Consider the following 50,299-nt stretch of genomic DNA (forward strand, 5'->3'; position numbering starts at 1 on the left):
CCGAAAAAATGCTGTTTGATTAGTGGTTAACGCATTGATAAATTCTTGGTGTTCGTTTTCATGGCTTAGCAGATACTCAAAATAAGCCGAAAAACCGGCTAATTTCAATGTTCTGATCCGCCGCACTAAACGGCTATACACCATAGCATCCTTGCTATCGGCGAGTTTGATCCCCGCTAAGCGGTACAGCGTCGTCCTCGCGGTATTAAAGTGCACCGAGGTATAGGCAAACTCTCGTTCCAATGGTTTGTTTTCACTCAATTAAAATTCTTCCCATTCATCTTGATCTTGCTTAATGGGCTTCATCGCATTGGTTTTAGGTTTCTCTGTCACTCTGGCTCTTACCATAGGTTGAAGCTGCTGTTTGATGGGTTTCATCGCCTTCGCTTTGGGCGCCGCTAATCTCGCGTTGCTGCGTCTTGGGGCTTCATCTTCGTCGTCCACGCGAAAACTGGCGACACTGTCTGAGAGTTGCTGCGCTTGGGATTGCATGCTTTCCGCTGCGGCGGCCGCTTCTTCAACCAATGCCGCATTTTGTTGCGTCATTTCATCCATTTGCACTACGGCTTTGCTGATCTCATCGATACCGATGGCCTGCTCATTAGAGGCTGAGGCGATTTCCGCCATGATGTCGTTCACCCGTTTAATGGCGATGACGATTTCCTTCATGGTATCGCCGGACTTACCGACAAGGCTGTTACCACTCTCGATTTTAGACACCGAATCCGAGATCAGTGCCTTGATATCTTTAGCGGCATTGGCCGAACGTTGGGCTAAGCTACGCACTTCTGACGCGACCACCGCAAAGCCGCGGCCTTGTTCTCCCGCCCGCGCCGCTTCAACCGCTGCATTGAGCGCTAAGATATTGGTCTGGAAAGCAATACCATCGATAACGCCAATAATGTCGGCAATCTTACGCGCCGATTCATTAATCGATGCCATGGTCTGGACAACTTGCTGGATAAGCTCACCGCCATCCACTGCGACTTCAGCCGCTTTAGAGGCTAAGGCATTGGCTTGACTGGCGTTATCCGCATTGAGTTTCACTGTACCTGTGAGTTCCTCCATGCTGGCCGAGGTTTGCTCTAGGCTCGAAGCTTGCTCTTCGGTGCGGCTGGATAAATCTGCGTTACCTTGAGCTATTTCTGCCGAAGCGGTATTGATGGTATCCGCGGCTCGTTGAATATCTTGGATCATGAAGGATAACTTTTCAGCAGTTTGATTTGAGTAATTTTTCAAATCATCAAAGGTGCCTTCATAATCGTTATAAATGCGAGTGGTCAAATCGCCATCCGCTAGCGCCATCAGCACACGCGCCACATCTTGCAATCCACGTTCCGAGGTTTCAATTAACGAATTTAAATTGTTCGCCAGCATTAAAAAGAAACCTTGCTTGCCATCTGTTTCCGCCCTTTGGGAGAAATCACCTGCCGCTGCGGCTGTGACTATGCGGGAAATTTCCTGCTCGGTTTGGACTTCAATGGTGCGGTCGAGCCATTCAACCACAGTGCCTAAGCGCTCACCTTCTTTAGACACAATGGGGCTGGCCGTTAAGCGAAAATGGCAACTCGCGACCTTAATAAGCGATTCATATTTACGGTCTAATTTATCGAGTAAACTTGCTTGGTGGGCAGGATTGCGGTGGAAGATATCCATCGAGCTGCCGAGGATTTTATCCACGGAAAAATGCGGTAAGGCTTGTCGGATCTCACTTTCAGAATGGCGCAACATAGTTTCGACCGAGCGATTCATATAAATGATCGTACGGTTAGCATCGGCTATCATGACGTTGGTACTGGTATTATTGAGCGCTTCGAGGATGCGTAGGGTTGCTCGCTCGGCTTCGATACTTTCGGTGCGATCTATCCACTCAACACCTGTGCCTAAATGCTTATTTTCAGCGGTGATAATTGGCGTCAGAATCAACCTAAAGGTACGTTTGCCTATGGTGATTTGCGCGGTATGGGATTGGGTTAGACGCTCTAATAAATTACGCTGATGTGCAGGATTTTTATGGAAAATGTCGATATTACTGCCGATCAGTTTGGCAACCGAGAACTGAGGTAACTCTTTACGAATATCGTCCTCTGCCTCTTGCAGCAAACGGACAACGGCTTTATTCGCATAAATAATATTGCGCTGACTGTCAGCGATCATAAAGCTGTTGCCACTGTTATCAAGTAGCTGAAAATAGCGCTGACGCTCTTCATCCCTTTGCTCACGCGCCTCATCATTGCCAAAAAAATTGAAGATACTCATTATTGTTACTCCTGATCAGTCAGACTATTTGCATCAATTAGACCCAGCTCATCACTGCTGATCAGAGCCTGAATATTTACTAAAATGATCATCTTATCCTCGACCGTGGCTAAGCCTTTGAGATAGCGGCTATCGAATGCCACCCCAAATTCTGGGGCGGGTAAGATTTCCTCCGCCGACAGCTTAATCACATCGGAGACGGCATCGACCACTATGCCGACTATACGTTCAAACACATTGAGCATAATAACGATAGTGAACTCGTTATAAGTGGCTGTTCCAACAGCAAATTTCATCCGCAAATCCACTATGGGCACTATGTCACCGCGCAAATTAATCACGCCTTTTATAAAGCTGGGGGCGTTGGCGATTTTAGTGACCGACTCATAACCGCGGATTTCTTTGACGGACATAATGTCGAGGGCATAGTGCTCTTCGCCTAACATAAAGCTTAAAAACTCCACCTCATCATGGGCGTTGTATTCCACTTTGGCGGTCATAGTTGATCGACTCTCCATGGCTATTTCCTTAATTTTTAATGTGCAGAGCGAGCGATTCAACATCGAGGATCAACGCGACGCTGCCATCGCCCATGATGGTGGCGCCGGAAACTCCGGGGATCCTACGATAATGTTTTTCAAGACTTTTAATCACCACTTGCTGCTGGCCAACTAAGGCATCAACGCACAGGCCAAAGCGCTTGTGGTTGCTTTCGAGCAATACGACTATGCCCTCTTCTGGGCAGCGGGCATTGGGCTCAATTTCCATCAGCTGATAAAGATTGAGCAGAGGTAAGTACTCTTCACGTACTTTTAAGAGTCTTTCTTTGGCGAGAAATTTAAGTTGTTCCGTTTGCGGCTGAATAGATTCTATGATGTGCACTAAGGGCAGAATGTAAATCTGATTTCCCACAGAAACCGTCATACCATCGACAATGGCGAGCGTGAGTGGCAACTGGATTTCAAAGGTTGAGCCTTGACCCTCAGTGGACTCAATATCAATGCGTCCACCTAAGGCTTCAATATTACGGCGCACCACATCCATACCGACACCGCGGCCTGACACATCTGTGACTTCCTCCGCAGTAGAAAATCCTGCGGCAAAAATCAATTGCCAGACTTGTTTGTCGCTACTGTTATCAGCCACTTGCAAACCGTTTTCCCGCGCCTTTTGAATAATGCGTTCACGGTGTAAGCCTGCGCCGTTATCGTGCACAGCGATAACGATATTGCCGCCCCTTTGACTGGCTTTAAGGGATAACACACCTACTTCGGATTTACCCGCTGCGAGCCGTTTTTCAGGTTTTTCGATACCGTGATCTAAACTATTGCGCACTAAGTGAGTCAGCGGATCGACGAGCTTTTCAATCATGCCCTTGTCTATTTCTGTGTTGCCACCTTCAATCACGAGATTGACGTTTTTACCCAGTTGCTCAGAAAGATCCCTCACCAAACGGTTGAAACGGTTAAACACAAAAGATACCGGCAGCATACGCACCGACATCACAGCTTCTTGCATCTCACGGGTATTACGTTCCAATTCATTGAGTGCGGTCTTGAGTCGCTCACCTAAATCGCCCGTCATCTCGTTACCAATGAGGGTCAACATGGACTGAGTGATCACCAACTCGCCCGCGAGATTCACCAGGGTATCTATTTTGGAGGTTTCGACCCTTAAGGTGGCATCCTGAGCCGACACGGCTGGTTTTTTTGTCGCTGTTTTCACCTCTGTAGTATTGGGCTTTGGGGCAACGGATGAGTTTGATGTTGCGTTTGAACTCAGTATTGCAGGCGAGCTTGCTTTCACAGAAGGACTCGTGGGCACGGTTGAAATGGGTGCGGTGGGTTCAGTCGCTTTGGCTTTAAATAGGGTGTTTTTGGATTGGCTACTTCCAGTTTCCTTGGCTTGATGTGCTCGAGTGGTCGCTGGCTTAAAAACCTTCTGCACTAACGGTTTTGAACTTAATAACTCGATTTCATTGGCGAAGGATTCTGGCGTTAGTGCTTCAAAAAAACCAAAGCCTAACTCATCATCGTCAATTGTCACATCACACAGCTCAGCATTACGCTCTTTATTATTTATCACACTGTCAGCGCTGATGTCTTCCGCTTGATAAGCCTCATCAAAAAATCCAAAGTCTTCACCTTCGATGGCAATATCACGTGCCATTTCATCTTCAAAAAATCCAAAACCCAGATCTTCTGCCTCCACTGGTACGGTGGGTGCTGCATTTATGATGGGAGTGCTAGTAGCGGCGTCTGTACCATTACGTATCGCAACTGATGAACTAAAAGGCTCACCATTTAACGCTGCAACCAACTGACTTTTACTGTATTCAACCTCCTGCCAATCAATCTGCTCTTCTTCGCGGTACAAGCTCAAGATATGGGATAACGTGTCCACAGTACTCAGCAGTAAATCGATAATGGATGACGTTAATTGGAAGTTACCCTTACGGGTTTTATCCAGCAGGTTTTCCATCACATGGGTGACACTGGTTAATGCGGTAAAACCAAAAATACCACTGCCGCCTTTTATAGAATGTGCAGCACGGAAAATGGTGTTCAGTTCTTCAGGATCGGGAGAAGCAAGGTCCAATGCCAATAGCAATTGTTCCATATTTTCAAGATGTTCATGACTTTCTTCAAAAAAGACCTGATGGAACTCGGCCATATTGATGGACATAGCGCACCCCGTTGCAGTTAACCCAGCACTTTAGCCGTAATAGCCAACAACTTTTGAGGATCAAAGGGTTTTACCATCCATCCCGTCGCACCCGCGGCTTTCCCTTGGGCCTTCATGTCATCGCCCGCTTCCGTGGTGAGCATAATGATCGGCGTACGCATAAATGCCGACATAGCACGTAAGGATTTAATTAAGGTCAGCCCATCCATTCGAGGCATGTTTTGGTCAGTCAGAATGAAGTCAAATCTCTGCCCATTACAGATATCGAGGGCTTCTCGACCATCTTTGGCCAGTACCACTTGATAATTAGCCGATTTAAGGGTCGCTTCGACCATTTGTCGAATCGCTGCGGAATCATCAACAATTAATATTCTTTTACTCATGCGCTATTCCATTATGACTTTAGTTATATTCCCTGGCGGTACTAATTCGTAGGTCTTAGATAATGTTTTCACCAGCGATAGACCGCGCCCAGACAACTGAGGAATGTCCGCCATCAAATTTTCATCACCCTCAAAGCCTTTGCCACTGTCAGCCACGCTAATATGTAATTCATCCTGCGATGAACGCCAGATGATGCTCACTTTTACCCAATCATTTTCCGTGAGCCTATCTGCAAAACTGTCCCTAATACTATGGTACAGTTCGAAGCCTTCTGGATCATTTTTTAGTCGAGAATCTAATTTTAGTACACCATGTTCAATAGCGTTGCTAAATAACTCTGCGACAACAGTAAAAACCCGTTGACAGAAATTAGTCGCAAATCCCAATATGCTGAGAAACTGATTCAATGAACTTAAATAATCAGCGCTGAGTAACATAGGCCCTGCAATGCTGACATCCCAGCAGAACTCACCATCCATAATGGCTTTAATACGATTGACATCACGATCTTGATGCCAAGTGTTTAATCGTTCGAAATCTAAGGTACAAATAGTGATGTCATCTGCAATCTTTTCAGCAGAACAGTACTCATTCATATTGTTCTCTAAATATTTGACTAGACCACCGGACAAATGAATAAATAGATCTTTTAATTTATCAATGCCAAATGGATTGCCGTCATGGGTATATTGCTCTATTAAACCATCACTAAAAAGGCAAGCATGCCCATGGGATGGTAAATCAACCGTAACAATATCCGCTATAAAAGTATGCGGAGGTAAAATACCAAGGGCCATATTTGTCGATTTAAATTTATCAATGGATTGATTACTGACTGAACGAGAATGGTCAGTTTCTTTAATATTGTGGTTTGTTAAACAGTCAATTCCCCCCGTTTGAATATACACGGGGGGCATACCACCATTCCAAATGTGTAATTTATTACGATTAAAATCGGCTTCTAAAATAATACAGGCAACAAATCTGTCTTCAGGGTTTTCTCGGTGGAGCTTAGCATTCAGTTCATAAATAAACGTAACTAAAGAAAATCCCTTTGAAACCATGGCCCTAAATGTACTAGCAACACGCATGATGGGCATGGCTGCACTCAGGCCATGACCTGTAGAATCGGCAAGAATTAAGAAGAAATTGCCATTAGGCGCTATGCCATTGAGGATAATATCACCGCTAAAATTGGCACTGGCTTGGCAGTAAGTATGTACAAAATCAAAGTCAGTATTATCAATATTGACTAAGTGCTCAAATAAATGCCGGGCCATGTGTTCTTCTCGGGCCTTTTCATAAAGCATTTTTTCAAGTTCAATTCTTTGATGCTCTACTTTATGCTGAAGTTGCACCCGGGTAAGTAAACATTCAACCTTGTACCAAAATATTTCAACATTTATCGGTTTAACAACAAAATCCAAAACCCCCATTCTAAAACAGGCTAATACGGATTGATTTTCTTTTGTCTCGCTCATGACTATAACAGGTGTTTCTTTTTTATCCTTATTTAACTTGTCCAGTAACGCCAGTGCGGTACCATCCTTTAACCAATAGTTAATCAGAATTAAATCAACCGTATTTTGCGTTATTTCAAATAAACCTTCTTCTAGATCACTACAGACAATGACGTTGTAACCTTTGCTATGAATAAAGTCACTTATCCTTTGACTCGCAATAGCGTCATCATCGATAACTAAAATAAAATGTTCCGGCTGAGTAAGCGATACCATAATGAGTGTTACTCTATGATGTAGATTTTCTGCATATTGGCAATACTAAGGATTTCATTCGCCTGACCATTTGCACCTTTTACAGACGTAGAAATATGTAACTCCTGCGCCTTACGATGCAGCAATACCATCATGCCTAAAGCAGAACTATCGAGGTAAAGCACTCGACTAAAATCTAAAATAATATGGTTAACCTCTGGAAGCGTTAAAATATCTTGATAATCACTGGTGAATTTCTTGTGGTAATAAAAGTCAAAGCGCTCTGGCAATGAAATAACTTTAATATTTGACATTGTGTTATCCCTAATTAAAAGAGTTCAATTTCACCACAGGTAATTTGATCCCTTGAAACGGGATTATGAGTCTCCTGACGTCGGCGACTCATTTGTATTGTGATGTCATCCCCCTTAATGCCAAACTCCTGTTGTGACATAGTGGTGACGCGATTGAGCGATTCTTTTAAATGGTTTAGGGACTGATTTGTGTAAATCAGGCTTTGGGAAGTAATATCACTGAACTGCAATCCCCGAATAGTATCCGAGATGGCTTGTTCTAGTTCATGTGCCGATGAATCGATACGTTCAATCACTTGAGAATCCTTCTCTGCTTTAACGATAATCTGCCTTAGTGCAGTATCTATATCCTTTTTTGCATCAATAATATAAGTCATATCTTGAGCGGCGACTTTACTCACGTGTACGGTTAATTGTTCAATCTGAATTTGAATTGATTTAAGCTGTTTTTGTATGCTTTCACTAAAACCCGCGCTACGAGTAGATAAAGCGCGCACTTCATCTGCCACAACGGCAAAGCCTCTACCCGCATCACCCGCCCGCGCCGCTTCAATTGCCGCATTTAAAGCCAGCAAATTAGTCTGGGACGAGATTTGATCTATGTCTTGCAAGGCTTTCATCGCTTGAGGCATAGACTCGTAGATAAGATTCACTTTTTCCAACAACTCCATAGTTGATGCCGACATTTCTATGGTGGATTGAATAAAGCGCTCTAACGTCATTGAAGTATTGTTGGCAAATTGCTTCATTTGATCTGAATGGAATAACTCAGCATCATCAGTACTCTTAACGAGATCTGAAATAAATCCTGTCTGCTCCGTCATTAACCGCCCTAAACCATCGAATGACTCACCGAGCAAATTGACTGCGTCACCTTGCACCGCTAGCACACTGTCAATGTTAGCCTCGCAGCCGTTAAGTGTCGTGATTGACTCTTGATACAGATTGATATGGGCTTGCCAATCCGCGGCAAGTTGGTTGTTGAAGGACTTATCATCATGCTGTTGAACTGACTGCATTTGCTGGTGCTGATAAAATTGCCACAGCAACATAATCAATACAGAAATAACCGGACCAATAGCCCACAATGTCATCAAACTCAGCGCATATCCAACGCCTGCCGCGAGCACCGCAACGACCCCATCCTTGTATGTCATATGGACTTCACAATAATTGTACAGTGATTAAAAAGTAGTTTCATATTGGGTGATTTTCAAACACGAAAGTGAAATTATTCACATTGTTACGTGTCGCAATGCGGAAAATGCAGTTATCGCGATAGAAATCCCCATCATTGAGCGCTAATTCTCAGTAAATTGCCGTAAATTCATGATTTGCTAATAAACTTGTCTTAATGGAACCCGAAACTTAACTGTGCAGTCCTCATACCCTAGGTTACACTGGAAGCGTCATGGATTGGGATGGGATCGCTTATGAGTCAACGTACATTAAACTCCTTATTTAAACCGACTTCCGTTGCTATTATCGGCGCTTCGAATACCGAAAAACGCGCGGGTAATGTGCTGATGAAAAACCTACTATCGAGTGGTTTTTCGGGGCCTATCATGCCAGTCACCCCTAAGTATAGGGCAGTGATGGGTGTGCTCGCCTATCCCAATATTGAAGCCTTACCCATCAAACCCGATTTAGCGGTTATTTGTACCCGCGCTTGCCGTGTGCCCGCCATCGTTGAAACCCTTGCGCAATTTGGCTGTAAGGTGGCCATTATTATGGCAGCGGGGATGGCGCAGGAATTTAACGAAGATGGCGTGAGTCTGCTCGACCTTGCAATGCAAAATGCTAAGCGTTACGGGATGCGCATTCTGGGGCCAAATAGCTTAGGAATGCTATTACCCCCATTGGGATTAAACGCCAGCTTAGCCCACGCCAGCGCCCTACCGGGCAAAATAGCCTTTGTGTCTCAATCGGCAGCTATTTGTACAACGGTACTCGATTGGGCCAATAACAAAGGTATTGGCTTTTCCTCCTTTATCTCCCTCGGTGATGCCACCGACATTAACTTTGACGAACTGCTCGATTACCTCGGCCGTGATAGCCGCACCAGCGCTATCATGCTTTATATCGACTCAGTGAATGAGAAGCGCCATTTCCTCTCGGCTGCTCGAGCCGCTTCACGCAATAAGCCAATTCTAGTGATTAAATCGGGCCGCAGCGCCGAAGGTGCCCGCGCCGCAAAATTGCATACAGGCGGTGTTGGCGGTAACGATGCCGTGTATGAAGCGGCGTTTCGCCGTGCAGGTATGTTGCGGGTTAACGATTTAATTGAACTGTTTGCCGCGGTTGAAAGTTTAGCGCATTCCAATCCGCTGCAAGGTGAGCGCTTAGGGATTATCAGTAATGGTGGCGGTCCTGCCGTATTAGCGGTGGATGAACTCATTATGCGTGGCGGTAAACTGGCGGAGTTATCAGAAGACACAATAGCTAAATTAGAAGCTGTGTTACCGAATACTTGGTCAAGGCAAAATCCCATTGATATTATTGGTGATGCGAACGCATCACGATATGCTAAGGCTTTGACTATCCTGATGGATTCCAATGAACTTGACGCTATTTTGGTCTTGCACTCCCCTTCTGCACTCGGTGAAAGTGTTGAGATAGCTGATGCTTTGGTGAGTGTGATCCACGCGCATCCCAAAAAGAATCGCCTCAATATTTTGACGAACTGGAGCGGTGAAGACTCGGCTTATCAGGCACGAAAACGCTTCACTAAGGGCGGTATATCCACCTACCGTACACCCGAAGGCGCTGTGGGGGCCTTTATGCATATGGTTGAATACCGTCGTAACCAAAAACTGCTGCAAGAAGTGCCGCAATCGATCCCCGATAATATTCCGACAGATAGCCTTACGGCGCGCAAATTACTGCAAGCGGCTCAAGCTAAAGGAAAATCGGTACTGGAAACCCATGAGGCCAGCCCTATTTTGCGTGCTTATGGGCTTAACACCATAGACACTTGGTTTGTGAAAGATGCCGATGAAGCGGTGGCCATTGCGAATGAAGCGGGCTATCCCTTAGCGTTAAAAGTGCAATCCCCTAACATCTTGCATAAGTCCGATGTGCACGGAGTGATGCTCAATTTAACCTCGGCTGAAGATATCCGCCACGCTGCGAATGCGATTACCCAGAGGGTGCATCAAGCCAATCCCGAAGCGATCATTGAAGGCATGATAGTGCAGAAAATGGCGTTGACCGCTGGCGCACAGGAAATCCGCGTGGCCGTGATAAGCGATCCCGTCTTTGGTCCGGCGATTTGCCTTGGCGAAGGTGGCTCAGAATGGGACCCCACCAATGATGCTGCCGTTGCCCTGCCTCCCCTGAATATGGCACTGGCGCGTTATATGGTGATCCAAGCGTTAAAGACCCATAAGTTAAAGGACAGACATTTACCACTGGGTCTAGACATGAATGCCCTGTGCGTGATGTTAACGCAAATATCCCACATTATTATCGATTGTCCTGAAATCGCCTCGTTAGATTTAAACCCAGTACTGGCCGCGGGTGAAAACATCACTCTGCTCGATGTGAATATCCGTTTGCATGATGCCAATGCCGACAGTTCATCGCGGATGGCCATCATGCCCTATCCGAAGGAATTAGAAGAATTCGCCGAGCTTAAAAATGGCCTTAAGGTAATGCTAAGGCCGATTTTGCCCGAAGATGAGCCTAAACATTTGGCCTTCGATAATTCGCTATCCGATGAAGACAGATACAAACGTTATTTTGGGGTGCGATCGAAAATGACCCATGAAGAAATGGCGGTATTAACTCAAATCGATTACGCCCGTGAGATGGCCTTTATCGCCACGGCTAAGGGACCCGATGGCGATGACATCACCTTAGGTGCCGTGCGTGCATCTATTGACCCTGATAATACCGAGGCCGAGTTTGCCATGGCGGTGCGTGGCGATCATCAAGGTATAGGGTTAGGTAAGTTGTTACTCGAAAAACTAATCAAATATTATCAGGCCAACGACACGCCCGTGCTCACCGGCTTTACCATGTTTGAGAATCGCAATATGGCCAGTCTTGCCAAGAGTCTCGGTTTTAAAGTGACCTTCGATATGGAGGAGCATTTGATCAAAATGCACATGGATTTAAAACCGCCCAGTGATCAATAGCACCTATCCAGACGAACAAAAACGCCGCAAATCATTGCGGCGTTTTGTTATCCTAAGTAAATGATTATTTAACGAAATAGCGACCGAGCTAATACTTAACGCCTTGAAACATCGACACTCGCACCCACATTCTCAGCCTCTAACACAGTTACGGCCTTCGGACTTAGCTTGGTACAGTGCTTTATCGGCGCGACTAAACAGCGTTTCAGCATCATCCCCCTGTTGCAATGAGGCCATCCCAATCGAGACAGTAATCGCGCCAAGGGAAAGCTTTTTGTCTTTCCCTACCGTTAAGCGCCGCTCAGAAATACGTTCACGCAAATTTTCAGCCACTTGCAATGCGTCGTGAAAATGGGTGTTAGGTAGCACCACCACAAATTCTTCGCCGCCATAACGCGCAACAAAGTCATCCCCACGCACACATTGCTTTAAGGCTAATGCGACATAGGCCAATACTTTATCACCCGTTAAATGACCATAGGTGTCGTTAAAGGCCTTAAAATTATCGATATCAATCAGTAAGAGACTACAGCGGGTCTGGTGATCTTGTGAACGGTAGATTTGATCCTGAATACTCAATTCATAGGCGCGGCGATTATGCAGAGACGTTAATTGGTCTGTCATCGCCGCGAGGCTAAGATTTTCCATTTCCGACTTAAGATTTTGTACTTCTTGACCCATGGTACACAGACTTTGCTCCATCTCACGGTTGTTGATAAGTAGCATCTGCATCTCATCGACCACACCATCAACCAGCTCGTTCAAGGTATTGATATCGGGATTAGTCTGTAATCGCAAACCAAACTCGGCTAATGAGCCAGAAAATGCCGCGGTTCCTTGACTCAACTGGCTGATTTTATTCAACAGGCTATTGATCAAGATTTGTGTCTCAATCTGAACATTTTCAATCACTTCTGGTGACTGTTCTTGGATAAAGGTTTTATAAAGACTGGTATTAACTTCCTTGGTAAAAGAGACAGAATTCGCCAAAAAACCATCAATCGCGCGATTTAAATCGAGATTTGTGCCTGCAAAATATTCATACCAAACAGTGTAATTTTCAGGAGTAACAGGAATATCGAGGGCAGACATTTGCGGCACGGCCAAACGCAAAATTTGCGCGGCAGAATCAAGTTCTTTATTTTCTGCAGTAGAAGACATAAATCGCGAACCATAGATTTGTTATGTTTTTGTATATATTAAGTTAACTCAACTGGTTCGATTTGGATATGGGAGAAATCAATTATTATGACAGGGAGCAAAAGAAAAGAGGATGTTGCCATCCTCTTCCTCATCATGGTGTCGAACCAACTAGAACGAACTAAACCTCGCGACAATTAAGTCCACAATTAACCGCGGCAGCGAGCAAAGATATCTAATTCAGGCTGATATACCTCAGTTTTGATATTCATTAGTCCCAATAGACTATCGAATAAATTGTCATGGGAGAAACCACCTTTCGCCGCATGCTCAGCCAAACAATCCATATCCAATTGATTATCTTTGCTAAAATCTTTTGACACCCAAGCAAGCATAGGAATGCTCGTCTGCTCAATCGGTGCGATACTGTAAGGCGCGCCATGTAAATACATGCCTTTTTCGCCTAATGACTCACCATGATCGCTCAGATACAACATGGCTGGATCAAATTTATCTTGTTGGTTTTCTAACTTTTTAACCACTTCGCTAATAATATAGTCAGTGTACAAAATACTATTGTCATAGGTATTCATCAGCTCATCTTCACTGCAGTTTTGTATATCACTGCGCTGACAATCCGGTGTGAACTTACGGTGTTCTGCTGGATAACGTAAGAAATAAGTCGGGCCATGACTACCAATAACATGCAATACAATCACAGTATCTTTGCGTTCTGCGTTGGCTAAGGCTTCATCTAATTTGTTCAGTAACACTTGATCAAAACAATATTGGCCAGTGCACAACTTAGGATCACTGTTCAAATCAATGGTTATGTTTTCAACTTGGTCACACACCCCTTTACAGCCAGAATCATTGTCAAACCACTGCACTTTAATACCACCATGATCCAACACATCAACGGCGGTGTCTTGAGCATAGGCACGGCGTGAATCGTAATCTTCCCGTCCCATGCGAGAAAACATGCAAGGCAAAGATACCGCCGTTGCCGTGCCACATGAATGGGTATCTTTAAAGACTATTAATCCTTGGTCTTGGGTATGGGCGTTGGTTGGCTTGTCGTAGCCATAATACTGATAACTCATTGAACGCGCGGTTTCCCCCACGACGAGGACTAATAAATTCGGTTTTCCATTTGAGTTGGCACTGACATTTTTTGCATCAAGGCCAAGTTGCTGATATTCCATTGGCGTTTGCAAGTACTGCACATTGATGTACTTAGACACAGCACCAATAAAATACGTCGGCACGATATAACGTTTTAGCTCGTCGTTGTTACGGCCAAAGGCCGCGTAATCTTGAAAATAGAAGAAAGCAATAATGCCCAGTCCCGCCAACATCGCTAGCATAAAAAGCACTTTATGCAGTAGTTCTTTTAGGAAAGGTTTGTACTGAATATCCGCTTTATAGATAAGATACGCGGGTAAAATCCCAGTCAGTAACATATTCATTATCGAAGCGAAATTCACATACATGAACGCTTCGGCATGATTGGTTTGAAAAGTGTTTTCTATCATGCCGTAATCAAAGACGACATTGTATTGGTAGGCAGCGAAGAACACACTCGATGATAACAAGGTGAGTAAGATGAAAAACGGTTTAACGAGATACTTCACCGTAAATAAGGAAAATACAAAACTGAGTGCACAGGTTAAAAACAACGGCACAGTAGCGATGAAGATAGGATCGACATCAGGTTGTTTTTCAATGCCTTTCTTAATGATGCCAAACAATGGGATATTGAAAATACAGACGTAAAATAACGCTGTGATAAAAGTGAATCGATTCACCGATAGAGTCTTAAATCTTGCTAACACTGATAGCTCTCACTCAAATTAGTTGTTTGTCGAGAATAACTTAGTATTCTTAAGGTAGTCTTAGCCTTTGACAGTGAAATTTTTTCGCAATAGTAGCAAGCTCTTGGCAATGGCTCAAATTATCTGTGGGTATTGTTAACATTAAATAATAAACTTAAAAAAACGGCCGAACCTCAATAAGTTCGACCGTTTTCTGCTCCCCAACCTATTAGGGTCTTGCTCGGTTTTACCAGTGAAGAGTTAACAATTCATGCTAACCCAGCGGTAATTATCTTAATTGCTGTAATAAGTAGGCAAACGCCATTGAATTAAGTTCCGCAGCTTGATTATTATCTGCAGCGCCGGCGTGGCCACCTTCAATATTTTCGTAGTACAAGACATCAATTCCCATGTCTTTCATCTTAGCAACCATCTTACGGGCGTGACCTGGGTGAACCCTATCATCACGGGTCGATGTGGTGAAAAAGACCTTTGGATAATGCACGTCTTTATGCAGATTATGGTACGGAGAGTACGTTTTAATGTAAGCCCATTCCTCAGGAATATCCGGATTACCATATTCGCCCATCCAGCTGGCACCGGCGAGTAACTTATTGAATCTAAACATGTCAAGCAGAGGTACTTGGCACACGACAGCGTTGTACAGATCAGGCCTGCGGGTAAATGCCGCCCCCATTAACAGGCCACCGTTACTGCCACCTTGGATGCCTAAATGTTTACTTGACGTGATTTTACGGGCAATCAAATCTTCCGCTATCGCCTCGAAATCCTCATAGGCTTTATGTCGATTTTGCTTTAACGCCGCTTGATGCCAAGCTGGGCCATATTCGCCACCGCCACGAATGTTAGATAACACATAGACGCCGCCCTGCTCTAACCAGTTCTTACCAATGGTGGCCGAATAGGATGGACGCAATGAGACTTCAAACCCACCATAGCCATAAAGTAGCGTAGGATTAGTGCCATCTAACTTAAGATCCTTAGCCATCACCACAAAGTACGGTACTTTAGTGCCATCTTTAGACGTCGCAAAGTATTGCTCAGTTTTAAACTTATCCGCAGCAAACTGTTGCGGCATACCTTTAATTTTCTTCGGATTTAAGGTTTTTGCATTAACCGTATAGAGGCTTGAAGGCTCAAGAAAACTGGTGTAATTCACAAAAAAATCATCACTGTCTTGCTCAACGTCCATTACCGTCAAGGCGCCATTCGCTTCGAATGGGACTTGGGTGCTTTGCCAAGCGCCCTTTTCGTCTTGCTCATACCGTACTAATTTGCTTTTCACGTTATCGAGCCAATTCACGAAAATCGCACTCTTACTAAAACTAAGCTGCGCTATCGATGCGGTCTGAGTCGGGCTCACAAATAAACTGAATTTGGCTTTTTGGGCGATAAGATCCGCCACATCGGCATATACGACCGCGCCTTGCTTAAAATTACCGTCTTTATTGGTTAAATCGCTCTTTAACTCAATAAATAACTTACCTTTAAAATAACCTTTAATCTCAGCATCTTGAGGTAATGGCAACCCTATGAGTTTGCCATCTTGATAGACATATTGGCTGGCGGTATAAAAAGTATGTGCCTCGGTGACTAAACTCAGCGGCGTTTTATCATCGAATAAAACCCAGCCTGATACTGCGACTGAGGTTTTGTCACCAGTGAAAATCGGTTTCGCTTGCTCGAGTGCTGTACCACGTTGCCAGAGTTTCACCTCCCGTGGATAACCTGAGTCAGTCATGCTTTGACCATCACCAAAATCAGTACCGACAAAGGCGTGGTCTTTATCTATCCAGCTCAGACTTGATTTGGCTTCTTTCAAAAAGAATGGCTTATCTTTGGTGGCAACAAAGGATTTAGTATTTAAATTAAATTCTCGCACTTCCACCGCATCGGCACCGCCGCGGGAAAGTGAGACAAAACAGCGCTCATTTTCGGGATACTGACAGCTAATATCCTTAAATACCCAATTGACCGATTCAGCTTTACCTAGGGCATCGATATCAAGCACGGTTTCCCATTTGGGATCGGGTTTAGCATATTCTTCCATAGTAGTACGGCGGTAAATACCGCGCACATGAGTGTCATCCTTCCAAAAGTTGTATAACTTGTCGCCAATGTGGGTCGCGTAGGGAATGCGTTCTTTATCGTTCAGGATGGCGAGACTGTTCGCCACTAAGGTATCAAAACCTTTAAACGCTTTAATTTCGGCGGCAGATGCAGCATTTTGGGTTTTCACCCATTCCATGGGCTTTGCGCCTTCAACATCTTCTAACCAAATATATTTATCTTCTTCTGCGTGAAGTTGACCGCTCATACCGAGCACTCCTGCAATGCACCAAGGCAGTAATTTATTATTCATTCTATTCCTTTTAAACAAAGTCCATCTTGAGATCTGCCCTTACATTACCTTAATTAATATCCAGTTCAACTATTAATCCAACAAGAATGTAACAAAAGGTAAGGTACTGTAATAGCTGATGATTAATCTAGAATGAATCGCGTTTTTAAAGATGTCATGCTATAAAAAAGCGTCCACGAAGGACGCTTTTTAGTGGATGAAATAGGGTAAATTAAAACTCGTTATTCATACGAGACAACAAATTGAGCAGCACGATACGTTCTTCACTGCTCATTTTAGCGGTGAGATCTGTGGTGAGTTGTAGATGTAATGCATCATGTTCAAGGAACAAAGTTTGGCCCTTTTCGGTTAACTCCACCAGAATCGAACGACGATCGGTTTCATGGGGACGACGTACAACCCACTCAGCTTCTACCATTTTGTCGATTTGGACCGTTAGTGTGCCTGTTGTGACACCAATTTTATCCGCCAGTTCTTTCATCCTCATAGCGCCGTGCACGCCGAGTAACTCAATGGTGTGCACCTGCGATAGGCTAAAACCTTTGTCACGCACAATGGCGTGTTCCCAAGACGACAGCTTTTCGTAAAATTCAATAATCACATGATTTAATGCATGATCTGTTGAATGAGCGGCCGTTGAATTCAGGTTTGATGAATGATGATGTTCAACAGTCATTTAGGCTTCCTTAGCCATACACTCGCGCTGACGGCAAGTATGGAGTTCAATAGTGATATGGGCCAATTCAGGAAATTGTGACAGTAACTGGTTAAAATAACTGACATCTTTCGGTGAATGGGACACGATAGACACCATAATAGCATGGTGATCGGCACTCACTCGCCAAAGATGTAAATCGGCCACTTGATGATCCGGTACGGCCTCAAGGGTTTCCACGACCTTACGCTGCAATGACGCTTTAACACCACCGTCAAGTAAGATAGGACTCGTTTGCTGAATGAGTCCCCATGACCAACGGCTAATAATCACAGCACCCACTATACCCATAACCGGATCGAGCCAAGTCAGTCCCATGTATTTACCAAACAACAAGGCCGCAATGGCGAGCACTGACGTTAACGCATCGGCTAATACGTGAAAATAGGCGGCGCGTAGGTTGTGATCATGACCACCGTGTGCCTTCTGACGCTCATGCTCATGCTCATGCTCATGCTCATGCTCATGCTCATGCTCATGCTCATGCTCATGCTCATGCTCAGCAGCATGGTGCTCCTGTTTATGATGGCAATGGCTATGATCTTGATGACTTTCATCGTGTGCATGTGAGTCATCATGTGAATGTGGACCCGCACCATGTGAATGAGCCGTATGGACGTGATCGTCATGGGAGGAGTGTGCTTCGCAGCTGTGATGAGCATGCTCGTCTTCATGATCATCTTGATGTCCATGATCGTGACTATGACCATGAGTGTGCCCATGGTCGTGGGTATGGTGATCTTTGAGTAAAAATACACTCAGCACATTCACGCTCAAACCTATGACAGCCACAAATATGGCTTCGTTAAAATGGATTTGCTCAGGGTTAATCAGTCGCATTCCCGATTCAATCAACATCACCAGTGCCACAAGTCCTAGCGCTATTGCGCTGGTATAACCGCCAAGCACACTCACTTTGCCAGTACCGAAAGCAAATGCAGGATCGTTAGCGTGTTTACGGGCATACGAATAGGCGAATAACGTGATCATAAAGGCCGCGGCATGGGTTCCCATGTGCCAACCGTCGGCGAGCAGTGCCATAGAACCGTAGATGGTTCCGGCAGCAATTTCAGCCACCATAGTGATCACGGTTAAATACAGTACATAGCGAGTGTTCTTCTCGCCATCGCGGTTCTGACTCGAAAACTCATGGGCGTGCTGCCACTGGGCGAGTGAGTGCCCTTGGCGGCTTCCCGTAGTAGCTTGATGCCCTGTCGCTTGCTCGGCTGTCATTGATTTCATTGTATGGCCCCTGTTCCATTTCTATCGCTATTAATGGTGAAAAACTCGTCACTTGAATTATAGTTTGAAAATCAAAATATATGAAGATCAAATTAACTATTTATCAAGATATACTGTTTTCAAACTTTTAAACGTGTATTTGAATCCCCATAATGCATCCGCCCTCCTGCCATCAGTCGAGACACTGATATGTGAATTAAGATAGGCAGCTAGACTAGGCAAAGGATATCAGGCAAGGTTTAATGGATTAGCGCTTGATTTATGAGTAAAAACAGCTCACATAGCTGAGTTAGATTGGCTTTATTACAGCCTTATGCAGTTATAGACAGACACAGCGGTGGCTTTTCAGTGCAAGTTGAAATCCAAGTTTTAAGGTTTTTATCTAGGCTATTTCGTATATTTTTCGCATGATATGAGTCATAAAACAGTCACAGCAAAGAATTGAAATAGCTGCGAACTTAACAAAATAAGTCATTGGAAAGTGTAATTAACCCTTATTATTCAGATTGATAAAGATTATTTGAATAAAAAATCGATTTTTTATTGAATAATTTAACCCTTTTTTACCTCTGCTGCGTTTATAGGGAGCAGAACACAGACAAATTTATCGACATCAATTCAGTTCGGATAGGAGAAATAAAATGAAATTGAAGACCTTATTTAGCGTTAGCGCTGTTCCCCTTGCATTTGCACTATTGTCATTCAATGCCGTGGCGGTGAGCCCACCACATCCAACAGGGTTAAATGCGCCTATGATCAGTATTCAACGTTTCGATCCAAAAGATTACAGCGCACAGGAAGCCACTAAGATGTTCCCTGCTCCGGCAGCAGGTATGGTGCAGCACACTTTAAGCTTACCTAAATTAGAAAACGAAGATGACTACATGGTCGAAATCCAAATTGGTCAGACTCAAATGGTTGATTGCAATAAGCATGGATTAAGCGGGGAATTGAAGGAACTGACAGTGCAAGGTTGGGGTTATAACTACTATCAAGTGGATGAAATCGCTGAAGGCCCGAGCACTATGATGGCCTGTTTCGAACTAGCGAAGAAAGAAGCTTTTGTACGTATTCCGGGTGAACTAAAAATGCGCTACGACAGTCGCTTGCCTAAGGTGTTTTATCTACCAGAAGGCGCTGAACTGCGTTTCAGAACTTGGAAAGTAGATTCAACCTATCAATATTCCAAGTAAATAGCCGAATTTAACTCTTGCGTCATCAATCAAATGCGCTTCGAGTCTTTGCTGATTGATAAAAGCAAAGACTCGAAGCGCATTAACTAGAATCGTTTAATTCTAACGACTTGCATAATTTCTATTTCAAAACCTGCCACAGTTTCTGTCTCTGGGTAATAGATGACATTGATCTTTTGTCCTTGCAGATTACGATACTTTTTGACCCGTCTAAATTTAAACGGCACGTCACAATCTTCAATCATAACAGTATGTTGTATCCACTCCGCTTTTTCCCTTTGCATATGCGAAACCACAGTCACACCTTCAGAGTGAACCAAATGTTCATGGGTGGCTAACATCTTTTTTACGGCCTTATTCATGTTCAACTCTTTTATCATCTAGTTGCGACAACAGTGACTCAACTTTCTGTTTAATTTCAGCATATCTCAATTTTTCACAGCGGCCGAAACCACTCAACTTACGCACTTGAAAACGACTCACCAAAGGAACTGACATACCAGCGAGGCAACGACAATAGGTATCAAGTGATAAAGCATCTATGCCTTTGGCCGTTAAATGGTGCTTCAACTCACGCAAATCAGCCAACATCTGCTGATCTGTCGGCCAAGTCGGCTCCGTCGAATAGCGCAACTTAGCAAAATTGCCGCGGCAGACACTGCAATGACCGCAGACAGCCGGCGTCTCATTATCATCAAAATAACGGGATAAATTGTGGCTTAAGCACGTCTCAAGCTCAAAAAAGCGGACTAACTGCGCTATTCGCGCAATTTCTTTCTGCTCTTTATCAATAAAATAATGGTACAACTCATCGATGAGTTCCGGACGCGCTAATGCGGCAACATCCACCCGATACACATCGGTAATTCGTTTGGTTTCTAATTCAATTAACTGATGTTCTGCTAAATATTCCAGCGCGGCCAACACGCGACTGCGTTCATGGCCCGTTGCACTGTACAAGGCATCAAAATCTAACGCGCCCCATATTTTCTTCATCTGCGTATGATTAAAAATTTGCGTCAAAAAGGCCTGCCGTTCGGAATTAAAGCGGCTCAGAATGGCATGTTTGTCCACTAAAAATTTGTAATTAACATCGGCGTAATAAGCAAATAACGGCTTAACCACACCTAGAATCTCTAGCTGTACAAGTAACGTTTTTAATGGCAACTGGCGAATATTACTCGCCGTCGACACGCCATTAAGCTGACATTCCCACTGACCAGAATCTTGTTCAAGACGAATAGCTTCAATGACTTGCGCTATACCTTCTCGCTCAGGCGTATCGCCATACACAAAATTTTCAACGGTATTGAGTCCGTCAAGATTGGCTAAAGTCACACAATGGGATAACGCACCATCACGCCCTGCTCTGCCGATTTCTTGACTGTAGTTTTCAATGGATTTAGGCAAATCATAGTGGATCACAAAACGGATATTGCTCTTATCGATTCCCATACCAAAGGCGATGGTAGCTACCACCACTTGCAGCTTATCCTGCATAAAATCATTTTGAATTTGTTGACGTTTTTCATCTTCAAATCCAGCATGATAAGCACTGGCGACTATGTCTTGTTGGCACAAGAGTCGTGCGACTGTTTCGGCGGTTTGCTGTAACGTCACATACACAATACCAGCACCTGAGAATGATGTTATCTGGTTAACCAGTAAGGCATTTTTCTCTTGAGTCGACACGGGCAGAACTGTCAAATCTAAATTGGGTCGATAAAATCCCGTTTGTACTATGTGTTCAGGCGCGATATCGAAACGCTTGGCCATATCCAGTTTCACTTTACGTGTCGCGGTGGCCGTCAGTAACAGTACCAGCGGGATCTCAAGCTCGCGCCGATAATCGGGTAATTTAAGATAATCGGGCCGAAAATTGTGACCCCATTCTGAAATACAATGCGCCTCATCGACGACCAACATAGACAGCGGAACCGATTGAATAAACTGCCTAAAGCGTTCATTTTTGAAACGCTCCACCGACACCATTAAAATTTTCAATTTGCCAGAGCGCGCATCTGTCATCACTTGCTGACTCTGCTCGGCGCTTAAGGTTGAATCTATGCTGGCCGCATGAATTCCCTTAGATTGCAAAAATTCCAGCTGATCTTTCATCAAGGCGAGTAAAGGCGAAATCACTAAACTCAAATGGGGTAACTGCAATGCTGTAAATTGATAACAAAGGGATTTACCAGAACCCGTCGGGAAAATCGCTAAACTCGACTTCCCTGCTAACAGTTGTGTTATCGTTTGCGCTTGGCCAGGGCGAAATTCAGAAAACCCGAAATCCTGCTGCAACAAACTAACGTATGGATTGGTTTCCGGAATGGGATTGAACATCAACCGTCCTTTACACTTATCCTTACCACCCACAAAATTCGGGCATACCGCAAGAAAAAGATTCAGCATTAAGTGAGTCGACTAGTCTAGCAAATTTTGAGGTACTTTACGGAGTTAATTACCGACAACTGAGTTTTTGAGCTGAATTTATCGGTTGAAAACCATGATGCCGCAGATAAAGTGTGATGGTTAATCTATTGATTTTATAAGAAGTAATTGGCTATTCTTATAAAAACTTGAATGCAAAAATAAAAACGGCTTTAAAAAATGAGCGATGGACAATATAAGCGCCGAGGCTAGAGCTTAGGTTAATCTCGGCCGCATGCAGTCTCCAGTTTAAGGTTTTCTCGCAAGGTATAAATTAATCAGCGAGGTGAGTTTATCCTGAAATCTTTCTTCAAAACTATCAATATCACGTCCGATAGAGACAAGATATTTCGTCGCTTGTTCGCGGGAAAGTAATTTATTGGCAACACTGTATTGCATCTCTTCCAAGGTTTTATCGTATCTTGGGATCAGCAACCAAGTGCCAACATCGACATCGAAATGTTGCATCGCTTTCTGAGCCAAAGCACAAAACGCCTCAATATGATCTACGCCATCAGGTCCGAGACAGCCAGGTTCAATTCGGCATAAAACCGCAATTTTCCTATCGTTTGCAATACTTAAACTCATCTCTAATGCCCCGCGTTATCTAGTCGTAAATATAAGATCTTAACAGTAATTTTACGTGTCTGCACAGATAAGTCACGGCTAACTTACCTTTATTAGATAATCCATTTTAGGCAATAGAACAACTTTAAAATCATATTCTTCAAAACATAGATCCGCGGTTATTTTGTTCTATTCATCAATAATGTCACCTACAACATCCTCATCAGTATGTTGTAAAACATTAAGCGAAATATTTTCATTATGCTCTGACAATAGGGTATCAATGGCTTGGTCAAAACTGTCTAACTTTTGAGTTTCCATATAACGTTTTAACCTCAAAATAATATCCCTACTCAGCTCAATATGAGACTTTTTTTGCCGTTTTTTTATTTGAGATAATTCTTTACGAACCATACGCCAGCCAAAATCAGTAAAATACTGATTAAGCATTTTGTTTACATTAGTAAGCTCGTTGTCGATCCGCTGTGCCTTTTTGCGTAATCGGACCAATTCATTTAGTTGTGTCACCAACTTAGTATAGAAAACCGTTTGTAACTCAGCGTCACAAAACCAATCCGGTTTAGATGCCACAGCTTCAGGATTGATAAGGCGATAAATTAAGGGTAAGGCAAAAATTAATTCTGCTTCCTCAAGCAATAATAATTTTCTCCCTGCTGTTGGTTTGTCTTGTTGATATATCCAGGCTTGCGGTTCCATAAATACGTTTCTTTAGCTAAGCATGCGTCTAATGCAGATGAAATAAATCGGTCCTTATGCTAGTACAAATCGATAAGTATTAATATATGGTTCAACCATTTTTTGTGTGTGATATCGATTCCTTGTGCTTCCTTTTACTTTAGGAAGAATAACTCAACTCGTATCAGGTCAAATACCTAGTAAGCTATTGTACTTATTAGCTTAAATTTCATCCAATAGACAAGCCTAGTTTAGCGGCATTCCATTCAACAAAGTCAATAAAATGGTTAAACCATTCTTTAAAGTTGTGATTCTTTGGCTAACCAAGTTCGAAACCACCGCATATAGAAAGTACAAATTTCATACTATTTTTGCTTTTAATTCTATATCCGCATACTTAATCGCCATTGTCCAAATGGCTTTATCTTGACTATTTTTTAAACTAAAAAAACCAACTAAATGCTATTTAATGCGCCCTATTCCGATAACAGAAGTTTATTTGAACAAATAAGCACTCTACCAGTGATAATGACGATTATCACTGGTAGATGTAGGTGTGATTTGCGTATAATTACGTCTTCTTAATTCGATATCAGGTGACTTCAACGGCATGTCTAAAATGATCCGGACAAATAGTAATGCTCAAAATAACACCAATGTAACGAATGAAAGAGTGACAGGATCAGATCATCACAATAATAACCGTGCTGAACAGCCACGTTTTTTTGAAGAGACTTTCCTGCCACAATCTGTTCGAAGTGATTATTTAAGTGCTGCCGAAGAAACTGAATATGAAATTTCAGCCAACACCCGCCGTGTTTATAATACGAGCTTTAGTCTATTTAGCCGTTATTGTGCCGAACACCAACTGCAGACCCTTCCCGCAGATCCCCGTAGCGTGATTTCATTTATTGGTCATCAGAAAGAATTGATCCAAGAGAGTACTGGAGTACAACTTTCTAAACAGACATTAACGACTCGACTCGCGGCGATTCGCTACCACCATATTCAAGCGGGATTCCACTCACCTACCGAGCACCCTCTGGTGATCAGAGTGATGCGCGGTTTAAGCAGAAATCAATCTCGCCATGTGAGTGATTATGATCAACAACCGATTATGTATGATGAAGTGGAAATGCTCATTCAAGCTATCGATGAACAAGTGCAGCCATTAACCCGAGCAAGAGACAAAGCCATTATTCAGTTAGGATTACAAGGTGGGTTTCGCCGTTCTGAACTTGCAGATATAAAAGTTCAATATGTCAGTTTTTTACGCAATAAGCTAAAAGTGCGCCTACCTTATTCGAAGAGTAATCAGCAAGGTCAACGGGAATGGAAAGACCTGCCGGATCATGAACCTTTTGCAGCACTCAACGCGGTAAAAAATTGGTTATCACTCGCCAATATAGAGGATGGGCATTTATTTAGATCGCTTTCCCGTGATGGGAAATATTTACGCCCTTATCAAATAGTAGAACATCACTCTGAAGCGAATTCAAGTTTACATAAAAATAGTGGTTTTCTCACGGGAGACGATATTTATCGCATAATTAAAAAATATTGCACAAAAGCGGGCCTACCTGCAAAGTTTTATGGTGCCCACAGTTTGCGTAGTGGTTGTGTCACTCAACTCCATGAAAATGATAAAGATCATTTATACATTATGGCCAGAACTGGCCATACCGATCCGCGCTCACTTCGCCATTATTTAAAACCAAGAGACTAAAACCCAAAAGACTAAACTAGATCATGACTCGATAAGGATCAGTTAGTCTTTTATCAAAAATTAAATAGAAATTATAACGTTAAATATAAATCTATCATGTTTATGAAAAAAATGATATACAGTAATTATATTAAAATTATTTCCAATTTTTAATTTGAAAAATAATTAAAGCAATAACTTCACATTATATATTTTTATCTGTGACACAAGATTTGACATTATAGCAGAATAAAAATCCTAATTGAGGTACTTTGACCTCAGCAGCTTAGACCATAGCAAACTGCTGGTTAACATTTTTATAGCATATCGGGTTTATTGCTCACTGCAGTATTATTGTAATATAAAATCATCTTTATTGTCATATTGATACTTTAGCCTTAGTCACGAAATTTAATCCATCGTACTAGCCGGAGTAATATATGAGTAAGGCCACCTTTGATCCTACACTTTATAATAAAAGTAATAACGAGCCATTTAACCAAGTGTTGGATAAACATTTATCTCGCCGTAACTTCGTAAAAAGTGGTTTAGGCCTCAGTGCTATGACAGCTTTTGCCAGTGTAGGCTTAACTGCTTGCGGATCAGATGACGCCCCTGTTACAAAACCTGTTGATCCAGTGACACCTTTGCCACCGACAAAAAGTACCGCCAAGCTAAACTTTACGTCAGTTGCGGGTTCTCGTTTAGATGCCGTCGTTGTGCCAGAAGGCTATACAGCGCAGGTACTTGCACCATGGGGCACTCCATTAAATGCAAAAGCAGCACCATGGAAAAGTGATGGTAGTAACACTGCCGATGACCAAGCGAACTCAGTCGGTATGCACCACGATGGCATGCATTTCTTTCCATTAAATGATACGGGTAATGACGGTTTACTTTGCATTAACCATGAATATATTGATGAAGTTGCATTACATCCTGCAGGACAAACTTTTGATCCTACTTCAGGTTTGCGCACGATTATCGATGAGGTACGTAAAGAAATCAACGCCCATGGCGTATCGGTTGTACGTATAAAACTGGTTAATAATCAATGGGAAGTGGTTAGTAATGATAACCATAACCGCCGATTCACCGGTGCGACTGTGATGGATATTAGCGGTCCTCTCGCCTACTCTTCTCTACTCGAAACCCGCTATTCTCCCGACGGGAGTCAGGCTCGCGGTACATTAAATAACTGCGGCAATGGTTACACGCCTTGGGGCACTTATTTGACCTGTGAAGAAAACTGGCCAGGCTATTTCGCAAACCGTGGTACGTTAACTGTGGAGCAAAATCGCATTGGGATCAGCAAAACCAGCACACGTTATGGCTGGGATGATCTTGCAGGTCATGATGAGGAACGTCTCGATGAATTCGCACGTTTTGATGTCACACCAAAAGGTGCAAGTGCTCAAGATGACTATCGTAATGAAGCGAATGGTCACGGTTATATTGTTGAAATTGACCCTTTCAATCCAACATCGCGCGCAGTAAAACGTACCGCGCTTGGTCGTTTCCGCCATGAAGGTTGTACCTTTGGCAAGTTAACCGAAGGTAAGCCAGTAGTATTCTATTCTGGCCACGATTCACAATTCGAATACCTCTATAAATTTGTCTCGGCCGCGGCGTGGGATGCAAAAGATGCTGACAGCAGCAATCGTATACAAACTGGCGATAAGTATATGAATGAAGGTACTTTATATGCAGCTAAGTTTAATGCAAACGGTGGTGGTGTTTGGTTGCCTTTAACCTTAGATAGCCAGACTACGGACGGAAAAACCCTAGGCAATACTTTCGCTAGCTTAGCCGAGATTATTTTGAACACCGCAGGCGCAGCGGATCTTGTTGGTGCAACACCTATGGATCGCCCTGAATGGTGTGCTGTCGATCCTTTCACAGGTTCAATTTATTTGACCCTGACCAACAACTCAAAACGAACTGAAACCAATCCAGCGAACCCAAGATTGAAAAACCACTTTGGCCATATTATTCGTTGGGATGAAAGTGACAAAGATACTGAATTTACATGGGATATCTTCGTATTCGGATCACCAAGTGATGGTAACGCAGAAACAAACTTATCAGGCTTAACAGATCTTAACCAATTTGCCAGCCCAGACGGTTTAGCCTTCGATCAACGCGGTATTTTGTGGGTTCAAACCGACAATGGAGCCAAGGAGGTCGCAGAAGAAACCAACGATCAGATGCTAGCGATAGTGCCTTCAACGCTTGTTGATGGCCAAGAGAAACAGCTAGGCGTAACGGCTGATAACCAAATGGAATTAAAGCGTTTCTTCGTTGGACCAAACGACTGTGAGGTTACGGGTTTTGCTATTAGCCCTGATTACACTTCTGTTTTTGCTAACATTCAGCATCCCGGTAATTGGCCTTATTCGTCCAATGCCGCTGAAAAAACGCCTGCGGGCACGACATTACGCCCTCGCGCCGCTACAGTCGTTATCCGTAAGTTAGATGGTAAAGAAGTCGCGGTATAAACAATTATGCTTGTGCGAGGTATCTTCTTAATATGAAGTTCCTATAAGTTAATTGCTACACATAAAAAATCCCCTCACTGTAGGGGATTTATTATTTAAGAAGATAGTTAACTAGCCTTTTTCAAAATAGATTAAATCCAACATCGATTAACTCTTACTACGACTTGCTTGTTCAAAGGCCAGTTCAAAAGCATCGGTAAAATCTGTAATTGGCAGAAGGTCCTCACGGCAACGGCGATTGCGGCCAAGTAAGGAAGATTCAACAAACAAATCAAACCAAGTACTTAAGGCTTTGCCATTAGCCGCTTCGCCAATCGCTCCTAAAGCCAATGATGCCACCTCGGCGGTGCCAAGTTGAAAATCATGACTACCTTTACGCAATGCATAGGTCGCGAGCGTGTCGGGATCGAAGGAAAGCAACGGCAGTGAGTGTAAGTAAGGACTCTTACGGAACATTTTAATCGCTTCACGCCAACTGCCATCAAGCAGAACAAGTAGCGGCCGTTTGCCTTCGGCCAATGTCGACATCGGCACTTGGTTCAGTACGGTTTGCCCTTGCTCTGCATACTGGGCAGGAAACACTAAATAGGGTTGATATTGCGGCGAATTCAGCAAAGCAAGCAACTCAGCTTCAGGTTCTGTACGTGACCAAATATAGGCGTGGGTATCAGGAATAAGATCCGCTATGAGTCGTCCGCTATTAGTCGGCTTTAACACCTCATCGTTATACATAATCAGCAGGAAACTGGCGTGAGTATCTAACTGACGGCGTAGCGCACAGGTACAGAACTGCTCACCTAAGAGGCATAATGGACAGCGGATCAGTTTTTTACCGCGGGCACCAAAGGGTTTAGTCGAAATAGACTTACGGTACTGATATAAATGGTGCACTGCATGGGGGGCTAAAGCCATAAAAACCAATTCTCTATCAAACTTATTAAGGATCGCGACCACATCATTTAGCACTTTTTTATCGCGGTGGCGCAGTTTATCCCTTGGCCATCAATGGTGCAATCGCGTAATACATTATCGTGATAAAAGGCCGGTGTCAGTGGTTGATGGTTTCATATGCAGCCTAACGCCAGTCAGATAATTTAAGAGCACAGAGCAATTATCTCTTAAAACAACTGTAATGTATTAATCTGTGTTACCACTTAGTATGCAATAGCGTGCAACACTAAACCGACCAAATTAACGTTTAAATTACTTATTGGGGGAGTATTTAAGCTAAATATCAGTAATGACTTAACTTAGTGTGGAATAGCCCTAATATCATGCGAAAATATACTCTACAAATACAGTCTCGATGAAAGGTCAATTATGCACCCAAAAGCCCCGATCGCTTTAATACCACTACTAAACGGCATCCTCATCTCTGCTGCCCTATTCTCTCATGCCACTGCAGCCAAAATACTTAATACCAAAGAAATACAGACTCTTGTAGATTCGGCGGTGAAACCTTTGATGGCTGAGTACGCTATTCCCGGCGCAGTGATTGGCGTCACCATAGAAGGTAAGCAGTTTTTTTATCAGTATGGCGTCAGTTCTAAAACCTCTGGGCAAAGTGTGACTGAAGATACCCTGTTCGAGATTGGCTCTATCAGTAAAACCTTTACCGCAACACTGGCTAACTATGCACAGGGCGAAGGTAAATTAACGCTCACGGATATGGCCAGTGATTATATTCAAGCATTAAAAGGCAGTCATTTTGATAAGATTAGTCTCATCAATTTAGCCACCCACACAGCGGGTGATTTGCCGATGCAAGTTCCTGATAAGGTCACTAATAACGCAGAGTTAATGGATTACCTTAAGCATTGGCAACCGTCATTTGCCGCGGGAACCCACAGAAATTACGCTAATCCGAGTATTGGGCTGCTCGGCATGATTGCCGCGCAGAGTTTAGGGCAAACTTTTCCACAAGCACTTGAGCAAACACTATTTCCACAATTGGGTATGACAAACAGCTACATTAACGTTCCGAGCAGTAAAATGGCAGATTATGCCCAAGGCTACGATAAGCAAGACATGCCAGTGCGGGTCAATCCTGGGGTATTAGCCGATGAAGCTTATGGCGTTAAAACCTCAGCCAAGGATTTACTGCAATTTGTTGAGGCCAATATGCAAATGCATTCGTTACCCAAACCACTGCAAACGGCTATCGATGAAACTCATACTGGATACTTTGATGTCGGTGTGATGACACAGGATATGATCTGGGAACATTATTCTTATCCTATTGATCTCAATAATTTGCTTGCAGGTCACACTCAGGAAGTAGTATTTGGCAGTACGCCAGTTAAACCCATAGTGCCGCCCCTCGCACCGCAGCAAAATGTGTGGATTAATAAAACCGGCTCTACTGGCGGTTTTGCCGCTTATGCAGCCTTTATTCCGGCCAAAAAACTCGGCATTGTACTGCTGAGTAATAAAAACTACCCCGTTCCGCCAAGGGTGACTGTGGGGTATCAGATTTTAACGGGCATAGAGAAATTACAAAAATAGCATCTTGCTAGTCGCGACTATTAAAGGAGATAAGGAGATAGGCCGATTCGCAATCTCCTTTCTTATTTGTTCCTTTTAGCGTGATTTTTTTAGGGTGGCTTGTATTAAGCGCCTTATCCACTTACTTACCTCCAATCTCTTAATAGCCAATATTTTTAAGCAAACTCCCATGTAAGAAAATAGGCAGTGAAGGGTTAATCTGAGTATTAATTCATTTGCAACTCATCGACCTAGTTAACAGACAAATAACCTATCGTAAGTTTAGCTTTACAGCTTAAAATCAGGATAAAAACTTATGCATCGCATTAAAAATTATTTCGTTAAATCAATATGATTGACACTTGAAGTTACGCTTTTAGGGAGTAAGATGCGCGCAAATACCTTAAGTGACCTTTTTCGGAAATATCATGTCAGGCACGCCACATTCTCCTATTCATCACGATATCGCTCCAGCGGCGAGTCAGTCTAGCCTACTGTTAATGATTGTCTTTATGGTCGCCTGTGGCCAAATGGCGCAGACGATTTTTGTACCTGCCCTTCCACAAATCGCACTCGGGCTCCATGTGGACGCCAGCCAACTACAAGCCGTGATGGCCTGTTACTTACTCTCCTACGGGATGTTTCAATTTGTGTATGGCCCAGTGTCAGATCGCGTTGGCCGCAAAATGCCACTCGTCGTGGGTATCGCAATTTTCGTTCTAGGCGCTGTATTCGCGGCGAAGGCCACAAGCTTTAACCAACTAATTATGGCAAGCCTTATCCAAGGATTAGGCACAGCCAGCGCAGGCGCATTATGCCGTAGCATTCCCCGCGATCACTACTTTGGTGACCGACTGGTAAAATTTAATAGCTATGTCTCTATGGCTGTAGTGTTTTTACCTTTGCTTGCACCATTTATCGGCAGCGCCACTGCGGCCTATTTTGGCTGGCAAGCCGTATACTGGGTATTAGCGGGATTCGGTGTCGCGGTCTGGCTGTTGTTAATATTCCTCTTTAAAGAGTCTTTACCCAAGACGCAACGGGAACATCAAGCCGTTTTCAAATCCTATAAGCATGTCCTACGCCATAGAGCGTTTCGCGCTTATTTATTTTCATTGATCGCCACCTTTGCCGGTATTGCGGCGTTTGAAGCCATTGCTGGTGTACTCTATGGCCAATATCTCGGACTGACACCTTTTATGGTCAGTTGTTATTTTGTTGCGCCAATTCCTGGCTACTTACTGGGGGCACTCATCGCGGGCCGACAGAATAAGCCACAAAGGGTTGTTTACCAAGGTGTAGCGTTACTCGGTGCTGGCGCATTATTTATGTTGATCCCAGGTCTTTTTAATCTAGTGGTTGGTTGGAGTTTACTTATTGGATCGATTTTATTCTTCAGTGGCGCAGGCATGCTGTTCCCTACCCTAACATCTGCTGCGTTAGAGCCATTTCCACGTCAGGCTGGGATTGCGGGCGCATTACTGGGGGGATTACAAAATTTTGGTGCCGGACTTGCCGCATTAACTATGTCTTTAGTGCCTATGGGCGGCCAGTTAAGCATAGGTTTATTGAGTGCTGTGATGGTGGTTTTAGTAATCCTGTCTCTGTATTACGCCAAAGATCAAAATGATACTCACCAGAATTTAATGCCACAGATTTAATGCATATGATTTGAAGCGACAATTCTTGGTTTAAGCTAAATCTATTACTGTCAGTCAATAAAAAGCCCACATTTTTGTGGGCTTTTTAAATCGATAAGACACTCTAATAAATCAAAAATATCGATTAATTTATTGCTTCTATAGCTTTAATCGTTACAAAATGCGACGCAGTAAAAAGTCAGCTTTAAGGCGACGAATTCGGGTCATGATCTTCTTCACTGGCGCAGGATAGCTCTGTAAGGTATCCACTTGGCTGTAGTGATATAACCGCTGTGTGTGTTCAAGAATATGCGCCTGCTCGGCTTCAAACTGGGCTTTCCAGCAGCCAATTTCATCTTGGATCAACAAACCATTCTCAAGATCCAGCGCCCAAGCTCTTGGATTCAAGTTCGAGCCTGTGATCAAATGCTTATTACCGTCGGCACTGATGCCCTTGAGGTGATAACTGTTGATACCATGTTTCCACAAATGGATATTCAGCTGACCATTATCAATCGCCCACTGTTGGCGTTTAGCGAACTTACGCAATGATTGCTCATACATATAGGGCAAGGCACCTATGGTTGAGAAATCCTGCTCTGGCGGAATATAAAAATCGTTAGCCGTCTTGTCGCCCACAACGATATCGATGCGTTTGCCATTGCGTAAATGCTTAGCTAAAGCGCGCACTAAAATGTACGGCGGATTAAAATAGGGCGTGCAAATAAACAGCGAGTCTTTTGACTCTTCCACCAAGGCGACAACCACTTTATTGAGCAAGTTTTTCTTACGTCCTAGCCCAAGTAACGGCGTGATGCGATTGCCATCACGGGTCTCCTTAAACTGATACTCAGCATCAGACAGTCTCAGCTTAAAGCTACGCATATCCGTCTTTGGTGGTAGCACTTCTTGCTCGGCATCTTGCGTTAATGAACACACAGCTGGATCAGAAATGATATTTTTCTGGATCATCGCGCGCATACTGCGCGCTAATTCGGCAGACTCAATCAAGTGATAACGATCGAAACGGTACTTATCGTGTTGTTGCAAATAGATATTATTGAGACTGGCACCGCTATAAATCACGGCATCATCGATAATAAATCCCTTAAGATGCAACACACCCATAAATTCACGGGATTTGACGGGTACACCTAAGATATCGATGGGATGTTCGGCTTGAGCCATAACTCTGCGGTACATCAAATAGTTACCGCTATCACCTTTATGGCCGATCAAGCCACGTCTCGCACGGTGAAAATCGACTAATACTTTGACATCAAGCGTTGGATTTGCCGCTTTGGCATCCATGAGGGCTTGTAATATCTCACGACCCGCTTCGTCATCTTCTAAATACAGCGCCGCAATATAAATACTGTACTTGGCGCTCGCAATACGAGCGAGTAATTCTGCCTTGAAACGGCATGGCGTGAGCAACCACGTTAAAGCCTCGGGTTGAACGGCTATTCCACCAAGCTTATCTAGCAAGGCATCCTCCTTTAAACATGCTGACCACCCCGATAGGAAGCGCTGGGGTTCAGTGATAAAAACATCACAGCAATATGTGTTAACTCTGGATAGGCCTCTGTCACTGCCAACCTGATCGTTTGTTCTACTTTAAGATGTATATCAGGGTCCTTAGGGAACCAGAGTAACTCAACTTGGACAAAGCGTTGATCAATTTTTCCATTTCGAAAACTGATGCTTGGGATCCAATCTAATGTGAAACTCTCTGCATTACCTTTACATATATCCGCCAATGACTGCAGTAATGTTTGGCTGAACGCTGCAACGACCGCTTGTGGTAAGCCGCGCATACTAATATGTGGCATGGTTTAGTTGTTACCTAAGAACCTAAAATCGTAAGGGGTAGAAATTACCGACTTCACCTCGTCTCGGCAAGACTTTTCTCCCAAAAGTCTTGTTAAACCTAACGGTTTTGCTGGTAATTTGACCTCACGCGATTTTATTCCACTTCAGTGCACCGATTTACCTAAAAATCTTCTTCATTTATCCTTGCTTGAAATCGCATTTTACGACGAGTATTCTCGGCATTATTTGCCCGTCCACACAATATTTCGCCACTAAATAGTGGTGATTCTTAACGCTACAAATCAGTCCAAATTTCACTGAACTACACCCAAAATGTCTGCCAAATCACAAAATAATCTTCAAACCCATTTCATTCACCCCGAATCCAGTGATTTAGCGTAAACTAAACCGCCTATTTGCGATTAGACCACACGATACAAGATTAAGACTATGAACAAAAAAATTCTGCTAACGTTAGCACTGACATTGCTGTTTGCTTGGGGTATTTTCCATTTTAAAACCCAGTTAGGGTTACTCATCCTGCCGTTGTTTATTGGGCTAGTATTGTTTGTTACCCTACGTTTATATCGCTTGATGGAAAAGGATGACGGCAGCAGTGAGGATTAACCGCACACAATACCAACCTAATCTTAATGATGTTTTGATAAAAATGGCCAATAGCTAACATGGAAACGTTACTGAAAACCACTCTATATGCCGGCCTGCTCCTAGCCGCAAGTCATAATATGGCCTATGCAGAGCAACATGATTCTAGGCCGATAAGTGCTCAAACCACTTCGCTTAGCCAAGCAATCAGCAAGATCAGCCCTCGACATTCACAAATCGCCTTACTGGCAATGGATATGTCGAACAATCAAGTGATCTATAGCCAACATGCTGAGACCTTGTTTATTCCAGCCAGTACCCAAAAGCTGCTCACGGCAGTCAGTGCTGTGGCTCAGCTTGGGCCTGATTTTCGTTATGTCACGGAATTATGGACAGATGCACCGATACGCAAGGGCCATATCGCAGGCAGTGCTTATCTGCGTTTTAGTGGCGATCCCACGCTAACTCAAGCCGATCTCAAGGCCATTTTTGCCAATCTCGTAAAACAAGGCATTAATCGCATTGATGGACATCTGTATTTGCTCGGCGATAAGCAGGAACAATTGCAAGCCCCTGGTTGGGTTTGGGATGATTTGGGCATTTGTTTTGCTGCGCCTGTATCTAGCTATATTATCAATCAAAACTGTGTCTATGGTCAGTTTAGCCCCAGCACGACCAGCAACCCTTCAGAAGTAAGTCTACGCGCGGGGAGTTATGGAGTCAAAATCAGCAGCGATGCGGTGTTTGATCAAAAGGCGAGCCGCGAATTTTGCCAACTTGATATGGTCAGATTAGGTCAAAATAACTACCATTTACGCGGCTGTTACCCTGGCGGTGAGGCGATACCACTGGCGATTGCGGTCAGCGATCCGTTCAAATTTGCCCAAGATAACCTCACCTCTCTACTTAAAGGCGAGATGTCTCTTGCGGGTAAAGTACAACTCGGCACTAGCTTACCCCAAAAGGCAAAACTAATTGCCAGCCATAGCTCGGCGCCCTTACCTGAGCTGCTCGAGACTATGCTGCTCAAGTCAGATAATTTGATTGCCGATAGCCTTTTTAAGCAACTTGGTAAAAGTTATTTTAAGACCCAAGGCAGCTTTACCAATGGTGCCGCTGCCATGCAGCGAATTTTAACGAATTTAGGCATAGATTTGAGTAACGCCAATATTGTGGATGGTTCAGGATTGTCACGCTATAACTTGCTCAATGCCAAGCAGTTAGCCGCGGTGTTGGCGCTAATCCACCAAGATAGCCGCTTTAGTCCGTTAATCACGAGTCTGCCACAGGCGGGGATCAGCGGCACCTTAAGATATCGCATGGGCTACAACAAGCCGCCGCTTAAACAGCAAATTTTTGCTAAAACAGGCTCGATGCAAGGCGTGTCTAACTTAGCGGGGTTTATCCGTTTGCCCCAGCATAACGACACCCTGTTTGTGATCCTTGAGAATGGCATGAGTCCTGAATTGAAAAATCAACATAAACCCTCATTCAATGCCGAGTTTCTTAAACAATTGATTTCAGTGCTGCAACCGTCATCAACCACTGCGACTGTGAATACTGCGGCTCACTAGAGTCATTAATTAATCGCTACAGAGTAAAAAACTTGCACAAAAAAGCACTGAGTCATCAGTGCTTTTTCAGTTTTTATCTAAACGAATATACCGAAGCCTTGTTAAAACAGCTCTGCAGGCATCGCCATAGTCGTCGCATCACCGGCTCTGACTTGAGCGATATGGTAATCCGCTTTTGGCAATAACTTATCAAAATAGAACTTAGCTAAATAGACTTTCTGCTCGGCGAAAGCTTTATCTTCATGATCCGCGACCTTATCGACCATAGCCAACCAGTAGAAACCATACAGGGTGTAACCAAAGGCATCTAAAAAGTCGACCGCGCAAGCATTAATAAGCGCAGGCTGAGCGACTTTGTGCTCATTAATCGACTCAGCGACAATGACCAAGGCATCTAAACGTGCACATACGGCAGCTACTTTCACCGCATCAACATGGGTGAATGCCCGCATTTGTGCCTTCAAGTCTGCCACAAATTCGTTTAATGCGGCTAAGTTATCGCCAGTGACTTTACGACCGAGGAAATCGATGGCTTGAATGCCATTGGTGCCTTCATAAATCTGAGCGATACGGGTATCACGAACTAATTGCTCAATACCTGTTTCACGAATATAACCATGTCCACCAAAGACTTGTTGCGCCATGATAGTCGCATCTAGACCCCGATCGGTTAAAAATGCCTTCGCCACTGGCGTTAATAACCCCACATAACGCGCCGCTTTGGCCTTAACCTCATCTTGGGCATATTTTGCTAAATCCAGCTGTTGTCCTGTAAACACAGACAAAGCACGGCCCGCTTCTGTCATAGCACGAATGGTCAACAACATACGGCGCACATCGCCGTGGACAATAATGGGATCAGAATCACTGCCCGTCGGTGAGCCGCCAGCGGCGATGCCTTGATTACGCTCTTTAGCGTAATCGGCCGCCATCTGGTACGCCGCCTGCGCACTGCCAAGCCCTTGAATACCAATCGCTAAACGCTCATAGTTCATCATAGTGAACATGCATACGAGGCCGCGATTAGGCTCGCCAATCAAGAAGCCTTGAGCATTATCAAAATTCATCACACAGGTCGCAGAACCTTTAAGGCCCATCTTATGCTCGATAGACCCCACTGATACACCATTGGCATTGGCTAAGCTGCCATCGGTATTTACCGATATTTTAGGTACAAGGAAGAGTGAAATCCCTTTGCTATCCGGTAGCTTAGCAAGCACTAAGTGGATGACGTTTTCAGTTAAATCATGATCGCCACCTGTAATAAAAATCTTGCTGCCCGTGATGGCATAACTACCATCATCCTGCGGCAAAGCACGGGTACGGATATTACGTAGATCAGAACCCGCTTGCGGCTCCGTCATATCCATAGCACCCGCCCATTCGCCGGAGTATAACTTAGGCAAATAAGCTTGTTTCAATTCTTCGCTGCCGTGGGCATTGATACATAAAGCTGCCCCCGCGGTTAACGAGCCATAAAGCGTAAACGCATTACAAGCACTGTAAGCCATTTCGTCGACTAAGATCCCCAGCATCTTTGGCATGCCCATGCCACCAAATTCCGGAGCGCCACACAAACCAATCCAACCGCCCTGGGAATACTGTTCATAAACGGCTTTGTAGCCATCAGGGGTAATCACTTGATTATCTTGATGTAACACGCCCTGCTCATCACCCGTCCGGTTCAGCGGATGGATCAACTCACTGCTGATCTTGGCTGCTTCTTCAAGAATGGCATTGGCCGTGTCAATATCGACCATTTCAGCAATCTCAGGTAATTGTGCCCAAGTGTTAGAGGCATCAAATACCTGTTCCAGTAGGAAACGCATATCCGTTAACGGGGCTTGATAAGGGTTCATTGGTAGACTCTTAAACGTAGGATTAAAACAGTTGTTTTAATTTATACCAGTTCACTGTAGAAAACAATCTCATTACAAATACAGCCGCGAATAATATGAAAGTAAGTGAGCCAAGTATAAATCCAACCCATAAAAAAAACCTTAAGCTTGAACTTAAGGGTCTCTATTTTATAAGCTTTACCACAGGATTGTCTTAGCGTTAGCTCACAGGTTTAGGGCAATTACCACATTAAATCATCAGGAATTGCGTAATCTGCATAGGGATCATCTTCAACGACCACAGCTTTAGATTCATCCTGTTGCCACAGATAACCACACCACTGCGGCACCAGCAGTTTAACTCGCTCGGCTAACTTATGTGGTACTAAGTAACTCTTATCTTCGTAACGCACTATGCCTAACTGCCCTTTAAGCAATTCTGCCTGCAGTTTTTCATCTATGTATAAAGAATAAATTTTATTATCAAGAGTATAGTTAAATTTCACTTCAGCATAAGCTGGGATCTTTATCGCAGACTTAGTGAACTCAGTGATTAAACCGCGCACCTGTCCACGCTCAGATGCCTCTGCAAAACGTTGCTCGTTCAGCGCTTTATCTTTTAGCGCCTGCAACCGTTTTTGCTCGGCCACTTCTTGCTTAAAAGCACTGGAGCCATCATCTATTCGTGATTTTTTATCACGGCGTTTTTGAGTCTTAACGTCGCGAACTTTTTGTTTACTGGCAAGCCCTGCTTTGAGTAGCTGCTCTTGTAATGCATTAGCCATGGATCATTACCTACTTAATTTCTATAAAATCAAAGTTCTCGATTTTGAATATCAATAATCTAAAACCAAACTACATTTTTGCGGCCAGTTCGCCAAGCTCTGTCATCGCTATACTGGCGCCACCAAGTGACCAACCGCCATCAACCGGCAACACAACTCCCGTAATATAGGAAGCTAATTCAGAGCCTAAGAATAGCGCGGCATTGGCGATATCCTGACCTGCGCCGTTGCGTTTTAGCGGAACGGATTGGGCAACCTTTTGCTGTAATGCGGCGCTGGGTGCAAGGCGATTAAAACCTTCAGTATTGGCGATGGGGCCAGGCATAATCGAATTAATTCTCAGCCCTTCACAGCCCCACTCTAACGCTAAAGTTCGCGTCAGCATATCCACACCCGCTTTAGCCGCACACACATGTACTTGCATTGGCATAGCGATCGAAGCCTGCGGCGCCGAAATCTGGATAATATTGCCATTGGGACGACGCAGCAAAGGATAAGCCTGTTTTAACACTTGAAAACTGCCGAGCAAATCAATGTTCATCACCGACTTAAAACCATTAGCCGAAAGTTTTGCGGCGCTGGCGGGGAAATTCCCCGCCGCGCCGCTGACTAGCACATCGATAAAACCAAACTCAGAAGCGATTTTATCAAAACCGACTTCAAGGGCGCTAAGATCGCGCACATCAAAACTCACCCCCAAATGAATACCGTCAGGATTGGCCTGTTGTAACTGCAATACCGCGGCATCGATTTTATCTTGACTGCGGCTCGCAACGGCCACATTTGCGCCAGCCTGTGCGAACGCAATGGCAATCGCGAGATTTATCCCACTGGTTCCTCCGACAACGACAACATTTTTACCTTGATAGTTAAACATCGTAGCATTAAACATGGGCGTTCTCCGTGAACAGTGAGATATGTACTCAGGGTGTGATTAATTATTTTATGTTGTCATTCAACATACTATTTCAATTTTTATCCATCATCTCAAGGATACCAACGAGCGATTTCAAGCTTTTTTATTTAAACAACGATCAAACGACTTTCAAACCGCGCTTTAGACGGCTAGTGTGGCGTCTATGCCAATGATTGGTGAATCGCTTGCAATGCTGCTAACGGGTCGGCAGCTTTGGTGATTGGGCGGCCAATCACTAAGTAATCAGAACCCGCTGCTATCGCTTGAGGTGGCGTCATCACCCGATGTTGATCGCCAGCATCACTGCCAACAGGGCGGATCCCCGGCGTCACGAGTTTGAAATCCTGACCTAACAGCGATTTTAACGCTGTCGCTTCTTGGGCGGAACACACCACGCCATCGAGTCCCGCTTGCTGCGTGAGCTTCGCCAAACGTTGCACATGCTCAAACGCAGGAACATTGATGCCGAGTAATTTAAGATCGTCATCACTCATCGAGGTTAATACCGTGACCGCGATCAGCATAGGCGCTTTATCGCCGTATGGCAGTAAGGCTTTTTTAGCCGCTTCCATCATGGCTAAGCCACCGCTGGCATGTACGTTCGTCATCCATACGCCCAGCTCTGCAGCAGCGGCCACGGCTTTGGCGACAGTATTGGGAATATCGTGAAATTTCAAATCAAGGAATAAATCAAAACCACGATCATGGATATCTTTCACCAGTTGCGGGCCAAACAAGGTAAACATTTCTTTGCCGACTTTAAGGCGGCACATGTTGGGGTCGAGTTTTTCTATCAGTTGTAAAGCATGGTTTTTATTATCGTAATCAAGCGCTACGAGGATAGGTTTAGTCGTCATCATCTCTCCAACGGGGTTACACAAACTGTGTATTCTTCTAATAGATTATTCGCCGTCTAGGCCTCGGATCCGTTTAATGCTGCCCCAGTTTTTACAGGAAGGACAATGCCAGTAAAGCGCATGGGAAGGAAAACCACACTCCTTACAACGGTAACTCGGACGGAATTTAATTTGTTGTTCAACGAGCTGCTCTAGCATAGTTAAACTTTGCTTAGCTTGCCCTTCTTCGGCTTGGCGCAAATGCATCTGCATCAAGTGCTGAAAACCTTTCATGGTCGGATGGCGATATAACGCATCGAGCACTATGGTCTCTGCCGCTTTAATCTCATCAAGACTTATCATGTGCTGCGCTAAGGCGACCACCACAGAAGCTCCAGCGCCATCGGCCATGGCGCCCGCGAGTAATTCTTGAAAACCTTCTTTATCTTGCGTGTCGCGATAAACTTGTTTGGCCGTTGGAATCGCATCGGCAAAAAGCTCGATATCGGCTTTTTTCAGTTGCAGCAGCATTTGCTTACACTGGGCATAATCTTGAATATCGAGGAATTTTTTCGCTAGGGTCAATAATGCACGACCGCATTGGGGATCTTGCTTCAGCGCTTGCTGTAGCAGTTTAATTTTCTGCGCATCATCACTGGCTTCATCGGCTAACTGGCAATAGAAATGCGCCGTTAACGGCTTTAAAACTTGCTGACGTTTACGACTCAAACGCTTAGTGATATCAATGGCTTTTTGCCACTCTTTAATCACTTGATAGATAGCAATCAGCTGTGTTTCAGATTCTTCACTGTGATCGTCTTGGCTGACCAAGTTAATAAAGATTTCTTCAGCTCTGTCGTAAAAACCTGCTGCTAGATAATCTTTACCCAGCTCCATCATAGCGATGTCACGCTGCTCATTGGTTAATGTAGGCCGCGCGATTAAATTTTGATGGATACGAATAGAGCGGTCGACCTCGCCTCGCTTACGGAACAGCGAACCGAGTGACAGATGGGTATCTATGGTTTCATCGTCAACATCTAGCATACTGATAAACAAATCGACGGCTTTATCCGATTCGTTCGACAGTAAGAAATTGAGGCCAGTAAAATAATCCCGGCTCAATTGTTTACGTTGATTACTTTGATTCTGCCTTATGCTCCGTCGCCCCATATACCAGCCATAGGCGGCAGCAATGGGAAGCAACAGAAAGAGGATCTCAAGCATATTAGGCGTCTACATCCTGAGGGATTTTAGGGATCACTTGATTTAGTTTCTTTTTAGTTGCCGCTAAACTTAATTTCAAGCGAACAATATAGTAGCTAGCAAATAACCAACTCAAAATAAAACCAGCAAAAAAGACAATCGCTAAGACAACAGGTAAACGATATTCACCCTGTGCGACAAAATAGCTGATGGTCACCACTTGTTCGTTACGCGCGCCAAAAATCAACGCCAGAATAAATAACAGTGCCACAAGCACAGTTGCTACAAATGATTTCACGCTGCACTCCCTAAACGCGTTTCAATTTAATGATTATCCAAGAAATTTACTAAGCTGACCAGCATTGCCTTGCAATAGATACAAAAAAGCCTCCTAACGGAGGCTTTTTACTATGCGGTCAATCACACATTAACGGCGTCAACACGCTCGCGCAGTTCTTTGCCTGGCTTAAAGTGCGGGACGTATTTACCTTCCAAATCGACTGATGAACCAGTCTTTGGATTACGGCCAGTCCGCGGTGCACGATAGTGAAGCGAGAAACTACCAAAGCCACGGATCTCAATACGATCACCGCTTTCTAATGTTGTTGCCATTTGCTCCAACATTTCTTTGATTGCGCCTTCAACCTCTTTCGCCGACAGCTGCGACTGCCTGGTGGCGAGTTTTTCGATAAGTTCAGATTTCGTCATCCTAGCTATCCCCTATTATCAAGCCAAACACAGTCGCCTAATGGGGAGAGATGTCTCCCCAAACAACAGGCGATTATTTACGAGCTGCTTTAAACGCTTCAGCCATTGCATTGCTAATAACAGCGTCATCTTGTTTGTTCAGAGTCGCCATTACTTCTTTCTCTTCAGCTTCGTCTTTCGCTTTGATTGACAGGCTGATAGAGCGGTTCTTACGGTCAACACCCATGAACTTAGCTTCGATTGCATCACCTACATTATAGACAGTAGATGCATCTTCGATACGCTCACGTGAAATGTCAGCTACACGGATGTAACCTTCAACAGTGTCAGCCAGTTCAACAGTCACACCTTTAGCATCAACAGCAGAAACAGTACCGTTTACGATAGTACCTTTCTTCTTGTCAGCCAAGTATGCGTTGAATGGATCATCTTCAGTTTGCTTAACACCTAAGCTGATGCGCTCACGCTCTGGATCTACAGACAGAACCACTGCATGGATTTCATCGCCTTTCTTGTATTCAGAAACTGCGTCTTCGCCAGTACCGTTCCAAGAAATGTCAGACAGGTGAACTAGACCATCGATACCGCCGTCAAGACCGATAAAGATACCGAAGTCAGTGATTGACTTGATCTTACCAGAAACCTTGTCGCCTTTGTTGTAACGAGTTGCGAAGTCATCCCATGGATTGGTCTTACATTGTTTCAGACCTAGAGAAATACGACGACGCTCTTCATCGATGTCCAGAACCAGAACTTCAACTTCATCACCTAAGTTAACCACTTTAGATGGGTGAATGTTCTTGTTAGTCCAATCCATTTCAGAAACGTGAACCAGACCTTCAACGCCTTCTTCGATTTCTACGAAGCAACCGTAGTCAGTTAGGTTAGTAACGCGACCAGTTAAACGTGTGTTTTCTGGGTAGCGTTTGCTGATTTCTAACCATGGATCTTCGCCAAGTTGTTTCAGACCTAGAGACACACGAGTGCGCTCACGATCGTACTTCAGTACTTTAACGTTGATTTCATCGCCAACATTGACGATTTCTGATGGATGTTTAACACGTTTCCACGCCATATCTGTGATATGTAGCAGACCGTCAACACCACCTAAATCTACGAATGCACCGTAGTCAGTCAGGTTCTTAACGATACCCTTAACTGCTTGACCTTCTTGCAGGTTTTCTAACAGTGCATCACGCTCAGCGCTGCTTTCTGATTCGATAACTGCACGACGAGAAACAACAACGTTGTTACGCTTCTGGTCTAGCTTGATAACTTTGAATTCTAATTCTTTGTACTCTAAGTGAGCGGTGTCGCGAACTGGGCGCACGTCAACTAGAGAACCTGGTAAGAAGGCACGGATACCGTTTAATTCAACAGTGAAACCGCCTTTAACTTTACCATTGATGATACCGATTACAGTTTCAGCATCTTCATAAGCTTTTTCCAGAACGATCCAAGCTTCATGACGTTTCGCTTTTTCGCGAGACAGTTGAGTCTCACCGAAGCCGTCTTCAACAGAGTCAAGAGCTACGTCAACTTCATCGCCAACTTGAATTTCTAAAACGCCTTGAGCATTTTTGAATTGTTCAGCTGGGATTGGGCTTTCAGACTTCAGACCCGCGTCAACCAGTACCATACCGTTTTTGATTGATACAACAGTACCACGAACGATAGAGCCTGGACGGAATTCCAGAGTTTGAAGGGATTGTTCAAATAGATCAGCAAAAGATTCAGTCATGTTTAGGTTACTTTCTTTATTAAACCACTGTCCGTCCTAGACGTGGAGTCAGTCAAATTATCCGTATCATCCTTAATACGAATACCTATCCGGTGGACTAACTTAGTTAGTGCCGGATAATTTTTGGTTGATAAAGTTAAGCGCAAGCGCTAGCACTTCATCAATACCCTTACCGCTAGTATCGATAATGAGCGCGTCATCGGCGGGGACTAAAGGAGCCACCGGACGATTCATATCGCGGTCATCACGTTCGATAATTTCACTTAAAAGGCGCTCGATATTAACATCGAAGCCCTTGTCCTGCAACTGATTATAGCGTCTTTGGGCACGCTCTTCAGCTGAGGCGGTTAAATATAATTTTGCCGGCGCACTTGGGAAAACCACTGTTCCCATGTCACGACCATCGGCAATTAATCCTGGCGCCGTTTTAAAGGCCCGTTGGCGACGTAATAAGGCTTCTCTCACCCGTGGAAAGGCAGCGACTTTTGAAGCGGCATTCGAGCACTCTTGGGTGCGAATGTCGTTGGTGACGTCTTCACCTTCCAATATCACTTGAACCGGATCTTTATCATTGCCTGTTAGAAACTTCACATCCAGATGTGCCGCTAACAACGTGATAGACTCTTCATTTTCCAGTTCAACGTTATGATGAATTGCTGCAAGCGCAAGAACTCGGTAAATGGCACCACTATCAAGTAGTTGCCAACCTAGATGCTGAGCCAATAATTGACTAATTGTACCTTTGCCAGCACCACTTGGGCCGTCGATTGTGACTACAGGAGCCCGTTCAGACATACATTCCTCCGCAAAAAATAACCATCATCCGTGAGTTCATCAAGTGAGCCCCCGAAAATGAGCGCGCCGCATTGTACAACAAAAGACAAACAAAATCCGTGGATTTTTTATGAAGAATAGAAGCCGCACAAATACGGCTTACAATTCTTGACATCGATGGTTGTAACAATGACGAAACAAACAGACTTAGCCTTGCAGGCTCGCAAACTGCTTAAAGTAGTCAGGGAATGTTTTAGAAGTACAATCTGGATCATTGATGGTGATACCGCAATCGGCAAATGCCAGCATAGAAAAGCACATGGCCATGCGGTGATCATTGTAGGTATCAATTTCAGCGGTGTTAATCACGGCTGGCGGGGTGATTTTAATGTAGTCATTGCCCTCTTCAACCTCGGCGCCCACTTTTCGCAGTTCAGTTGCCATAGCCGCTAACCGGTCGGTTTCTTTAATACGCCAGTTATAGATATTGCGAATAACCGTCGTGCCTTTAGCAAATAATGCGGCCGTTGCAATGGTCATGGCCGCATCGGGAATATGGTTCATATCTAAGTCGACGGCCGTTAATTGGGAGCCGCGGGCAATAATATAGTCATCGCCCCACTCGATATCTGCGCCCATTTTTTCGAGCACATCGGCAAATTTTACATCGCCTTGGATACTCAAACGACCCACACCCGTGACTTTGACTTCGCCGCCCTTAATCGCCCCAGCCGCGAGGAAATATGATGCCGATGACGCATCGCCTTCTACCAGTACTTTACCTGGTGATATATAACGCTGGCCTGCAACAATCTCAAAACGCGCGTAGTCATGGTTAATGACGTTAACGCCGAACTGCGCCATCAAAGCGATAGTAATATCGATATAAGGCTTAGAGACTAACTCACCTTTGACATGGATATTGACGCTGCCCTTAGCAAGCGGCGCCACCATCAACAAAGCCGTTAAAAACTGGCTCGATAAATCGCCTGCAATTTCAACATCACCGCCATTAAGGCCAGTGGCATTAATCGTCAGTGGCGGGAAACCGTCATTTTTAAGATAAACAATATTGGCACCGAGTTGCCTTAAGGCATCGACTAAATCGCCAATCGGACGCTCTTCCATACGTGGTTCGCCCGTGAGGGTAAATTCACCTTGGCCTAAGGTTAAGGCGGCGCATAAGGGGCGCATTGCGGTACCCGCATTGCCTAAAAACAATTCCTGCGCGGATGCTGAGGAAATCACACCACCTAAACCATCGAGTTCACACACAGTATTGTTTTGCGATAAACGGTAGTTAACCCCTAACTGCTTGAGGGAGGCCAGCATGTGGCGGATATCATCTGAATCGAGCAGATTGGTGAGCGTGGTCGTACCTTGGGCTAAGGTGGCCAATAATAAGGCTCGATTTGAAATACTTTTTGAGCCCGGAATATTGATTTCACCGTGGACTTGCACAACAGGTTCAAGACGTAATTGCTTCATGAATAAATCTTCTTTCTCTATAGGGCGTCATCATCACGATCACGCGGACTGAATACGCAAAATGGCAACTTCACGCTACAGCGCGTCAAGTTAAGATTACAAATAAAAGGAGATTGGGGCCTTGTTGGTGCTTCGTCGTTATAAAATTACCGATTGTCGCTAAGGATTCAACCGTTTTTTCGAGAAAAATGGCATTTTGGTCAGATTATTTGCTGAGATCAGTGTAAAAATAACAAAAACGCAAAATTTAAGCGGTTAATTTATGATTTAACCGTATTTTTGGCAGGCTTTTTTGCCAAGATAACTGGCGTGTAATCACAGTTTTCACTTTAATTACTTTACCTTTCCGCGCTATTCTACCCTTTAAACGATAAATAACGCATATCTGATACGAACAATCACGTTTGCACTATAACCAGAAAGGTAGATGGAGCTATGTTTAACTCACTCATCGCAATGCCAGCGGACCCCATCCTTGGCTTGTTAACTCAGTACCGCGAAGACTCTCACCCACAAAAAGTGGATTTAGGTGTGGGCGTTTATAAAGATCCTACCGGCGTTACCCCTATTCTAAGCTGCGTGAAAAAAGCGGAAAAATTCCGTCTCGATACCGAAACCACCAAAGTGTATATCGGCCCAACAGGCTCACCACAATTCAACACCTTGATGACGGAATTAGCCTTTGGTGTTGGCCACAGTGCCATTATCGCTAACCGTATCCGCACAGTTTCAACACCCGGTGGTACAGGCGCGCTGCGCGTGGCGGGTGACTTTATCAAACGCTGCAACCCGAATGCCGTGTTATGGGTAAGCGATCCAACTTGGGCAAACCATATCGGTTTATTCGAAGCGGCTGGCATTACTGTTAAAACCTATCCTTACTATGACTACGATAGAAAATCATTGAAATTTGATGAGATGCTTGCTGCATTATCGCAAGTAAGTACTGATGATGTGGTGTTATTCCACGCCTGTTGCCATAACCCAAGCGGAATGGATTTAACCACAGAGCAATGGGATAAAGTGGTTGCCCTTACAAAAGAGCAAGGCTTTACGCCACTGATTGACATGGCCTACCAAGGCTTTGGTGATGGCGTTGATATTGATGCCTACGGCGTGCGTCATATGGCGGCAGCGGTCGATAATATGATCCTGTGCAGCTCATGCTCGAAAAACTTCGGTTTGTACCGTGAGCGTATTGGTTCCTGCTCTGTGATTGCCAAAGATGCCAATACCGCCAATATCGCGCAATCGGTACTGCTTTATGTGGTTCGCTGCCTTTACTCTATGCCACCTGCCCATGGCGCAGCGATTGTTGAGACGATTTTAGGATCAAAAGAATTAACCCAAGAATGGCTTGATGAGCTGAAAGTGATGCGCGATCGCATCAACGGCAACCGCGCCATTTTAGTGGATAAACTTAAAGCCAACGGCGTAAACCGTGACTTTAGCTTTATCGCCCGCCAAAAAGGTATGTTCTCTTTCCTTGGGGTGGCTCCAGAGCAAGTGGCGCGCCTACAAAAAGAATTCAGCATCTATATGGTAGGTTCAAGCCGCATCAGTATTGCTGGGATCAGTGAAGATAACGTTGATTACTTAGCCCAATCGATTGCTAAAGTGCTTTAAGCCGCTGAGTTTATCTGCACCGCTCACTCTGCTGTATTCACTCAATAAAGGAATACAGCAGAGTTCACTTACCGCCTCAAGTGTTAAATTTTTTTAATCATCCCACCCGATAAGTTTTGGCAGTTCATTATCCTCTGTTTCATATCCCCAATATGACAAGCAAGGCCACGTCTCACTGTTCAAGCATTTATTTTTAATCGTAAAACCACATTCTAGCGATTTTGACATCGCGGCTTTATCGCAATAAGCCACAAATTGTGACCTCAGTCGGCGGATTTCCATTTCATTAATCAGGACTGCGGCTATTTTCACTTTTTAAAGCCAACGCCACTGAGTAGATTAGTGGTCATCATAGAACTTGTGGATGTTCAGCCATGTTATTACAAGATAAATTAGTGCAAATCGTCACCAACCCGCTGCTTTCACCCAAGCAAAAATCCAACTATTTAGCATTAGAAGCGGAAGCCAGTTTGCCCTATATGTCGATATCGCCCGAGGTAAAAGCGGCGATGAATGACGGTATTATTTGCGACATGTTTGAAGGCCATGCGCCGTTTAAACCACGCTATGTGTTGCCAGATTATGCCCGCTACCTTCAACAAGGCTCTGAATACTTAGAGTTATCTGCGGCAAAAAACTTGGACGAAGCTATCAATGCCTTAACGATTATGTATCACCACGTGCCATCGGTGACCAATATCCCCGTGTATTTAGGTCAGCTGGATGACATTTTGATGCCTTTCGTTGAAGGAATAGATGCGGAAGTCCTTTATCGTAAATTAAAGCTGTTCTGGATCATGCTCGACAGAACCCTGCCCGATGCCTTTATGCACGTGAATATTGGTCCTACAGATAACATCGTTTGCCGCACCCTACTGCGCATTGATGCAGAGTTAAAACAAGTTGCCCCCAATTTGACCTTTATGTACGACCCCGCCGTCACGCCGGATGAATTGTTGTTGCTTGCGACCACCAATATTTGTCAGTGCAGTAAGCCGCATATCGCGAATTACCCACTGCATGCCAGTGCGTTTGATGAGCGCGGTTTTGGTATTGTCAGTTGCTACAACGCGTTGCCGTTAGCGGGCGGCGCCAATACCTTAGTTCGACTTAATCTTAAAGAAGTTGCGTTAAAGGCCAATTCTATAAACGATTTTTTTGATACTGTATTGCCAAATTACTGCTCACTCACCTTCGAGCTCATTGACGCGCGCTCGGCATTTTTGCATCAAGAATCACACTTCTTTGACAGTTTTTTAGTTAAAGAGCAATTGATTGATGAATCGCGCTTTGCACCCATGTTTGGTATTTACGGCATGGCAGAAGCCGTGAATATTCTGCGGACATTCACGGCTACTGATGCAACGAAGTTATCTCAACGAGATCAACACACTGGCTATGGTCATCAGACAGATGCAAATCAGCTGGGCTATCGTATTTCTGCTGCGCTCGATGCCATAGTGAAATCCACACCCGTCGCACATGGTTACCATGGGCGGGCACTACTGCATTCACAGGGCGGTATTAGTATCGACAACAATGTGACTCCTGGCGTTCGCATCCCCTATGGCACTGAACCGAATCCCATCGCCCATATTCAAGCCCTAGCGCAGCATCATCAGTATTATACGGCGGGAATTAGCGATATTTTGACTATCGATGAAACCGTGAAATCCAATCCTCAAGCCATGTTCCAACTGTGTAAAGCCGCGCTTGAGTTAGGTTTTAGGGAGTTTACCGCCAATGTCGCCTCTAACGATTTAATGCGCGTGACTGGCTATATGGTAAAACGCTCAGATATTGAAACGTTTAAACAGTGCGGCTCGCGTCTCAATACCACAGGCTTAGCCGCAGAAGCTGCGGTTAATACGGGAATATTGCAACGACAAGCACGAGTTATCGCCCATGAACACTCCCCTTGTGTCTTTAAATAGACACGCTATTGTCAGTCAGCTATTGCCCTTTTCATGCGTCGACGGGCCTGGCAGCAGGCTCGTGTTATTCTTGCAGGGCTGCAACTATCAATGCAAAAACTGCCATAACCCACATACCATAGGTTTATGCGATGCCTGTGGCGATTGTGTCGCCACCTGCCCTGACAATGCGCTGACATTAATAAACCTCAATGATAAGCCTCGCATTCACTGGGATAATGAGCGTTGTAGCCAATGCGATACTTGTCTTGCCGTATGCCCGAAACAAGCGAGCCCTAAGGTCAGTCGTTACACCGTTGAGGAGATACTGACGATTCTCCATAGTCAGCGTCACTTTATTAATGGTATTACGGTTAGCGGCGGCGAAGCGAGTCTGCAACTGCCATTTATTCTTGCGTTGTTTAAAGGAATTAAGGCGACAGAGTCGTTATCACACTTAACTTGCATGCTCG

General features: G+C 44.3%; 39 protein-coding genes and 2 pseudogenes. 11 read left to right on the top strand and 30 right to left on the bottom strand.

Going from position 1 to position 50,299, the window contains the following annotated elements:
* The 8 genes and pseudogenes from ACHA99_RS08515 to ACHA99_RS08550 form a co-directional block, all read right to left on the bottom strand.
* Positions 1 to 261, bottom strand: a pseudogene (locus tag ACHA99_RS08515) (chemotaxis protein CheR); the annotation flags it as partial.
* Positions 262 to 2,259, bottom strand: coding sequence for a methyl-accepting chemotaxis protein (locus ACHA99_RS08520; RefSeq protein WP_393942162.1), 1,998 nt, complete (start codon positions 2,257 to 2,259; stop codon positions 262 to 264).
* A 5-nt stretch (positions 2,260 to 2,264) separates the two neighbouring features.
* Positions 2,265 to 2,777 (bottom strand): chemotaxis protein CheW, encoded by a 513-nt coding sequence (locus ACHA99_RS08525; protein WP_049821692.1) that lies wholly within the window; start codon positions 2,775 to 2,777, stop codon positions 2,265 to 2,267.
* A gap of 10 nt (positions 2,778 to 2,787) precedes the next feature.
* Entirely contained in the window at positions 2,788 to 4,944 is a 2,157-nt protein-coding gene (locus tag ACHA99_RS08530) for a chemotaxis protein CheA (RefSeq protein WP_393942164.1), read from the bottom strand.
* A 17-nt stretch (positions 4,945 to 4,961) separates the two neighbouring features.
* The gene (locus tag ACHA99_RS08535) at positions 4,962 to 5,327 is read right to left on the bottom strand and encodes a response regulator (RefSeq protein ID WP_028759902.1); all 366 of its coding nucleotides are present in this window, start codon (positions 5,325 to 5,327) and stop codon (positions 4,962 to 4,964) included.
* A 3-nt stretch (positions 5,328 to 5,330) separates the two neighbouring features.
* Positions 5,331 to 7,064: a SpoIIE family protein phosphatase gene (locus ACHA99_RS08540; protein WP_393942166.1), complete on the bottom strand. Its 1,734-nt coding sequence runs from the start codon at positions 7,062 to 7,064 to the stop codon at positions 5,331 to 5,333.
* Positions 7,065 to 7,072: 8 nt separating this feature from the next.
* A complete protein-coding gene (locus ACHA99_RS08545) occupies positions 7,073 to 7,357 on the bottom strand; it encodes an STAS domain-containing protein (protein ID WP_393942167.1) in 285 nt (94 codons plus the stop codon).
* A 14-nt stretch (positions 7,358 to 7,371) separates the two neighbouring features.
* Positions 7,372 to 8,514, bottom strand: a complete 1,143-nt coding sequence (locus tag ACHA99_RS08550) for a methyl-accepting chemotaxis protein (RefSeq protein WP_263148268.1) — start codon at positions 8,512 to 8,514, stop codon at positions 7,372 to 7,374.
* A 276-nt stretch (positions 8,515 to 8,790) separates the two neighbouring features.
* Between ACHA99_RS08550 and ACHA99_RS08555 the strand changes: the two genes are divergently transcribed.
* On the top strand, positions 8,791 to 11,496 hold the full coding sequence (locus tag ACHA99_RS08555; protein WP_105252534.1) for an acetate--CoA ligase family protein: 2,706 nt from the start codon (positions 8,791 to 8,793) through the stop codon (positions 11,494 to 11,496).
* A gap of 132 nt (positions 11,497 to 11,628) precedes the next feature.
* On the opposite strand, the gene ACHA99_RS08560 is transcribed toward ACHA99_RS08555, so the two are convergent.
* From ACHA99_RS08560 to ACHA99_RS08580, 5 genes are all read right to left on the bottom strand, one after another.
* Entirely contained in the window at positions 11,629 to 12,657 is a 1,029-nt protein-coding gene (locus tag ACHA99_RS08560; RefSeq protein ID WP_028759897.1) for a GGDEF domain-containing protein, read from the bottom strand.
* 188 nt (positions 12,658 to 12,845) lie between these two features.
* Complete coding sequence (locus tag ACHA99_RS08565; RefSeq protein ID WP_393942171.1) at positions 12,846 to 14,471, bottom strand: phosphoethanolamine transferase; 1,626 nt, start codon at positions 14,469 to 14,471, stop codon at positions 12,846 to 12,848.
* Positions 14,472 to 14,739: 268 nt separating this feature from the next.
* Complete coding sequence (locus ACHA99_RS08570; protein WP_173244780.1) at positions 14,740 to 16,833, bottom strand: prolyl oligopeptidase family protein; 2,094 nt, start codon at positions 16,831 to 16,833, stop codon at positions 14,740 to 14,742.
* Positions 16,834 to 17,044: 211 nt separating this feature from the next.
* Positions 17,045 to 17,509 carry a MarR family winged helix-turn-helix transcriptional regulator gene (locus ACHA99_RS08575; RefSeq protein WP_263181385.1) on the bottom strand — a complete coding sequence of 155 codons (465 nt, stop codon included), beginning with the start codon at positions 17,507 to 17,509 and terminating at the stop codon, positions 17,045 to 17,047.
* Positions 17,510 to 18,790, bottom strand: a complete 1,281-nt coding sequence (locus ACHA99_RS08580) for a cation diffusion facilitator family transporter (RefSeq protein ID WP_393942174.1) — start codon at positions 18,788 to 18,790, stop codon at positions 17,510 to 17,512.
* A 641-nt stretch (positions 18,791 to 19,431) separates the two neighbouring features.
* On the opposite strand from ACHA99_RS08580, the gene eco reads away from it, so the two are divergent.
* Positions 19,432 to 19,983: a serine protease inhibitor ecotin gene (gene eco / locus ACHA99_RS08585; protein ID WP_393942176.1), complete on the top strand. Its 552-nt coding sequence runs from the start codon at positions 19,432 to 19,434 to the stop codon at positions 19,981 to 19,983.
* A gap of 86 nt (positions 19,984 to 20,069) precedes the next feature.
* On the opposite strand, the gene ACHA99_RS08590 is transcribed toward eco, so the two are convergent.
* From ACHA99_RS08590 to ACHA99_RS08605, 4 genes are all read right to left on the bottom strand, one after another.
* On the bottom strand, positions 20,070 to 20,345 hold the full coding sequence (locus tag ACHA99_RS08590; RefSeq protein ID WP_028759892.1) for a hypothetical protein: 276 nt from the start codon (positions 20,343 to 20,345) through the stop codon (positions 20,070 to 20,072).
* On the bottom strand, positions 20,338 to 22,326 hold the full coding sequence (locus ACHA99_RS08595; RefSeq protein WP_393942179.1) for an ATP-dependent DNA helicase RecQ: 1,989 nt from the start codon (positions 22,324 to 22,326) through the stop codon (positions 20,338 to 20,340). The genes ACHA99_RS08590 and ACHA99_RS08595 overlap by 8 nt, the downstream gene beginning before the upstream one ends.
* Before the next feature lie 336 nt (positions 22,327 to 22,662).
* On the bottom strand, positions 22,663 to 23,001 hold the full coding sequence (locus tag ACHA99_RS08600) for a hypothetical protein (RefSeq protein ID WP_393942181.1): 339 nt from the start codon (positions 22,999 to 23,001) through the stop codon (positions 22,663 to 22,665).
* Positions 23,002 to 23,169: 168 nt separating this feature from the next.
* The gene (locus ACHA99_RS08605) at positions 23,170 to 23,697 is read right to left on the bottom strand and encodes a hypothetical protein (protein WP_263181381.1); all 528 of its coding nucleotides are present in this window, start codon (positions 23,695 to 23,697) and stop codon (positions 23,170 to 23,172) included.
* A gap of 589 nt (positions 23,698 to 24,286) precedes the next feature.
* Between ACHA99_RS08605 and ACHA99_RS08610 the strand changes: the two genes are divergently transcribed.
* Complete coding sequence (locus ACHA99_RS08610) at positions 24,287 to 25,402, top strand: tyrosine-type recombinase/integrase (RefSeq protein WP_393942183.1); 1,116 nt, start codon at positions 24,287 to 24,289, stop codon at positions 25,400 to 25,402.
* Positions 25,403 to 25,821: 419 nt separating this feature from the next.
* Complete coding sequence (locus ACHA99_RS08615) at positions 25,822 to 27,879, top strand: PhoX family protein (protein ID WP_393942185.1); 2,058 nt, start codon at positions 25,822 to 25,824, stop codon at positions 27,877 to 27,879.
* A gap of 147 nt (positions 27,880 to 28,026) precedes the next feature.
* Here the strand turns inward: ACHA99_RS08615 and ACHA99_RS08620 are convergent, their stop codons facing one another.
* The gene (locus tag ACHA99_RS08620; protein ID WP_028759886.1) at positions 28,027 to 28,791 is read right to left on the bottom strand and encodes a tRNA-uridine aminocarboxypropyltransferase; all 765 of its coding nucleotides are present in this window, start codon (positions 28,789 to 28,791) and stop codon (positions 28,027 to 28,029) included.
* Between the two features lie 408 nt (positions 28,792 to 29,199).
* Between ACHA99_RS08620 and ampC the strand changes: the two genes are divergently transcribed.
* The gene (gene ampC / locus ACHA99_RS08625) at positions 29,200 to 30,384 is read left to right on the top strand and encodes a class C beta-lactamase (protein ID WP_393942187.1); all 1,185 of its coding nucleotides are present in this window, start codon (positions 29,200 to 29,202) and stop codon (positions 30,382 to 30,384) included.
* 407 nt (positions 30,385 to 30,791) lie between these two features.
* Positions 30,792 to 32,024, top strand: a complete 1,233-nt coding sequence (gene emrD / locus ACHA99_RS08630) for a multidrug efflux MFS transporter EmrD (protein ID WP_393942189.1) — start codon at positions 30,792 to 30,794, stop codon at positions 32,022 to 32,024.
* A 153-nt stretch (positions 32,025 to 32,177) separates the two neighbouring features.
* Here the strand turns inward: emrD and pssA are convergent, their stop codons facing one another.
* Both pssA and ACHA99_RS08640 read right to left on the bottom strand, forming a co-directional pair.
* Positions 32,178 to 33,491 (bottom strand): CDP-diacylglycerol--serine O-phosphatidyltransferase, encoded by a 1,314-nt coding sequence (pssA, locus tag ACHA99_RS08635; RefSeq protein ID WP_287480739.1) that lies wholly within the window; start codon positions 33,489 to 33,491, stop codon positions 32,178 to 32,180.
* Positions 33,492 to 33,502: 11 nt separating this feature from the next.
* A complete protein-coding gene (locus ACHA99_RS08640) occupies positions 33,503 to 33,835 on the bottom strand; it encodes a DUF1904 domain-containing protein (protein WP_028759882.1) in 333 nt (110 codons plus the stop codon).
* 430 nt (positions 33,836 to 34,265) lie between these two features.
* Here ACHA99_RS08640 and ACHA99_RS08645 point away from each other — a divergent pair, with 430 nt between their 5' ends.
* Entirely contained in the window at positions 34,266 to 34,442 is a 177-nt protein-coding gene (locus tag ACHA99_RS08645) for a hypothetical protein (protein ID WP_006081710.1), read from the top strand.
* 59 nt (positions 34,443 to 34,501) lie between these two features.
* Positions 34,502 to 35,995: a D-alanyl-D-alanine carboxypeptidase/D-alanyl-D-alanine-endopeptidase gene (dacB, locus tag ACHA99_RS08650; RefSeq protein ID WP_393942192.1), complete on the top strand. Its 1,494-nt coding sequence runs from the start codon at positions 34,502 to 34,504 to the stop codon at positions 35,993 to 35,995.
* A gap of 101 nt (positions 35,996 to 36,096) precedes the next feature.
* On the opposite strand, the gene ACHA99_RS08655 is transcribed toward dacB, so the two are convergent.
* From ACHA99_RS08655 to aroA, 10 genes and pseudogenes are all read right to left on the bottom strand, one after another.
* The gene (locus tag ACHA99_RS08655; RefSeq protein WP_393942194.1) at positions 36,097 to 37,854 is read right to left on the bottom strand and encodes an acyl-CoA dehydrogenase family protein; all 1,758 of its coding nucleotides are present in this window, start codon (positions 37,852 to 37,854) and stop codon (positions 36,097 to 36,099) included.
* A 221-nt stretch (positions 37,855 to 38,075) separates the two neighbouring features.
* Entirely contained in the window at positions 38,076 to 38,618 is a 543-nt protein-coding gene (locus ACHA99_RS08660) for a DUF2058 domain-containing protein (protein WP_006081713.1), read from the bottom strand.
* A gap of 70 nt (positions 38,619 to 38,688) precedes the next feature.
* On the bottom strand, positions 38,689 to 39,510 hold the full coding sequence (locus ACHA99_RS08665; RefSeq protein WP_219250829.1) for an SDR family oxidoreductase: 822 nt from the start codon (positions 39,508 to 39,510) through the stop codon (positions 38,689 to 38,691).
* 185 nt (positions 39,511 to 39,695) lie between these two features.
* Positions 39,696 to 40,391 carry an orotidine-5'-phosphate decarboxylase gene (pyrF, locus tag ACHA99_RS08670; protein WP_011846776.1) on the bottom strand — a complete coding sequence of 232 codons (696 nt, stop codon included), beginning with the start codon at positions 40,389 to 40,391 and terminating at the stop codon, positions 39,696 to 39,698.
* Between the two features lie 45 nt (positions 40,392 to 40,436).
* On the bottom strand, positions 40,437 to 41,597 hold the full coding sequence (gene lapB, locus ACHA99_RS08675) for a lipopolysaccharide assembly protein LapB (protein WP_105252550.1): 1,161 nt from the start codon (positions 41,595 to 41,597) through the stop codon (positions 40,437 to 40,439).
* A 1-nt stretch (position 41,598) separates the two neighbouring features.
* Positions 41,599 to 41,874: a LapA family protein gene (locus tag ACHA99_RS08680; RefSeq protein WP_393942198.1), complete on the bottom strand. Its 276-nt coding sequence runs from the start codon at positions 41,872 to 41,874 to the stop codon at positions 41,599 to 41,601.
* Between the two features lie 122 nt (positions 41,875 to 41,996).
* Positions 41,997 to 42,284, bottom strand: coding sequence for an integration host factor subunit beta (ihfB, locus tag ACHA99_RS08685; protein ID WP_006081718.1), 288 nt, complete (start codon positions 42,282 to 42,284; stop codon positions 41,997 to 41,999).
* Between the two features lie 73 nt (positions 42,285 to 42,357).
* A pseudogene (gene rpsA / locus ACHA99_RS08690) lies at positions 42,358 to 44,028 on the bottom strand (30S ribosomal protein S1); the annotation flags it as partial.
* A 99-nt stretch (positions 44,029 to 44,127) separates the two neighbouring features.
* Positions 44,128 to 44,820 (bottom strand): (d)CMP kinase, encoded by a 693-nt coding sequence (gene cmk, locus ACHA99_RS08695; RefSeq protein WP_028759874.1) that lies wholly within the window; start codon positions 44,818 to 44,820, stop codon positions 44,128 to 44,130.
* A 186-nt stretch (positions 44,821 to 45,006) separates the two neighbouring features.
* Positions 45,007 to 46,287 (bottom strand): 3-phosphoshikimate 1-carboxyvinyltransferase, encoded by a 1,281-nt coding sequence (gene aroA, locus ACHA99_RS08700; RefSeq protein WP_105252551.1) that lies wholly within the window; start codon positions 46,285 to 46,287, stop codon positions 45,007 to 45,009.
* A 435-nt stretch (positions 46,288 to 46,722) separates the two neighbouring features.
* On the opposite strand from aroA, the gene ACHA99_RS08705 reads away from it, so the two are divergent.
* The 3 genes from ACHA99_RS08705 to ACHA99_RS08715 all read left to right on the top strand — a co-directional run.
* Positions 46,723 to 47,913 (top strand): amino acid aminotransferase, encoded by a 1,191-nt coding sequence (locus tag ACHA99_RS08705; RefSeq protein ID WP_219234128.1) that lies wholly within the window; start codon positions 46,723 to 46,725, stop codon positions 47,911 to 47,913.
* A 374-nt stretch (positions 47,914 to 48,287) separates the two neighbouring features.
* A complete protein-coding gene (locus ACHA99_RS08710) occupies positions 48,288 to 49,847 on the top strand; it encodes a YjjI family glycine radical enzyme (RefSeq protein WP_393942202.1) in 1,560 nt (519 codons plus the stop codon).
* A partial coding sequence (locus ACHA99_RS08715; protein ID WP_393942204.1) for a 4Fe-4S cluster-binding domain-containing protein occupies positions 49,819 to 50,299 on the top strand: 481 nt, incomplete at its 3' end. The genes ACHA99_RS08710 and ACHA99_RS08715, both read left to right, overlap by 29 nt.

This window comes from Shewanella sp. S23-S33 (assembly GCF_043359565.1).
Lineage (GTDB): Bacteria > Pseudomonadota > Gammaproteobacteria > Enterobacterales > Shewanellaceae > Shewanella > Shewanella oncorhynchi.

What these genes read in the sequence shown, in the direction of transcription:
- ACHA99_RS08655 (WP_393942194.1), bottom strand. Translation starts at nt 37,854, where the DNA reads ATGAACCCTTATCAAGCCCCGTTAACGGATATGCGTTTCCTACTGGAA.
- ACHA99_RS08605 (WP_263181381.1), bottom strand. Translation starts at nt 23,697, where the DNA reads ATGGAACCGCAAGCCTGGATATATCAACAAGACAAACCAACAGCAGGG.
- ACHA99_RS08535 (WP_028759902.1), bottom strand. Translation starts at nt 5,327, where the DNA reads ATGAGTAAAAGAATATTAATTGTTGATGATTCCGCAGCGATTCGACAA.
- ihfB (WP_006081718.1), bottom strand. Translation starts at nt 42,284, where the DNA reads ATGACGAAATCTGAACTTATCGAAAAACTCGCCACCAGGCAGTCGCAG.
- ACHA99_RS08575 (WP_263181385.1), bottom strand. Translation starts at nt 17,509, where the DNA reads ATGACTGTTGAACATCATCATTCATCAAACCTGAATTCAACGGCCGCT.
- ACHA99_RS08660 (WP_006081713.1), bottom strand. Translation starts at nt 38,618, where the DNA reads ATGGCTAATGCATTACAAGAGCAGCTACTCAAAGCAGGGCTTGCCAGT.
- ACHA99_RS08665 (WP_219250829.1), bottom strand. Translation starts at nt 39,510, where the DNA reads ATGTTTAATGCTACGATGTTTAACTATCAAGGTAAAAATGTTGTCGTT.
- cmk (WP_028759874.1), bottom strand. Translation starts at nt 44,820, where the DNA reads ATGTCTGAACGGGCTCCTGTAGTCACAATCGACGGCCCAAGTGGTGCT.
- ACHA99_RS08620 (WP_028759886.1), bottom strand. Translation starts at nt 28,791, where the DNA reads ATGGCTTTAGCCCCCCATGCAGTGCACCATTTATATCAGTACCGTAAG.
- ACHA99_RS08560 (WP_028759897.1), bottom strand. Translation starts at nt 12,657, where the DNA reads ATGTCTTCTACTGCAGAAAATAAAGAACTTGATTCTGCCGCGCAAATT.
- ACHA99_RS08610 (WP_393942183.1), top strand. Translation starts at nt 24,287, where the DNA reads ATGTCTAAAATGATCCGGACAAATAGTAATGCTCAAAATAACACCAAT.
- ACHA99_RS08615 (WP_393942185.1), top strand. Translation starts at nt 25,822, where the DNA reads ATGAGTAAGGCCACCTTTGATCCTACACTTTATAATAAAAGTAATAAC.
- ACHA99_RS08705 (WP_219234128.1), top strand. Translation starts at nt 46,723, where the DNA reads ATGTTTAACTCACTCATCGCAATGCCAGCGGACCCCATCCTTGGCTTG.
- eco (WP_393942176.1), top strand. Translation starts at nt 19,432, where the DNA reads ATGAAATTGAAGACCTTATTTAGCGTTAGCGCTGTTCCCCTTGCATTT.
- ACHA99_RS08550 (WP_263148268.1), bottom strand. Translation starts at nt 8,514, where the DNA reads ATGACATACAAGGATGGGGTCGTTGCGGTGCTCGCGGCAGGCGTTGGA.
- ACHA99_RS08645 (WP_006081710.1), top strand. Translation starts at nt 34,266, where the DNA reads ATGAACAAAAAAATTCTGCTAACGTTAGCACTGACATTGCTGTTTGCT.
- ACHA99_RS08530 (WP_393942164.1), bottom strand. Translation starts at nt 4,944, where the DNA reads ATGTCCATCAATATGGCCGAGTTCCATCAGGTCTTTTTTGAAGAAAGT.
- dacB (WP_393942192.1), top strand. Translation starts at nt 34,502, where the DNA reads ATGGAAACGTTACTGAAAACCACTCTATATGCCGGCCTGCTCCTAGCC.
- ACHA99_RS08710 (WP_393942202.1), top strand. Translation starts at nt 48,288, where the DNA reads ATGTTATTACAAGATAAATTAGTGCAAATCGTCACCAACCCGCTGCTT.
- ACHA99_RS08590 (WP_028759892.1), bottom strand. Translation starts at nt 20,345, where the DNA reads ATGAATAAGGCCGTAAAAAAGATGTTAGCCACCCATGAACATTTGGTT.
- ACHA99_RS08545 (WP_393942167.1), bottom strand. Translation starts at nt 7,357, where the DNA reads ATGTCAAATATTAAAGTTATTTCATTGCCAGAGCGCTTTGACTTTTAT.
- ACHA99_RS08555 (WP_105252534.1), top strand. Translation starts at nt 8,791, where the DNA reads ATGAGTCAACGTACATTAAACTCCTTATTTAAACCGACTTCCGTTGCT.
- ACHA99_RS08595 (WP_393942179.1), bottom strand. Translation starts at nt 22,326, where the DNA reads ATGTTCAATCCCATTCCGGAAACCAATCCATACGTTAGTTTGTTGCAG.
- ACHA99_RS08520 (WP_393942162.1), bottom strand. Translation starts at nt 2,259, where the DNA reads ATGAGTATCTTCAATTTTTTTGGCAATGATGAGGCGCGTGAGCAAAGG.
- aroA (WP_105252551.1), bottom strand. Translation starts at nt 46,287, where the DNA reads ATGAAGCAATTACGTCTTGAACCTGTTGTGCAAGTCCACGGTGAAATC.
- ampC (WP_393942187.1), top strand. Translation starts at nt 29,200, where the DNA reads ATGCACCCAAAAGCCCCGATCGCTTTAATACCACTACTAAACGGCATC.
- pyrF (WP_011846776.1), bottom strand. Translation starts at nt 40,391, where the DNA reads ATGACGACTAAACCTATCCTCGTAGCGCTTGATTACGATAATAAAAAC.
- lapB (WP_105252550.1), bottom strand. Translation starts at nt 41,597, where the DNA reads ATGCTTGAGATCCTCTTTCTGTTGCTTCCCATTGCTGCCGCCTATGGC.
- ACHA99_RS08600 (WP_393942181.1), bottom strand. Translation starts at nt 23,001, where the DNA reads ATGAGTTTAAGTATTGCAAACGATAGGAAAATTGCGGTTTTATGCCGA.
- ACHA99_RS08640 (WP_028759882.1), bottom strand. Translation starts at nt 33,835, where the DNA reads ATGCCACATATTAGTATGCGCGGCTTACCACAAGCGGTCGTTGCAGCG.
- ACHA99_RS08580 (WP_393942174.1), bottom strand. Translation starts at nt 18,790, where the DNA reads ATGAAATCAATGACAGCCGAGCAAGCGACAGGGCATCAAGCTACTACG.
- ACHA99_RS08525 (WP_049821692.1), bottom strand. Translation starts at nt 2,777, where the DNA reads ATGGAGAGTCGATCAACTATGACCGCCAAAGTGGAATACAACGCCCAT.
- ACHA99_RS08570 (WP_173244780.1), bottom strand. Translation starts at nt 16,833, where the DNA reads ATGAATAATAAATTACTGCCTTGGTGCATTGCAGGAGTGCTCGGTATG.
- emrD (WP_393942189.1), top strand. Translation starts at nt 30,792, where the DNA reads ATGTCAGGCACGCCACATTCTCCTATTCATCACGATATCGCTCCAGCG.
- ACHA99_RS08540 (WP_393942166.1), bottom strand. Translation starts at nt 7,064, where the DNA reads ATGGTATCGCTTACTCAGCCGGAACATTTTATTTTAGTTATCGATGAT.